Source organism: Sorangiineae bacterium MSr11367 (assembly GCA_037157805.1).
Classification (GTDB): Bacteria; Myxococcota_A; Polyangia; order Polyangiales; family Polyangiaceae; genus Pendulispora; species Pendulispora rubella.
In genome coordinates this window covers 9021272-9078942 of sequence record CP089983.1, presented here as the reverse complement: position 1 = coordinate 9078942, position 57671 = coordinate 9021272, and the positions used below count along the sequence as shown (strand labels likewise).

Genomic DNA, 57671 nt, shown 5'->3' with positions numbered 1-57671 from the left:
ACGTTCTTCATGCTCTTGAAAAGGCCGCCGGCCGTTTGTGGCGCGAAGTGGAAGCGCTGCGCGAGAGACCTGCGCCGCGTAAGCGTTCGTCTTGAAGGTACGAAAAAAAAGGAGGCTTCGATGCGCTATCAGCAGTTCCCGCCCCGGGTCTTGATTGGGCGGGATGAGAAGAGGAAAGACGACGTCGATATCGACGCAAGTGCTCGATATTGGTTCGGTGTCTCGCTGAATTGGGATGACGTTGTGGATTACGAGCATGGCGTGCTCGGCGTCGCTGTGGCCAAGGAGTTGCGACCGCTCGGCGTCCCCGCCCACCGGGAAGAACTCCGACAGCGATGGCACGTGGCGCGCGAGACGGAAGAGCAGCGGCGACTGCGCTCTGCGGCCGAATGCCCCATCGACGCGGAGGAATGACCGGCCCGCTTTGGTGGCTCCGCCCGCCAAGCGCTGCTGAGTCCGTGGCGCATTTTTTCTGAACGATGTTTGACAACCATCGGCGCTCGCGAGCCGATGGAAGCAGCATGAGCGAGAAAGAATCCTCGCGTGAGTTGATGTTCTGGATTGGCCAAGAGACGCGTTCGTTGCCGCCGCTGTTCTCCGCTGATTTCGCGCACGTGGCCGAATCGCTGCTTTTCCAAGGCGAGAAGATCGCCTGGTACGTTACGGAGCGGATGCTGCTCAGGGGCTGGTGGTTGGCCAACCGAGAAGTTGCCCATGCCGAGGGCGAAGAGGTCGGTCGGTGGGGCAAACCGGGGACGTGCGACCTCTCATCGGTTCCGACCGTCATCTGGGAACGGCGCCGCACCAGGGACGGCGAGGCTCCGTCGGCCGCGAGACGATTGCAAATCGCTACGGACGTCTTCGCGGTCATCGAGGAGTCCCTCGGCCGTGTACAGCGGCGCCTTGCCCACCCGCGAGCTTCGTCGGTCCACGGCTTCGTCCTTTGGCGGCTGGCCGAACGATATGGACGCGACACGGGCCAGTGGATGACGCACGGGTTTGCAGAAGGGATGCGCGAGGTCCCATGGGTGATCGAGCGGGTTCTGCACACGAGGTACATCAGCCTTTCCGAAGCCGCACGCGCGCGTCTACGTGCGGCGAGCCTCGACGACGACGTGGTTGCCCAATGCCTTGAGCGTGCGATCGTGGCACGAACGGAGGCGGACCTGTTCGACGAGGAAGGCGTATTCAGCGGCGACGGCCTGCAAAGAGACCCGAATGTCCTCCACTCCAGCCGCGGACCCGCGTGGGATTAGCGCTGCCGGAGGGAGTAATAAAGGTGGCGCGCACTCGCCCCCGCACGGCGCCAGGCAAGGAGACCCGTCGTGAAGATCGTCATTCAAGAGCTGAAGGAAGGCGGCCGCTCTTGGACCCGAGAGTCCAACGAGAGCGACCGAAACCTCGCAATCAATCATGTCGTCGCATCGATTTGGGGCAAAAGGGCCTTCTTCTGGCAAGACTCCGAACTTTCGTTTGGATACGGCCAGATCATGCGCCCGATTGGCGGAGACCATTCGACGAGCGTGACGGACAGGGTTCGGGTCGACGTGGAATAATTGGCCTGTCCCCACTCGCGTGGGGACAGGCGTCAACGTCGTTTTTTAGGTCCCGCATCTTCCGCCATGCGACAATCACGGGATGATTTTGGTGGAGATCCTGCTTCTCTGCGCATGCATCGCGACGCTCACCATGGTAGCTATTACGCTGCGTGCGCAGGCACGCCAGAGGGCGCGCGAGGCGCGTGCGGAGGAGGAGGCGCGGATGCGTCGTGCGGACGAGCTCCTGGAGCGCTTCGCGGAGAGCCGGCGCGGAATCGCTAAAGACGCGAAAGAGAGCGACTGCCCGGGAAGGGTCATGCCTTCTTAGCAGGCAGTTCCCAAACACACTGCTTCGGCTGCTTGTCCTTGCGCTGGGCCCAAAAAGTCGGGTGTCGCAGGTGGCCGCCGGTGGTTCGCTCTCGGTACCGCACCTCGACCACGAGCGTCGGCTGGGCCCAAATGGTTTTCAACGCCAGCTTCTTTGGCACACCTTCGACCATGGGCGTCTCGATGCGATTTTCTCTCAAAGCGCGCGCAAATTCCCTTCGCTGCTTGTCCTTCAGCCCCGTACTCACCTTGCCGGCGAAGACGAATCGATCGTTCTCCCACACGGCCAAAATCAGCGAGCCGACGACCGTGGTTCCGACCTGCGGGACGAATCCGACGACCGCAAACTCCTGGCGAGGGTCGCATTTGACCTTGAGCCATGCCCGCTTATTTACCCCGTACTTTGAACCCAACTGCTTGGCGACAATGCCTTCATATTTGCGTTTACGTGCGTGCTCGAGGAGCGCGGCAGGCGGTGCATCGGTCCATGGGGAGAGGACGATCGTGCCCGAAGGCGGTCGGACGCCCAGTAGCGCATGCAACGCCTCCTGCCGGACCTCCAACGGCTTCTCGCGCATGTCGAGCCGCCCGAGCCACAGCACATCAAAGACGAAGTAGGCGGTCCGGAGCCCCTTCGCGCTGGCGCGATTCTGGAGGAGGTTGAAGTCGGGAAGGTCACGGTCATTGATCGCGCATACCTCGCCATCCAGAACGCACGTTTGAAAGTTCATCTGGCGAAGGGCATCGACGATGGCGGGGAATTCACGCGTGTAGCCGACCCCTTCTCGCGTTCGCAATGCGATGTCGCCACCGTGGCAGTAGGCGACGACGCGGTAGCCGTCGAGCTTAAGCTCGCATCGCCAGAGTTCCGCCGGCGCGATCTCGTCGATCGTGGCTCCTCCCACCTCCTGTGGTTGGGGGGGAACCTTCTCGAGCAGGGCGGCGAGCCTCTCCGGCGTCGGTGGCTCCGCCGCGGGCCGAAGGGGGCGCATGCACCTTGGATGCCGCAGCCGCGCGCGCGGTGCAAGGCTGAAGCGTGCCGAGACTGATACCTATGCTTTGAACCGCGCCGCCCTGCTTCACACTTTGTGGCTTGCCAACGCGGGCGGACGTCCCGCATGCTGCACCTTGCGAGTCACGAAGCGTTCTGGCGTTCCGTGAAAAGGGCGCCGACGCAAGTCGGCGCCTTTTCTCTATCAGCGTTGCCGCGCGAGCCTCACGTTGCTCCCCACCGAAGTCAGTTGCCCTCCGGGCCGCCGTTCGTTGAGCCCACCGCAAGCCCGCGGCTAGAGAAACGATGCGTAGGCGAGCGCCCCCTCGCGGGGGCGCTCCTTTCCTAGGTCCTCGAGCTCGATCGTTCGTGTGCCGCTACTCGAGCACCCATGCGTTCTTCGTTTGCCCCTCGACGGGCTTGGAGTTCGACTTGTCCTCCAGCCATTCGATGGCGTCTCGGTAGCGGTCGATCATCCGAGCGCGATCGGGATCCCCGAACGTGAGCGCGCTGCGGAGCAGCTCGAGCATTTCATCCCTGGTCATCACTTCCTCCACGGTGGCGAAAGGCGCCGGCCCTTCGTCGGTAGCTCGCTACGGTGCCTGTTGCAAAATTTCGGGGTCCATCGCACCCGTGCCTACGGACGAAGCGTTCGGTCGAGCCGCTGATTCGGCGACGCGTGGCCGTGGGCGCGGGGCCAGCATGACGTCGGTGTCGTCGGCGTCAATCGCGACCATTGTCTCGTAGCCTTCGATCAATGCGTCGTTGCGACTTCGGAATGCACCGTCGAAGTTGGCACCCCTGAGATTCGCCCCCGAGAACACGACGGATTGGAGGTGCGCGCCGCTCAAGTTCGCATTCATCAGGTCAGCGCCCTCGAGGTTTGCACATCGCATATCGGCGCCGGAGAAATCGACGCCGGTTAAATCCGCATGGGCGAAATCCACAGCAAGAAGCCGCGCGCCAGCGAAGTCCGCGTGTCGCGCGGTTACGGCCCGCAGACTCGCGTTGTCGAGTCGGGCTCGAAGAAAGCACGCGTAGGGGAGATCCGCGCGCGCCATATCGGCGCCGCAAAGCACCGCATGCCCGAAGCCTACTTCGCGGAGTTTGGCTTCGCGAAGATCGGCGCCAACAAGATTGGCCTCTTGGAGGTCGCTGCGGTCGAGCTTGGCGCGATAAAGGTTTGCATGCGATAGGTTTGCGCCTGAAAGCGTCGCGCAGTCGAGACACGCATCACGAAGGTCGGCGTGCGCGACATTCACGCCCTCGAGGTCCGCACCCTTGAGGTCTGCTCCGCGCAGGTGGGCGCGGTCCAGCGGTATCTCGGGCACGAGTCCGCGTTCTCGAAGCCAGTTGGCAAAGCCCGTTACGTTGCCGCCGGCGCCGACCGAAAGCCACGCTTGCGCGAGCGGCGTCCATTCGATGGTGATGCGCCTTGGGTCACCTTGCATCGCGGCGATGGAATCGAACAAGCGCATGCCTGCCGTGCACGCGCCGTACGCCTGCAAGTCGGCGCGCGAAAGGATCGCGATGATCATCGTCTTCTCCTCGGAATAGAGCAGTCGGAAACGGCCAAGCGCTCGGCGCGAAGGCCGTTCGCAGGAAGCCCACTCGGCCACCTGCACCGCCCTTATTCCGCTCGCCGCATGGGACTACCTGGGCGGTCGCGGATCCTCGAAGCCCCACGACACGAAGAGAGCGCCCGCGGCTCTTGCCGGGGCGGGAGAGCGGAACGTACGCCGACGGTTACTGTTCCGATCGCTCGGAGGCTCGAGCGATCGTTGGGAGGACCCGGCAAGATGTCTCGCAACCATCCATGCTCTCGGGTCGATGGAAGCTGCATGAGCAAGAAGGACTCAATGCGCGGTTCGCTCTCCGTGAGGGTCCGCGTGACCGGTGAATTGCCAGAATTTGGCTCCAAGGAGTTCGTCCACAGGGCCGAGCGCCTCGTGAACATTGGACGCGCAACGGTTTGGCGCAGTGCGGAGTGGATGCTGCGCAAGGCGCGGCGTCTGGCCTGGATCGCAAGCGCCCGTGCCGAGCGTGAATGGCAAACCGCGCGCCTGTCGGGCAACGCCGAGGCATTCCCCGCGGTCGCCGCCGCACAGGCGGCCACCGATGTTCGGGAGGTCGTCCGGGCGTCTCTCCAAGAGGTTCAACGACGCCTTCGCCACGTTCGCGGCTCACGTATCGAGGGATATCTCTTTTGGCGGCTGGCCGAACGAAACGGGCGCGATCCGAACCCATGGATCGAATACGGGTACGCCGAAGCCACACGCGACCTGCAATCGCTCATTGAGCGGTTTTTATACGCGGGAGGCGTGATGCTCTCGGAAGACGGACGGGCGTGTCTGCGTGAGTCGTGCAACACGTTGGAGCTCGCCCGCCGATGGCTCGGCCGCCCCCTCGTGGCGAAAAGCAAGAAGGCTAGCGTCGAGAACGATGCGACGTCTCCGCCTCGACGGTCCAGTCTGCTTGATAACTGAACGTGTGCACAGTATTTTGAGGCATGCTCGCCCACGTTGCTGCCCTCGCCAGAGCCGCTGCCGACATCGAAAATGCCTGCAGAAAGCTGAATTTGCGCTTCATGCTCGAGCCCCGCCCGGAGAAATGCGTGCTGCGGATCGAGGTCCCGCTCAAACAGGTCGGGGAAGCCGTTCGATGCCTCGCCGGAATTTCCTAAGCCCGCCGCTGCCGGAGCTCTTTGCCGATCTCGAGAAGCTCAAGGCGCACGACTCGCTCCAGGACCGACCCGAGCCCGCGCAGGCGCGGTGGAAGTTGAACGAAAAGGACGATGCGGTCTTCGCGCTCGTGGTCCCAGCGAAGCATCCATTTGAGTGGGGGCGCGCCGAGCTTCCCGAAAAGAGCTTCCTCCAGCCCGGGCGCTATCCACGACCGCTTGATGCCATCTCCGATGAGGTTGTTCGTGTGGTGGAGCGACACAACATGGACGTCAAGCTCCGCGCGTGGTCCGTCGTTTCGCTCTCGAATTGGCACTGGGAGGTGAGGCTGATCATTCGCCGGCCGAATCCCCGTGAGCTACGCCGATTGAAAAAGAACTGGTGGGAATGAGACGTCGCCCGCGTTCGGGAATCGCCAGTTCGAGGCGTCTATCCAAGGACATGCTTGCGCACCGCGATTGGCGCATCCTCGGGCCCGCGCCAATAAGCGTCGATTTGAATCAGCTCGACTCGAGTCGCATTGCGGGGGCCGTAGTGCTGTCGCCGGTAGTGTCCGGGGATCAACATCTGGACCGTCGGAGAGGACCCGCCGCCATCGACGTACGCTTGCACGGCGGCCCGCACGTCCACGCGAACGTCCCGCCGCAGCTCGTACGTCCAGATCTTCGGCGGCGAGCCAGGCGGCCTTCTCCCTTCGCCGGCTCGATGCGTTGCCGAATCACGCTGGGCGGCCAATTCGCTTAGACGTTCCGGCGAAGACAAGTGCGCGCAGACGCCCAGAAAAAGACGGTCGATCATCGCAATGGCCCGTCGCTCCTGCGACTCGAACGACTCAAACCCTTCCGCGCTTTTGTCGAGCCCGATACTGTCGGCCAGCTCCTCCGGCTTGCGCAGTCCGAGGTGGAGTGCCCGCCATCCGCCGCTCGGCAGAACGAGCATGAACACGCGGTTGCCCCACCACTGGACTAAGGCTGACGCCCAGCACCTTTCCGGCGCATCATCGCAGGGGAGCAGCCCAGTCGGCAGATCCAATCGGAATGCTGGCCAAGGCGTCTGCAGGTCCGCGACCGTGGAGCGCGGCATCTTGCTGGCCATCATCGACGCGGCCAGGAGATCGTCCACGTGCACATGCGGAAACCCTGACCGGGCCCATTCGGCCGCCCAGCCGAGCATCGCGGGGCTGCCCAATGTCCCATCCCGCAGCATTGCTCGGATGGCCGCGCGGGAATCGGCGGATGCCCGGATCTCCCATCGAGGATCAATTATCAGGCGCGGCGTGCTGGGAGTCGTCTTGTCGGGCACGAGGCGCGCGTGCTCGCGAAGCACGGGGCCGAGCAGGGCGAGCCGCTCGCAAACGACCCGCGGTTCCATGGATTCCATTGCCGTATTCCTCCCCTCACGCGGTGCTGCTACGCCGCTACGGAGCGTATGCCTAGGAGCGTCTGGCGCAAGGCACGACGCCTTGGAAGTGAGGTCGACATCGGGGGTACCGGAGGACGTAACGGTCGAGCCCCAACGCGCGTGCGTACCCGTTTTCCCCAGCCGCGTCTCTGGCCGCGGATTGCACCGCGCAACGTCCAGCGTTGCACGATGCAACATCACGCGAGCACCTGCACGTCGGCGAGATGGAATGGTATCGTTGCAGCGGGAGCCATATTGATGTTCACCATTGCCGCAAAGAAGAAGACGAGCGTCGCGGAGCTGCGCACGGCAGGCGTTCTCCTGCGCCGTCGCGCCGAACGGTTCGAGGTCCTGTATCTCGCGCTGAGGATCCACGCGCACGCGGGGGAACCAGGTCCGGATGGCATCCCCTTTGCGCCGCTGGAGAATACCCACGACCAAGTGGTCCTTGGTGGTCCGGGCGATCTCGAGGCCGGGATCATGGGGATGATTGCGCAAGCGCATTCCACGTACCGCGCCATTACCCCGGTTTGGGATGTCTTTGGGATAGGTGAGTACGGCGCCCCGATTAGCGTTGCCGCGGATGTCACGGAGAACGAGGATCGTTGGCTCACGGTCGAAGAGGACCGCACCAATCGCGAGCGCATTCGCGAACTCCTCGAACCGTCATCAGCGCGGGCCAAGGAGCTCGCCGCGCAGGGGTGCCGGGAGTTCGCTGAATCCATTCGGAGCAGCCACGCCAAAATGGAACTCGAAGCCCTTGGTCAGAAGGGCGTATTCATCAGCGACCCTCACGGTAAGGCCTAGGGCTCGCGTAGTTACGAAAGAGCCGTCGTTCGCCCTAAGACAGGCCGCCCAATGCAATGGCCAACGCCATGTCGTCAGCACCCGTCGGAGCTCGCCCGAGGATTCGGGGCATTCCATTGCGCAAGAAGCCGCGAACCTCGGCGAAGGTTGCTGGTGACTCCCAGAGCGGGAGCCAGACCTCTCCTCGAGTCTTCTCGCCCTCCACGGCGGTCGAATACCCGGCCGGGATGTTCTCCGCGGTGAGGGCTCCAGCAGGGCCCCAATGGTGCTCCAAGCGGCGATGAGCGCCCGCGCCAAGAGCGCAAGCGCCCTCCATGGCAAGGACGAAGTCCCATGGATTGCGTGGCGTCTCCTCACCCTCGTTTGCCGCTTGGAGAAAGGAGAACGAGCCTCGGGGAAGGCTGTGCGCGATGGCCTCAAGACCGAAAGCATGCCGCAACCAGGCCGCGGCCTGCGGCCGAACTCCCGCGCCGGGGACGAATTCGACGGGCTCATTCCCTGAAGCATGGAGTATTTGTTCATGCTCGGTGGCCGCGGAAGGGTCAAAGAGCTCCAGAAGCCACTTCAAGAAATTCGTGGAGATGTCGAACCGGCCCTCATTTCCGCCTGACCCTAACAATGCCGGAAATTGAATGGATCCATCGTCAGCCACCTCGGTTGCGGCGGTCACCCAATCGAGGGCCGGACCGGTCCATTCGTTGTGGCACCGGCGAATGAGCCGTGCCTTTCCCTCGCCGTCTTGCGCTTTGGAAAGATCCTTCGTGGCGCCTTCGCACCAGGCAATCATTCGCCGAAACTCTTCGAAGCGGCGCGAGCCGCCTTGCTTGACGACCGCGAGTCGCGCGCGCGCCGCCGTGTCACCTGGGTAAAACCCACTGCCCCCGTTCCACGGTGAGAGGATCGGGGTCGGCTTGTATTCCTGACAGAAGAACACTTCGATGTCGCGCCAATTGGCAATTTGCCGCACGCGTTCGCCATGGATATTGATTCCTGGGGCCGTCGCCAGAAAACGGGGCGTGTCACCTTCAAACCATAGGCGCGCCTCGGGGTCCTTCTGCATCGCGACGACTCGGAGTACGCCGAGCGCACGAAGGTAGTGAAGCAATGAGATCATGGGTCGTCTCCCCTGTATTGAGTTGGCCGATAAATAAGCTTCGAGCGCTGCTTCCATCACCTTCGAGCGGCTCTGACCCCCGCGACGTGCGAGGGCCTCAGCCTCCTCCACGAGGTGGGTCGGCAACGTGAAGGAATAGACCTTGCGGCGACGAAGGTCTTGCGCGGTCGAGTACCACAGCCCGCCCGGCTCCTGGGTCGTACGCGGAGGCTTGCGCGGACTACGCACGGCGACGCCTCAGGAGTCTTCGTAGCAAGCGTCATCCTCGGGGGTGTCGATGGCGTCGAGCGTGATCCCATCGTGCGCGTAGATTTCGACATGACCGCCGACGGCGCGAGCTCGCGCACGGATGGCCTTTCGCAGGGCCTCCCCCTCCGGCCCCCCACTCTCCCACGTTCTCGTGTCCGCTTCGTCCAAGGTGATGTCGACAGCCGTTTTCTCAGCCATCCGTGGACTGTAATACAGTCTGAGCCCGGCGCAAGGGGGCCACCGCTTGAGGGGCGCTTGAGCCGCGTCAGGGGGGATGGATCCCTTTCGATGACGGCTTCTCGTGCGCAAGAACGCGTTAGGGCTGTGGCTGAGGGGTCGCCGCGATTCGCAAACGGGTACTCGAGGGCTTGACACGTCGCGCGCACAATCGCGGGATACGTCTCGTCATCAGCGACGCTCCAGATCGCGCTCCGCTATCCACGCAAGTATCGCAGTGTCAGCTCCTCCCACCTCGACGACGCGGCGGCCGTGCGTCATCACGCCGACGCTGTGCTCGGAATCCCAGGCACAGGCCAGCGAGTAACCCACATAGGCGACGCCGTCGGCGTGCACATTGTGGATGCTGATGCTGGTAAGCTCGATGAGATCACGGATGCTTGTAGCGTCGATCTGCGCCGGCATTTGCATTTGAAAGCCATTGTACTTGGCTCGAATTTTTGGGTACTCGAGCACAATCGCGTCAACGATCGCGTGTTGCATCGCGTCGGCATCATCGAGGATCGTGCGGTATGCGGTATGCTGTTCAGCGGTGATTTCGTCGTCGTCCTCGACCATTGCATCACCGCCGACCGAGACGCACACGTCGCCCTTGGACGGCTTCGCGCGTTTTCCGGCACGAAAGCCTGCCCAGACAGCCAACCTCACATCAAGCTCGCCCTCGGCTACCGTGAGCCGAGCAGGATTGTTTCGCATGTTCGTAATTTAGACTGTATCCCAAGTGCTACATCTCGTCTGCGCACCAGTTTGAGCAAGGGTCGCCACACGTTCAACGGTACCGCAGCCGTGCAGCGCGACGAAACCATGGGCTGGAACAAGCTTGCGCCGCACGGGGAAAGGGCCCCAGCCCGCATGGAATCTCGATTGGTGCGGCGCAGCGAGAGAACGGCGTCCGACGATCTCGGGGGAACCTGTCCGTACGCCGGGCTCGCTGGTACGCTCGTCAAATGCCTGCTCGTCGGATTCGCACTTCGTCGGATGCCGGAAGAACAAGGCGAGTCCTCGCCCAGGAGATCGTGCGCGAGTGGAGCGCGATCGTGATGAAGTCCCGCCGAGTCGGGGTGACGACGGCGAGAGGAACCCGCGAACAAAGCGAGCGTTCATCCGAGCACACTTGCACGAGAGCGTGGATAGCGTAATCGTAAATGCTAGGGCGGCCGGAATCACGATCAGCCGGGCGCATGTCCATACGGAGCGGAGGGTGGCGCGCCAGGCGGGCCTGTTGGTTGAGCGCGTAGTGCGCGACGACACGAAGCGGGCATTTATCCGTGCACGCTTGCAGGAGAGCGTGGACACCGTAATCGCGAATGCCCGAGCCGTCGGAGTGACAGTCAGCCGGCGTCTCGTGCATCGGGAGCGGTCGAGAGCGCGTCGGGCGGGCCTGGTCGTGGGGGCGCTGACGAAACCGTCGCCGGCGGCTGCCCCCACGCACAAGGTTTACGTTCATGACATCGATGTGCCCGGAGGGATTCAAATCGTCGTTGTTGAACGCGTTCGGGGCGCGACGCCTATTGTCGAAGAGGTGCGGGTCATCGTGGATGAAGGAACAGACCCGACCTACGTAGTCCAGCTTCTTGCCGCTCTGAGGACAGGTGATGACGACGACTGGAGCGTGATCGAGGGAAAGGGGTGCGACCCGACGTACTGGATGCGGCTCTCTCGGTTGCTGCAGAACAAGCTCGGATGCTCCGCTACTGTCCAAACGGAGGGGGTTCTCGAATCGCTGACGGAATGCACTTCAGGATGGGTTCCGGCGAAGCACTTTGTTGCCCCAAGCCATCGGCGCAATGCCGACGGCGTAGCCGAACAAGTCGGGCGCGTTGAACGTGCTACCGAGGACCAGGCGGGCGAGCATACTCCGCTTGCTGAGCGACGCAGGAATGGACGAGAGCTGGCCGAACTCGATCGCCCAACAAAACCCCAAGGCGACCGCGGCCGCTCGCCATGGAGCAAGGCGCGGGGCGATGGCGACGACTAGGGTGTAGATCAGCGAGCCATAGAGCGCGACTCCGGCGTATTTGGCGAACGCTCCTCCCGTCCATTTGCGAACTGCGAGCCCGACGAGCAGCACGATGACGGCTGCCAGGATGGCGACCGCGCGCCTCGAGGCCCACGCCCATCGTAACGGCTCCACCGATTTCATCCTTCGCGGGGAGCTTTCAGTTTGCGAATCGCTTCCCCTGCGGCGACCATGAATTCAAGCCGGAGGGCCTCCTCCTCGGCGGCGGCGAGGATGGGATATTGGAGCGCGTCCACCGCCTCGTCGCCAGCGGCCAATCGAGCGGCAAGCGGCGTGAGCTCGCTGTCATCGCATTCGTCCCGTGCCCATTTCGAAACGGCTTCGAGCGCCACGCCACGTTCGCGCTCCCACGCGTCGAGTTCCCGCTCCAATTGGGCGCGCTCGTCGCGGTTACGGACCACGTAGGTGGGAAACGGTTCCGTCGAGCGCTTGTAGAGCCCTAGGCGCCCACCTTCGAGTTCAAGCCAACGGCGATCCATGTGCAGCACGCATCATGGCGAAACCGGGAAGGTCCGACAAGCCTGCGTTCAGGGAAACCGGCCCGCGGAAGATTGCGGGCCCCAGGCCTCACTTTGCAAAGTACGTTGTCGCGCGCTTTTGCCCTTTGGTCTTCAGCTTCTTCGCGGCGAGAAGATCCTTCAGGGGTCGCGGCAACTCCTTGGCCTCCAGACCGAGCTCGGCCCGAATCTGCTCGGCGCGCAGTCCTTCGGGATGGGCTTTGAGCACTTCGATGATCTTGTCGCCGACGGCGCCAATCTCCTCTTCGGAGCGGCGGTGCAGGCGCCCGCCACGGCCGCGGGGGGACTTCGGAGCTGCTGCAACCGCTCCGCCACGCGCGGGCCTACCCGCGGCTGCGCGCGTCTTGGCCGCTACCGGAGTCGAGCGGGAGCCGGTGCCACCCACAATCTCCTCGAGGGAGGCGCTGCGCATGGCGGCGAGCACGCCCTGCGCGAAGTCTTCTGCAAGTTTATTGATTTGATTTTTGAGGTCCATAAACGGCGAACCTATCGATATCCCGTCAAACGTCAAGGGATACATAGGAATCTTGCGCCTGGAGATGCACTTTTATGACTCGCTCTCTCGTAGTCGAGCACCGTTGGACTGCATCGGCCAGAGCAGCGTGGATGTTGTGAGGTCGCGACCACCGCGCACGCGGCGCCTGAGGGACCGGCTTTCTGCGACAAAACCACCACCCGAGGTGGAGGGGCGCGGCTAGCTTTTATATTGGATCTTTTGCCAGAATATCTGATTGTGTACGACACGACCGATGAATAGATCATACGTCGTCGGCCCGACGGACGGGTCATCCCACGAGATCAGCGCGTTGCCGTCCATATGGCTTGTGAGATTTGCGACAACGGGGACAAAGCCCAGAACCTGCTTTGGATCATACGTATCGCTGCTGGTTCGCTCGATGCAGATAAAGAGCTCCGTGGAGAGGCCGTCGTAGAAGACATTGGAGAACTCGATGTGCACCGTTCTGGTTGGCCCGTAGGTGCCCGGGTTGATGATACGGATGGTGCCGCCCATCGAAACGTCCACTTGCCTGGCGTTGCCCTCGATGATCTGGATGCGTCGATACGGTGGCTGCATGAATCGCACGATTCCTACCGTATTGATCTCCGTGGCATACAGCGCCCGAAGCTGGCAGCTGCCATCGCCCATCAGCACCGCGCCTTCGCGATAGGTTTGGGCGGCTTGATCGTAGCCGCCCCAGATAAGGGCGAGGTCGTTGGCCGTTGCACCAGGGGCAAAGAAGCGTGCGGCGCGAGACACTCGGGGGTCAGGAATGTCCAATCCCAGTTGGCTGCCATTGGTCAAAGGAGGAGGGGACATGAAGACTGTCCCGCGCAACTTTGCACGGTTGGGCGCGCCGGCGCGCCGTTCCTGCAGCTCGGGAGCGCCATCAAAGATCCCGAATCGCGTGCGCACCCATTTCGCAAGCGTCGCCGTGGTCCCTGCCGCAAAGGCGGGGGGAGAACCGTCGAGGCAGAGAAGTCCCACCTGCGTTTGGTTGATCGTCGAGCCATTGGCGCCGTCGACAATGAACGAATGGACACTCCCGTCCGGAAACGCGAGCTCGAGCAGGTCATAACCCACGGCGATTGCCGTCTGCAGAACCGATGCCGAGGAGTTCGGATCCAGAATATTGGCGGCGAAGAATGCCGGCGGGGCGATGGTCGCAAGTGCACCCGAGAGTGCGACCGGCGTCCCGCTCGGGAGGTATGTTCTGAAGGCTTGCTTCAGCGACGCTTGGTTGGCGGCACTCACAGTCGGATTGGCAATTTGCTTTTCACCCGAATAGAACGTCGCAAATGTTGGCCCCAAGTTCTCGAGGCTCTCCCAGTCAGCGATGGTGTAGCGTCGTGTACCGAGCGCAACAAATCCGGACGACAGACCGCCCACGCGGCCGCCGGCGGGTCCTTGGGTGGGCGCATTGCTGTCTTGCGGATCGGCGATCCACAGGCCCTCGATGCCGTATCCGACGCCCGAGGCGTATCCCGCGCGCGCGGAAACATCGGTTCGGCCGAATCCGGTCATTCCCGGTCCATTGCGCAGGTACCACCCACCCGAGCCCGCGACATTGGGATTTCCCGCGCCGGGAAACCCCGGATACTGGCGGCTCGCCGCCGTGGACGATCGCCGATACCGTTCGTCGAGGCCTGATGCGGCGAGGTCGAAGACAGTCGACGCCCACGGTGCGTTGTACGGCTGATTGTTGCCATGTAGGGCACGAAGGAGCTGCTCGACTTGGTCATCCACCTCGCTGGCGAGGCGAATGCGGATGCTCGTGAGTGCGTCGGCCGGCATGTTGGCCAGGCTCGTGCGCACGCCGTAGTAGATATGGTACGTCGTGCCGGTTGGAATGGGCGGCGTCACCGTCAATGTGACGTTCCCAGTCGAGAACCCGCTTCCCGCGGCGCCTCCCTCGATGGCGGTGACCGTGCACGCGTTTCCGGAGGCATTGTCCAGAATGTCGTTCTCGTTGGCATCGAGGAGGTGAAAAAGATCTTTGAACGCTGCACCGGCGAGACCAAGAAAGATCCCGGGCCCGACGAGAACGAGGGAGGCAAGTGGCGCTGTCGTGGGCCCCGCATCGGCCGTGCGGACAGGCATCGCGAGGTCCCGACGAAACAGGTCGTCCAAGTAATCCGTATTTTCCGCGAGCGCTCGACTGGGTCGGTTGGCATTTGCCGACGTTGCGTCGTCGGAAAATGCGACGAAATACGTACCGGCGTTCGGTCCTCCGATCTTGGCCCCGTCCGCAAATGCAGGCGTGCCGGAGGCGCCGTTGTTGATGTAGTCGTGACTCGAGGGCAAGCCGCCCGCGTAGCTGGGTCGTGTCAACCGGTGGAATGAGGAGGGCATTTCAGAACCGCACCGTCCAGGCGACCTCGAGCTCGAATGCCACCGTCTTGCTGATCGTGTCGAAGGTGTCGTACGCGACCATCGTATTGTTGTGCGTGTTCGGGCTGACCGCGCCGGTGAACAGCCCGATCTCCGAAATGGGGACGCTCAGGAAAGGCGGGTACGAGATGTCCACCTGTTGAAAGAGCCTGCGAAACGTAACCTGCGTGGCCGTGACGTGGTCCGCCGGCGCCTGCACCTGACCGAGCCAGACGTCGAGGGCCTGGCCGGGGTAGGGGTCGGCCGAGCCCGAGATCCGGACCGGGCGCTCCAATCGGACCACCGTGGGGTCCGTGTCCACTTGCCCGTTCGAGCCCGGATAGGCCGTCAGAATGGGCGGTGCGTTGGCGACGGCCGGTGACGTTTGTCGCGTCCCGCCGACGCCGAGCCCCATGTAGCGAATGCGATCGTCGCGCTCCGGCTTGAGCGGCGTGAACGACGCATAGGCGATCAATAGCGCGAGGTACTCGCGACCCAGATTGAGCCAAATGTTGTGGCCAGCCCGCCGAGCGATGACCTTGCCCCTTTCCCTGGCCGTTAGGACGAGGTTGCTCCGCACATCCAGCACGTCATGCGACATGCTTCGGACTCAACGTGCGGCGTGGCAGCTATGGAAGCCCACCGCTCTGACATGATTCGCTACATGGTCTTGTGAACCGAGTACGTGCCGGCCGGTATAGGCGTGTCAAAGGCCCAGGGCACGTTCGCTCCTTGGCTGGATTGAAGCGGCATGTCGAATTCGAAGATGCTGTCGTAGGCTGGGGGCGTAGGCTGTGGGAAGGTCACGCGCGCAATGCCAAGTATGTCGTAATCGGGGCACAGCATGCCCTTATCGAATGCCCATGTGATGGGAGCACTTGGCGTGGGGTAGGGACTCGGCGAGCCCAGAGCCAAAGGTCTTTGGTCGTACTCGGACTTCCACCCGCCACCCGCGGGGCGTGGCTGGTCAAACATGGTATCGGCCCACGCTGTCAGCTCGCACACGCCCATGTCGAGGAGGAGCCGGCCACGCGCCAAGACCGTGTCCAGTACCTCCACTTCGGCGTCGCTAACGGGGCGGAAGACGACGAAGAGCGGCTTGGTGTACGTCGGCTTTACGCGCAACACGAACGCGCGAACGAAGAGCAGAGAGGAAAGATTGAATGCCGCCGCATCGACCCGTACCAGGAACGTAAAGAACTTCTCGACCTCATGAAACGCGCCCTGCTGCACGTAACCGCGAAACCAAGAGGGGGCTTTCACATAGTCGAGGACCTCTACGCCTTCGACGAGCGGTGCCAGGCTTTCGACGACGTCGCCGCGGGCGTAGCGCGTATTCGTCCTTGGATTGAGGGCTACCGGCAGGGAGCGGGGAAACGAATAACTACGAACGATCTCGGTCGATGCGAGGTCGCGTACCAGAATCCGTCCCTGCGTGGCCGAGAAGTCCGTTCGAATTTCCTCGATCGTTCCGGCCTCCTCCGCAAATGGCAACCCGAGAAGGATTTGGACCCCGATCCGAAGGTTGTGGACGGTGGGCCCGTTTGCGTAGGCGTACCAAAGCCCGCGCACGCTCGATAGGTAATCGACCGTGGCGGGGAGCGTCGACAGATCATCGAGCGTGAAGCCGGCAGGGATACCGAAGTTGGCCTCGATGGTGGGGCGATTGTCGAAGTAGGTCGTCTCGGCCCAGAGGCGCCCTGGGGCGGCCCCGTGCTGCCACACATCCGGCGCAGGCGCCGTGCCGGTAACGAAGCGAAGGCAGGGCAACCCGCGCCGCTGCTCGAGGAAATAGTCGACGTTTCGCCGGAGAACTTCGCTGTCGTCGGACGGGCGGATGCGCTCCTGCAGGCACGGGACATCGACCACGAGCGGATCGCGAGGAAGGAGAGTTCGCCGAGATAGGCTGCGAAAGAACACGCCGAACGCGGGGGCTTGGGCGATGTACGTCCCGACCGCGCTTAGATCGACGGCCAGTCGGTTCGGGGATTGCGCGGACGCACCCAAAACCGGAAGCGAAAACGCGACCGATGTTCGATCTGTTGCGACAACATCCACGGTGGCCACATCGCCTGCCGTTACGAGCGCGGTCCAGAAATCAATCGTTGTGGAGGCGATCTGCCCTGCGATGGCCCAAGATGTCGGTGCCGGGATAGGTACCGTGTCCAAGAGCGTGACGCGCTGAAAGGGCCATGGATCGGAAGGATCGTCGACCACGCGCGCAATCCGATAGGCCACGTCTCCCAGCGTCAGAAAGTCCCCCTCCGCGATGCCGAGGCCTTCGAGGCTTTGGTCGACGCGATACGAGCGTGCGTTGATCGCGCCGCCTTGCCCTGCGGGCAGGTTGTTGCCCGCCCCTATGCTAAAAAAAGGAGCCGTGCTCGATGCCGCCACTCGGATTGAATAAGGCGCGTCGATGCGCAGTCGTACGACATTGCTCGAGCGGCGAACGAGGTTTCGGACGCTGAGGCGACCATCGACGTGTGCGAGCGCAGCCTGGATTTGAGCGGCCAGCGCGTGCGGGCTGATGGCGCTTGTGGCTTGAATAGGAACGATGAATGGGACGGTGCTCTGCCCAAGCAGGAGATCGAGGTGCGTCCCCTCGGCGCCGAGGATGCCCGTTGAAGGGCAGTCGAGCGACTGAAGACCGCTCCATACAGGACGAAACGCAGTAAGCTCCGGCAGGGCTTCGTGCAGTTCAAGCTCGTAGTGAAGCCATCGCCGCTGGGTCGTTCTCTGAATATCCCGTAGGGACTTGCTGTATTCGAGTTGCCAAAGATTCAGGAGTTCGGCAGCGGCGGCCTGCGCGAGGCCCGTCCAATACGTTTCGATCCTCTCCGTCCCTTCCACAAGCGACCAAAAGTCCGAGAGCGCGTTCCACAGGAATCGCACGTCGGGGATGAGGCCGCGGGGGAAAGGGGATTCCGTGACGTTAAGGACCGTGACGGCCGGTGCGGAGTACGCCCCGCCGTCGAATACGGATAGGTCGAATTTGTAGAGCCCTGGAGCATCCGGATAGAAGGTCGGCGCGGCCGTCGTGGGGGCTGCGACCCCGCGTTGGCGGAGTATCTTGAACGTGCTGGGGCGTGCAAGGTTGTCGGGAATGACGTTTCCGTTCACACGTAGAAAGAAGCCGCCGCCATCCGTGCCGGCGTCGCGTATTGCATAGGGGACGCCACCCAGGAGAAGAACGTCACCGGTGGCGATCGGATCCACCGTATGGCTCTCGCCGACGGTGCTCGAGTAAAGGCGATCCGTGAAGCCCGAGGGAGAAATGGCCGGTACGCCATCGGTCCCCTGAATGACGTACTGGCTCGTGGGCGGCGCGTCGATGAGTCGCCACGCGTAGAGTAAGGGAACGCCTTCGGGATCGAAGCTGCCGGTGCCGTCGAGTTGGGCGATGGTGCACGTGCGAACCGCTTGATCCGGCCCGGCGTCGGCCCGCGGCGGGAGGTTGGGGATGACCAACCCGTGGCCAAGTCCGAGCTCGTGGAGGATGAGCGTGACGGGCGTCGACGCGGAGCCGCGCACGCTCAACATGGTTTGGTTCGGTGGCAGGCTGGCCATCGCGGCAGCCGAAAGAGCCGGCAGCACGTAACGGAGACGGTGCCCGAAGGTCCCGACTTCCACGTTCCTTGTGACGTAAATGTACGCCGTGCTCGTGGCTTCATCGACCGCGAGTCGGAAGGTGACCACGTCGCCCTCGTCGAAGAGCGCATCGCTTCCGGCGAGAGGCTGCAAGGGACCGTCGAGGACGAGATCGCCGGAGGAGGCGACATGGCAGGAGCCCGAGTAGGCCATGCCCGCCTTCGACAGAAATAAGCCGAGAACCGGACCTGTTGCATCGAAGATGCCGACAAAGGCATGCGTTCTGGCGACGGTCGCGAAACCTGCGGGAAGGGAGGTCAGAGTCGCCGTGCACTCCAGCGTTACCGAGGATGGGACGGGGACATGGACGTAGATTTGGGCCGCGGAGTCGGCGAGCGGGCCGCCGCTGCCGACGACGATATCGAGCGTCGCAGGCTCGACTGTGATTTGTGCGCCTTGCTCGACCGCCTCCACCTCAGGATGAGCGAGCAGGTCGGCCATGGGGCGTTGCGTCCCGAAGCTGTAGATGTCGAACGGGGGGGCGGTCGGGAGGCCGCTCGAGTCCGAATCGGTGGGGGGCGGCAGGCGAGGCTCGTTCGGCATCTTCGTTTCCTCGAGGGAGTGGGCTTTACCCGTCGCGCATGGTCTTCGTCGAAATCGATCCCGAGCTCGCGCGCCAGGCTATCGAGGGATACGAAAACGAGCTCGCGCCGGAAAAGAAGGGACTCGATGCATTTTATCGCCAGTTTCGCTGCAAACGATGCGGTAGCTCGTGTCGCAAGGAGATGAGCACGCGGCACGTTTTCAGCGCACCTGATGTGCTCGTCCCCCGCTCCCTCCTTCGCTGCGAAGCGTGTGGGATTCTTTTCGACCCACACTCCGGACTCGTGGTCGGCGGCATCAGTGCCGCTGAGTGAGCGACCTTACGGTACCGCCATGCAGTGCACGTCCGCCTGGATCGTCTGATTCTGAGTGCCATTTGCCTGGCAGACGTAGCCCGCGCGCTGGCCCGCGTCGGTGTTGTTGATAGGGCCCGTGGCGTAGACGGCTGGCGGGCCAATGTTCGGAGCCCCCGTGCAACCGCCGATGACCACCACGTCTTTCACATTGTCGCAGTAGGCGATGGCTTGGCCGGTTCCCAACGGACCGCCGAGTGCCACAACCGCACTTGTCCGGACGTACAGATTCGACTTGGTGACGGTCCGTCCCGCGGGGCCTGCTGCCCCGGGCGGGCCCGCAGGTCCTGGCGGGCCCTCGGTTCCGGGTTCACCTCTCGGTCCCTGTGGACCGGGACTCCCCGGCGCCCCCGCGGGGCCGACGGAGCCCGAAGGGCCTTGGGGCCCTGCGGGGCCGGCGACATTGCTTGCGGGACCCGGCGGACCAGCAGCGCCGGTTGGGCCGCCGGGGCCCGGCAACCCCTCTCTACCTGGGCTGCCCGCGGGCCCCTCGCTGCCGCAGGCCAACGCCATCGCACTGACCAGAACGAAGAAATATCTCATATTGGATCCCCTTTCACGCCCCTTATTCCGCGCCGTGCACGGAGAACGTCGGCCACGGGACCCAGTTGTTGTGTGCCCTTTGTGCCAAGACGCGCGTCGTCGGCGAACGGTTGGGACGCCTACGAAAGGCGACGCGCGATATTCAGGACGTCGGGAACGAATGCCGCGAGGTGGCCGGTGTTGAGGCGATCTCGCGAACGTTCCACCGAAATCGTCCGGTCGAAGTTGTGGATGACCGCGATCAAATCCAACGGGTTGGTTACCGACGATGCTCCGCGCCCAAGGACGATCTTCTCCAGAGCGCTCACCGTGAGCGCATCGTTCGGGTAGAGCTTTTGGATGTAGTCTCGAATGTCCGCGGTGACGATGCTCGCTTGCGAGCCTCCCACGTAGGAAAGATCGAGCCTAACAAAATACGGCACGAGGTGGCGCACGAGCGTGCTTTCGTTCACCACGCGCTCGGTCTCGGCGATTGCGAATGTTTGAACGTTGCTCGTGAGGGCTGAGCGCTCGTAGTGGATCTGCGCGTTTTGCCCCGAGAGCTCCGTGGCATTTTCGGGATCGTCCGAGACTCCAATCTCAAGGATGGATCGAGAAAGATGCAGGCGGGGCTGCTCGAGCTCTGAGAAGGAAAGGTTCGGATCGGCCGTGCTTAGGGAATAGCCATCGGCGTTGTATCCAGAAGCCGTCATCGGTAGATCGGCTTCGATGTTGTATCGATCTCCGCTGCCTTCCGAGATGAGGTCGATATCGAAGTAGTAGAGACCAGCCGTTCCACGTTGTGTGCTCATCTCGGTGGCGCAGATGCGTTGCAGCCCACGCCGCAGAACTCGAAATTGTCCGCGTGTGACGTCGCTCGGCAAGCGAAAGGAAGCGTCCACCGTGAGCTGCGACGGGGCAACGGCCACGATGGTGTACGTCCCCTGATGAGGGGAGCTGTCATTTACGTCTACCGTGGTGGGCAGTCCGAGGAGCGCGTTGGCCGAGCCGGACGCGCGAATCACGATCTCCGCATCCGCTTCGAACTCCAATTGCCCGCTGGCATTGATGCGGCAGATGGCTTGTCCCACGATTCGGTTGATCTGATCGGCCACCCCCTGTCTGGTCACAGCGTTGGACGGAATGGTTACTTCGTCGTGAACAAAAATGACGCTCTTGTCGAGGCCACCGTTGATGCTCAAAACGATGGATCGCGTGTGGAGATCGGGGACAGGGTCCGGGAGTGCGCGGGCTGCGATGATGGGGATATAATCGAGCACGAGCCAGTCGCCGGGCTCGATGCCCTTGCGGACGAAGTCGAGCGTTCCCGTCGTGAGCGTGCTGCCGCCCGCCTTGGTGCTGCCATCTTTTGGCTTGGTTCCGGAGGGCAATGCCGGGATCCGTTGGTACGTGCGAGTCGGGTCAGGGTGAAAGTCGAGCGTCCCGCCGTCCGGCCCGTGAACACGAAAGATGGCGTTTGCAGGAAACTCGATGGATGTCGGTTCCAAGAAATAGAGTCGTGCGGAACCGATGGATCGCGAGCCGATCTGCACGCGCCGGCCAGCCTCGGGAGCAAAGTCGTAAATGCCGCGGAGGCCACCGCCCGCGGTCAGCCGAAGCTCTCCGTAGAACCCTATCTGGAGGCCATCGAGGACCTGCGCCACGTCGGCCGTGGTATCGAGCGGTGGATGCAGGGTGGTCAGCGAAGCGAGCTCGGAGCGGATATCCGACGCGGTGTAAGATGAGTCGGGCCCGAAGATGATACCGAGCGCAGTTCCGCCGTCGACCACGAGGCCGGGGACGACCGGAACAAGACCGAGCCGCTCGCCATTGATGACAGTGGCGAGTCCCGCGACGCCTGTGGCGAGAGTACTCGCCTGGTTGATCTGGTCCACCAACGTACGAAGAGCGATGGGGTTCTGCCCCGAGAAGGTGACGTTGACCGCAGAAGGCCCTGCCCAACGAATGCTCAAGGAAAGCCCAGCGACATCCAAGGCGCCGCTGGGAAATGCAGGGCTGACAATGCCGAGGCGCCCGTCGGCGACATCGGCTTTGATTCCGTGCGCCAGATTGGCAAAGCCTCGACTTCGAATGTCCACAGGAGCCGCAAAGGGCACGTTCGTCCCGATGGGTTGGGAGGACGAATCAAGGAGCTCGATGCTTGCGATGCGTACAAACGGCATTTTGAGACCGCCGTCTGCATTTGGGCGAAATACGGCGTATTGAAGGTTCGATACAGTGGCTGAAAGCGGTCGATCGACGCGAACTTGGCGAAAAAGAGGTGTGAGCACTCCCGTCACGTTGTAGTCGCCCCGCACGGCGCCGTCGTAGATCCTCACGACATCGCCAGGTGCCACGCCGTAGGCAGAGAAGTCGACGCCGCCGGCGGTATCGAGGGTGTCTTGCCCTTGAACGCTCACCAAGTCGGACCCGGTGACTTTGGTCTCCTTCGGTTCCCGAAGGTCGATGTCAATCTCGTCCAGAAGGCGCCATCGAAACGCGCCAGGTGCGGTGGTAATGGCCGGTGTGATGGCAAGGACGGGCGACTGGCCCGAAAGCTGGATGACCGCCGTGATCCGGAACGAGCCCGCCGACGGCGGATCCATGACCTGAAGGGAAAGGGTCGTGCCAGCTGCCAAAATTCGGTATGTCGCATCGTCCGGGGCATAGGTGCTGCCGAGAACGAGATCTCCAAGCACAACGTGTCCCGCGTCGGCGACACGTAGGCGGCGGCCCGACAAGGCTGGCGTGTCGTCGACTACGTCCGTGAGGACGAGCGTTGCCGTGTCGAACGTGGCACCGCGGACTAGGATGTCCGTCGCGCCGCCGATGTGCACTTGGTTCGGAACGGACACGGTGCCGTCCTCGCTGTCCGGAAACAAGATTCCACCCGGCATGCCCGAGAGCCGGAGCTCTTGTTTGCGGAGGCTCCAGCACCGCTCCGCCGCCCCTACGCGGAGCACCTGCTCGTTCAGATCGAGCGTGCTGGGATCGACGACACGTTGGACGGTCAGGTCGCGCACCGCAGGGAGTGAGAGCGGGGGGAACGCATCGAACACGGTCAGGGTGAAGCCGCTCAGGACCGTGCCCGTGGGCCCGAGCAGTGCGGTGAAGTCGGGCGGGTCCAGTACACGGATGCGTCGCGAAAGGGGGTGATTCTCGCCGTCGGCAATGACGGCAAGGCGAAGGCCTCCGGCCAGCATCGGCCCAAGGCCGCCTCCCGTCAGCACGTCGCGCTGCATCTCCGCATCCCCGAACCCCACGACGGCGAGGCGGCTTACCTCGGCGAACGCGTTCCGGACTTTTGCAAGGATCCCTCGCTCGGTGACCAGACTCCTTTCCGAGAGCTGGCGATCCATGCGCGCGATGAAGTCTGTTGGGGTTTCGGCGGGCACGCCGAAATGGAATCTCGCCTTGTTCGTGACGCGCACTGCGGAAGCGAGATTCGCGACAGATATGAGCGAATCGGGCTCGATGTTTGAATCGGCGCCGGGCGTCTGGGCGATGACGTTGACGTCGAAGTAGTAGAGGGATTCCTCCACATTGAAGAGCATCTCCTCGGCGGAGAGCGACTGGACCTCCGTCGGAAGGAACTGCAAGTCGCTCTTCGACGAAAAAAAGTTCGCTGGCGACAGGGAGGCATGCTGCGGCTGCAGGAAGTAGACGCGCGCTACGCCGCGCGCGAACTCGCCACGGTTGAGCGTGGCGAAGAGGTTGGCGCCGAGGGCGTCCGCTTCATCGGCTGTGAGAACCGCAGGATCTCGAAACGAGAGGTTGTTTCGAATTCGAATATTCTCGCGGATCACGGGGTCCCAGAGGACGAGCGCGGCCTTGATCAAAAGGTCGGTGAGCGCGTCGCCTTCGCGTGTGGCGGCGTCCGGGAACTCCTGATTGATCTTGTCCCGCAGGAACGTTCCCAGATCGACGGTGTAGGGATCGGGGCCCAGTCGCCGCAGAAGCGCCTGCACCACCTGCACGTCCGCAGGAGAGCCGGGCGTGAGGTCCATGTTCGGGTCGAGCTCGGCCAACCGTTCGAGGAGGAAGGTTTCGAGATCGGCGAGGGACATCGCGACTTACACCGTCAAATTGGCGAGGGCCGCCCGCCCGGCTTGGGAGAGGAGCTCGATGGAGACGACGAGGGCCCCCTCGGCCTTGTTGAAGGCTGCGGAAACAACCCGAGCCGACAGCAGCCTTTCATCCCGCGAAAGGGAACGGTTGCCAGCCTGAATGGCGAGGATCTGCCGCTGAACGTTGCTCACGGCGATGATGAAGTCGGAAATGATGGCGCCCCCCTCGTCGCGCCCGAAGGTAAGCCCAAGGCGCTTGAGCACCCCGCCACCCAGCGCGGGCGCGAAGATGTCTCGACCGGGCGTGGTGCAGAGCAACTTGACGAAGATCTGCACGAGTCGAAGAATGCCCGTCGTCTTGCTCGCGGTCGTTCCAAGGCGAAAACGAAGAAGGCTTCTGTCGGTCGTCGTGAGCGCAGCGCTCAGTACGGTCACGGACGTGAGCGTGTCGTAGCGAAGGAGCTCGGGGACCTGCGCGATCAGCCGATTCGGACTCAACACGACGACATCGGGCGAGGCGACGCCGTTGATTCGAACCTCGTCAACGGCGCGAAAGTCCTTCCCGACCACTTCGATGCTTCGAGGGATGATCCCCGCGACCGGACGCACCGAGGAGAGGTCCACCACTTCCTGAGGGAATACGACCTGGAGATCTATGGCCATGGCATGTGCGCGGCCCCACGCCGCGTGGCCAGCCGCTTCGGGATATCGCTTACCGCGCCTGCTACGAGAAAAGGATCGTCCGGCGGCGGCGTGGGCCGGCGACCGGCGACGAAAGCGCCGCGCCTTATGCTGCGGGTGCGCGAGCCTTGAGGTCGCCGAGTAGGACGGCACGAGAATAATCGGGTTCATAGGTCACGATGACCGGCAGTTCGGCGCACCATTCGTCGAGCGTCTGCTGCAGGCGGCTTATCGCGTCGGGCGAAAGCCCGCCCGTGGCTCCTTCGTGGTGGGCCTCGAGCGCACGGCCGACGACCTGTTGGGCGTCGAGGCGGAACGTGATCGTCTCGCACGCCCACGCGTAGGGTGGAGCGTCCACGTTTGCCGCCGCGAAGCGTGCGTGAAGATCCGCCAGGCAAGCGAAGTACCCCTGATTGTCCCCTCCGAGCTCCGGGCAATACAGGGGGCCTTCGTAGCCCTCGTGCGAAACCTTCTTGGCGCGCAAGAACCGTTCCTTCTCCGTCACGGCGAGGGCTTTTGCCCGGCAGCCGGGGCACGGCGAAGTCGCCGCCCGCGCGCCACACGCGCAGACCTGTGCGCAATGCTCCGAGGCGTGACGTGCCGCCAGCTCCAGTGCGTCCGTTCGGTCTCGGAAGCTTCTTGGCGAAAAGACCGCGCCGCACGTTGGGCAGGCATAGCCCGCCGGCGTATCTTCGTGACCGCGAATTAGAACTTCGAACGGTTTGGGCACAAGCTCGTCGTAATTCATGGAGCTCCAGAACGCCGATGCGGGACCGGTGAGATTGCCTCGGAAATGAAGGGTTAGGAGTCGCTGGGAGCGTCCGACGGCGCGCCGGTGGACGGCAAGCCATCGGAAGGAAGCGCCTTGATCGCCTTCACCGCGGCTTCGACATTGGCGACAATCTTATCGACGCCGTGCAACGCGTTGGGGCGCGAGGTCGTGTCCGGGCCGTCGATGCGTTGCGTTTGCGCGTACATGGCATCCTCGAGCGTGTACGCGGCGAACGATTGGGTAGCCTGCTGCCCCGCCAGGGCTGCGCTCGCTTTGGCAAGATATCCGAGGATCACGACATTCTGATCCTGTTGATCCGCTTGAAGTGACATCCGAACCTCTCAGGCGTATCGACGGGCAACCAAAGACGGGCGGTGATGTGCTCGACGTGGATGTTCTATCCATGTCCGGTCGCCTCTGCAACTGGAAGACTGTACACACGCTGCTGTGCGTGGCTTCGACAAGCTCATCGCGCGACAGGGACACTCGTTCCCAACTTAGACGGAACATCGAGAACGACATAGACGCCTGGATGAGTAGTCAGCGAACTCGGCATCAGTTTCACTCCCGTGTCCGGTTCCTTCGACGAGTCGTCGTATCCTTCCGGCACATCACGTAGTGCGGCCGGATTTGGGTGGGTCCGTATCTGGTTCGTCGGAAGGGGGCCACTCCGGTGGAGCGCCATGGGCGCGAAGTGCCTGCCACTCGCGGCGACGCCCTTCCAGGTTCCTCCAGACGAAACCGAAAAATGACCAGAGGAATTCGTCCTCCGTGGCGAACACGATGTTCCGCTCGCGGGTGAAGGCGTCAAAGTCGTCGGACATGACCACCATCAAGTCCGCGATGATGCTGCGTTTCCGGGCGAGGGAGATGCTCCCCAATCGCTTGGCGCGGCCAGCGCTTTCGGGCGCACTCCGGTTGGATACTCGCGGACGATTCTTCTTTGGAGATGATGGGCGACTCATAATCCGCCCCCCCTTGCCGCACTGGAGAGTGGTGATCGTGCATTGAGCCATCTGCCCCAGACCCATCTGGGACGCAGCTGCCATTTGGCACCACGGTAGAGCATCGAAACATCCAAAGACATGCCGCTAGGCGTGCCTCCCTCGAGAACCATCTCCGTGGCCGCCAGCACGAAGCGCAGCTCCCGATGATGACACTTGCTCACAGTTGAAGCGACGACGTCAAATTCTATTTTCGATTCCTTTCAAATTGGCGGCCTATTTTGAAATAGCCCGCCAAGAAATGAATGATGCCCAGGCAGCGTATCGGCCCAAGGCGAAGAGCAGTTGCTAAAAAAAAAGGCGCCGCCCGGGCGGCGCCTCATTGCTATTGCACGTTCTGCGCAGCGGTCCGACCAAGCCACTGGCCGCGGGGGAAGTAGGAGCTGTGGGAAAGGAGGACCGGCAGAAGGCTCGTCGCTCCTCGCGCGCGACGGGCCTCTTTGCGCTTCGAGCGCGCATTGAACCCACCGCGTCCCTCCTTCCATCGGGCATGGAGGCCCTCCGGGTCGGCGTAGAGAACGAGGTCACGGTAGAGCTCTCGCCAGACTTGGAGGACCCCCTTAAGCGCATCCCTCGAGATCACGATATCGATGCATCGTTGATCGTAGAATCGGACGAACTTGCTCGGGCTTCTCAGCAATGCCGAAATTCGAGTCGGCTCGAAGTATGCCCGCTCTCCGTGCCATCGAACCCCACGTCCAAAGGTTTCTACCGCTGATTGCGCGAGGACGGCGTCTCGAGCTCCTTTGTCTCGCTCTGCGCGCCACGCCGCGCGGCGCGCGCTTGGCCATAGACTCCTTGCCACGTAGTCGTCGCATTCACCTGTGTAGCGCCGGAGGATGTCGGGCGCCATCTTGAGCAGAGGTGCCAAGGCATCCGCCCGCTTGGCTACGAACTCGCCCACGTTCGAACCCCCAATCTCGCCGTGCCGGAGCACGTGCAGCAACGCGCGGATCGCTGTCGGCGTGCCTCGCGGAACGGCGAACTCGTTGATGCGGGCGAAGAGCAAGGCCCGTTGGAGTCGTGTTGCCAGACGTTGGGCGATCTGTTCGTCGGGCACTTGCTGGTAACCGAGGATGTCCGCGGTCGAGAGCCCAAGGGCGAAGGCGAAGAAGCTCGCGTGCTTGGCGAGCAGCGCCCCGATGGCGGTGGCTTCGGGCTGCGCATTCCCGAGAGCTTCGTCGAGTTCTCGTAGCAGGGCAGGCATCGGTCGACGCCGGCGACGCTGCCTCATCTCGACGTCGTCCGCTTCTGAAGCTGCCTGTTGTTGCATCAAGGAACCTCCTTGAGGCGCGACGAAGGGGGCGCCTCAAGGTCCTTGTTCCGCGCGCGCGTATCGCTTTTCCAATCGCTTGGCGGCGGGGTGCTCAGTTTTTGAGCACTGCTCAATTCTTGAGCGCGCGCTTTTCGAACACTGCCCAATTCTTGGGCGCACGCTTTTCGAACGTCGTTCGATTTTCGAGCGTTCGCTTTTCGGGCACTGCGTCAGGTTGCGAGCGAACGTCCTTCGACGTGCCGCAGGGGATCTCCTGTGGGAACGTCGGCATCGCCGTCGCGCTTGTTCGCTCCGCGCATCGTTGGACCACGTTGGCCTCGTCGACACGCGGGCCGCTGCCGGCTCAAGTCACCGCGGACGTGGTCATCGGCATCGTGCGCGGTCCGTTCGATAGGCTTGCACGCGCTATGTTGTCTGTAACACAACGAAGAGCCATATTGTTGAAGAGCTCGATATGACGCGACTCTTCCGTCAATCTGAAGAGCTCCCTTATTTCTTGCCCGGCTTCTGACTCGGCGGAACGGTCGGCTCCGTCGCAGAGGGTTCCCTGCTGAGTTCGGTGAGGCGCGCGACCACGTCGTGTCGACCTGCCGCCATCGCCATCTCGAGTGCCTTCGCCAACGCGTCCTCGACGGGGTCGAACGTTGGTCCAACTGGACCAACAACTGGTCCAGTACCCCCAAAATCTCGGCTTTTCTCCGGGCTTTTTTTTGTCGTCGTTGGGGCCACGGTCCTCAGATTTGCCGAGAAATTCCTCGATATTCTGCTTCGGGTTAGGTTCAAATCCTACCCGCGCAACCGAGAAACTGTGTATCGCCCTCCTAGGTTCGCTGCGGAGGGCGGTTTGCATTTCTGCGCATCCCCAAGCAAAGGGGGCGCGCTTGTGGGACGAGAAGCAATTGGCGCGCGGTGGAGCAGCCTGGTAGCTCGTCGGGCTCATAACCCGAAGGTCGTAGGTTCAAATCCTACCCGCGCAACTATACAAACCCCGGCAAAACCGGGGTTTTCTCACTTAACTGGTCTTTATTCGCCTCTCGGGTAGGTGTCTCTTCGTGCCCATCTGACCGCGGGCAAAGTCCCTCAGTGTGACCTCGAGTCAGAGGCCGTACTAGGCGCCCGATGGCCACGTTGTTGCCGATGGTCGTTACGCCTGCCGGGGACGTCGACGGAGCCCCTCTGTCGCGGAAGCGTCGACGGCGCTGCGCATGAGAAGCGTCGCCGCCCTCGTCTCTCCGATGTCGCCGAGGAACATGGAGGGTAACGCCTGTTCGCTACGGTCGTCACTCGAACGAGGGTTGAACGGACGCGCGCTCTGAGACAAAGCCCGATGGCGAATCCAGCCGTCGGGCCTCATGCACGCGAAGAGGTTGCTGGGCCCGGCCACCCTCGACGGTGTGACTCGCGTCCTCAGGGACGCTAATCGACGCCGATGGCGTCCATCAGCATTGGGAAGGCGGTATGCAGTTCGCGCTGCCAATACGGCCAACTGTGCGTGCCGGGCCCATAGAGATGGATCGTGGCGTCGGCGCCGAGCGCGCGCAGCCTCTGCGCAAACGCGGTGTTCATGTCGCCGAGTAGATGTTCGAGCGAATCGTGGCCTCCTTCCGGCGGATCCAGTGGGCCAGGGTCGCCGTTTCCGGAAGCGATGTAGATGGGAATGCCGACCAGTCTATCGGCGAGATCGTAGGGGTTGTGCGCTTGCCAGATCGGGCGCTGGGCGACGGGGTCTCCCCATAGCGCGAGAGGATCTTCCCCCGCGCCCGATACAATCGATTGCACGAGCTGCGGGCCGCCGTCCATCCGCGAGTGCACGATGCCGCTGAACGAAGCGGCCGCGCGAAACATCCCCGGGTGTCGAGCGGCATACGAGATGGCGCCGAAGCCGCCCATCGAAAGCCCCGCGATCGCGCGGCGGGCTCCCGCATGGTAGCCACGCTCGAGAATCTCTCGCACCTCGACCAGATGATACGTTTCCCAGCGCGGAGGACCTCCTTTGGATTGGTTCCACCAATCGGAATACCAACCTGCCTGGCCCGCCTCGGGCATGACGACGAGTACGTCGAGATCCGCGGTCAGGGCGGCGATGTCCGTCTCGCGCGTCCACGACGTGTAGTCGTCGCAGCAGCCGTGGAGCAGGTAAAGCACCGGCCACGAGCGGTGCGGCGCGCCCCAATGTTTGGGCAGCAGCAGCCGTGCATGGCTTTGGCCTCCCAGTGCGGGCGACACAATGGTGAGATCCACCATGCGTGCGTCGATGCTCCGTTCCTCGACCACGCGTGCCCCATGGCCGTACGCGGGATCGGGGCCGGCGCCCGCTTCGAGTTTGCTCGATTCGGTATCGACCGGGGAGCTCTCCGACGCGTCTCCACAGCCAGGTAGCGACCAGAGCGAGAGTGCGAAGACTGCCGTTGCCGTGATGTTCGACCGTCTCATCGTCGATATCCTTTCTCGTGCAACATAAGCGTTTACCATACGAAGTATTCACGACCGCATTCGAGTTTTACGCAATTTTCGCTACGTCACGATTTTGTGCTTTCCCTCGCGCGACTTCCGATTCGTACAAGCGCGCGAGCGCGTCGTAGAGCACGAGCTCCTGCTCGCGATGTTTTGCGCGTAGCACGCGGTTGACGTGCATGTGTGCGTGGCTTGCGGCCAAATCCACGATGGACTGGCACAGGTCGCCCGCGCTCGCGGCTTCGCGAAGCCGCGCCGCGACGGGCTCGATGGCCGCCGTACGAACCTCCAGCACCGCGCGGCCAGGCAATGCAACCTTGTCGGCGGCGGGGCCGACCAGCGCTTCGAAGTGTCGGCGGGCGCTCCGAAACTTGAGCCCGAGCCGCCGTTCGAACTCCACCGTCGCGCGGAATTCGCGCGCGAAACGATCTCGCTGGCGGCGCGCCCACTCGAGCCTCTCGGTCAGACTCAAACCGAGATCGAGCAAAAGCTGGTGGGTTCCGCAAAGTGCCATGTCGCACCGGGTCGGGCCGTCCTCGGAGGTCGGATCGCAGATGAAGCTGAGAACCGCGTCGCTGTCGATGGAGAAGAGTCGTTCGGATAGGTCGATCCCGAGGGATCCTCCGTAACGCTCGACCTCGCGATCGTAGGTGTCGATCTGCACCCGCCAAATCCGTCCGTCGGCGAGCAGCGGCGCCGCCAATTCGTGCAGCGCCGGCAAAAGCTCGCCCAGGAGCCGCCCTGGGTCTCCGCGGAAGCGTACCCGTAGGTGAAATTGTGGGTCGAAATACCGAAGGAAGAACCACCGATCGGCGAGCCCGCGCGCTCGTTCGCGCAGCGGAGCGACCACCTCGCGCAGCACCGCGTCGGCGGTTGTCGTGCCCGTGTAGAGCTTCGCGTACAGCCATTGCGTGCCGGGGGCGAACGTCCTCTGCGTATCGATGGGGGACGAGGGGAGGACTCGGAGCGGCGCGACCGCGCCTTCGTGAGTGGGGGCGAGCCGGGTGAACGGGACGATGATTTCGTGGGCGAACGAGCCTTCGGGCCCCTGAACCGCGTGGGAGTCGAGGGATAGCTCGACGAGGCGCACCGTGTCTCGGTTCTTCACGAGCTGCGCGAACGACTCCACGTGGAGCGCGCTCTCGAAATCCACGGGGAGGACGTTGTCGTGGTCCGACAATGCGGCCCACCGCGGGACGCGGAGACGGGTGCGCAGAGCACGTAGTGCGTGAAACCGGTCGGCCGGTGAGCTGCAGTCCACAATCGGCGCCAGGTCGGCTCTCTGCAACGTCCAGCGCGCGGGGCTCAGCACGATCCGACCGCGCCGAAGCCGCGGCAGAAACGGCGCCGCGCCCCACGGGGCCCATGAGAATCGCGGTGTCCGCCCATCTTGTGCGGAGAGCGCCGCGAGGAATCGATAGATGGCCAGCGTCGATCGCGAATGATTGTGGGCGCTGGTCATGCGCGGCACCACTTCGCGCCCCAAGCGGTTGGAGCGGAGAAGGACGCGTTCGCCCGCGACGGATATCCGCAGATCCTCGATGGGGATTCGACGATCGTCGTTCGAGCCTCCCGAGCCGAGGTACACGATTTCCCAATCCCGGAGGCGGGGTCGCGTCACCAGGTTGGCGGCACGGCCCGATGGCAAGTGCACGATCTCGGCGAAAACAGCATCCGCGCGCAGGGCTTCTTCTTCGCGAAGATGGGCTTCCACCTGCTCGCGTAGGGCGGCATCGCCGTGGCAGAAGCGCCCGAGGTACGTGGCGCCCGACGGGCCATCGAGGCCAGTCACGACGAGGCGAAAATCGCCCGTGTCGAGCGCCTCGGTGGAGGGCGCGTGGAGGACTCCGAGCAGCGCGAAGGCGTCCGGAAGCCGCTCCGAAGAGGGCTCCGAGAGCGCCTCGACGTCCTCGTCGGATAGCAGCCATTCGAGTGAGCCGCGTCTCACCGCATCGTCGATGCCGCGCGCGAGATACTGCTCACGTCTGCCGTCACGAGCCCATCGCGGCGGTGGGCGGGTGGGAAAGACGAGCCCTTCGAGTAGCGGCGAGGGTTCCCCGGTCCGGAACGGGTCGACCGGATATCCGATGCCAATCTCCTCGTCGAGCACCTCCACGAAGGGCACTTCGCGCGTGCCGTATCGCTCGCCGAATGCTTCGCGGAAGGCGCGCAGGCCCGTCTCTTCGGCCTGTCCGACTCGAGTCAGAAGCTCGACGGCACGGCGCGCCTCCGAGACGACCAGCGGGCCGAGCGAAGCGTTGGCGTGGAGTGGCTTGTACATGTCGACGTGAAAGAGCGCGTCGAGGTCCTTCGGTACCGCGAGTGGTTCCAATGCGGCGTTGACGGCCCGGTATCGCTCGGCCGAAAGCCCGAGGCCGTCCGCGTCCATCTCGTGGAGCTGCTCCTCCGCACGCACGAGCGCGCCAATCTCGGCTCGTGCCGCCGTCGCGCGACGGAGAGTCTCGATGATGTGCGTGAGCGGATCGGCTCCCGTCACCGGGGGCGCCAAGTCGGGCACGAGCACCTGCGAGGCGACCAGCTCGCGAAGAAAATCATGGGCTTCGTCAGGCTCGACCTCGGAATCGTCGGCGCGGAGAGCCCGCACCAGGTCCTCGACGCGCGCGCCGCTGCGGGCGCGGTCGATGGTGGCGTCGAGATGGGGACTGCGCTCGAGGGAGATCAATCCGTAGTGCCGTGTGCCCGTGGCCGCCGACGTGCGGAGCTCCGCGAGCCGCCATTGCTTCCCAATCGCGTAGAGCCCCGTGCTCGTGCGCAGGCGCAGGTCTTCCCATCCCCTGCGTTGCCGCACGGTCTCGCACGCGGCGTCGAGGTAGTGCACATCGAGCCGCGTGTGCCGCCGATACGAACCGCGGGCTTCCAGCGCAAGGTTCGAGCGGCTGCCCATCACACCGACCGAAGTCCCGGAAAATAGGCCGAACGGCGTAGCTCGTGCGGCCATTCGGGCCACGTAGCGGAGAATGATTTCGGCCACGCCCCGCGCCCGAGGGTCCAGCTCGTCGCGCAGCCACGCCCGAACCGCGGCGTCGAGCGAAGGGGACGCAACGAAGAGTGCCTCGCGAACGACCGCATCCGTACGCACGAGATGTCGCAACGCCGCGACCGCGGACGCGCGATCCGCGGACAATGTGGATGAGAGCTCGCTCGCGTCGTCCGGTACGTGTGGCGCCTCGATATGCCCGAGGTCGAAAAGCGTAGCCAGCGGCAAAAGGGGCGAGCGCATGACGAAGAAGCGCGCGGTCTGCCAGCGCGCGTCGAGCGACGCGGAAGGAACGGTCATCCTGCACACCGTTGCAGATCGTATTTCGAGTCACAAGCAATTGAACCTGTGCGGGAAGGACGCGTAGCGTGAGGGCAACCATGACGACATCCTTTGTGGCCGCACCGGCTGGACCGGCGGAATCCGCGGGCGAGCTCCTTTCGTTGACCGGGCTCCGCGCGATCCTCGCCTGGTGGGTCGTATCGTTTCACTTCGTACGGGATTCGCTCCCCGAGGGGCTCGGAAAAGCGATCATTTCAGGCGGCTACGTGGCCGTGGACGTATTTTTCGTCTTATCGGGTTACGTGTTGATGCGTCGTTATTCCCGTACGGTGTTCACGGGTGCGAATATAGGACGATTCTACGTACGGCGCTTCGCGCGAATCTATCCGCTTTACGCGCTGAGCCTGATCGTGGGGGTCGCGGCGGCTTGGAAAACGGCAAAGGGTGACCTGGCGACTTCGGAAGGGCAGCTGCGTATCCTCGCGGAGGTGCTGCTGCTCAACGCGTGGACGCACATCGCGATGTTCAAATACAATTTTGCCGCGTGGTCGCTCTCGGTGGAAGCGCTTTTCTACGTTCTGTGTCCATGGCTTCTCCCCGCACTGGCCCGCCTTTCCATCCGCCGCGCTTGCGTGCTGCTCGCGCTGGGTTGGTTGGCCACCTTGATTTGGCCCGCGATCTACACCGTGCTCGATCCCGATCGGTTGAATCACCCGTTGGCCCTCGGCGACGAAGTGAAGGGCGCTTGGTACATCAGCTTTTTCCCGGTGCAGAGGCTTCCGGAGTTCATGGCAGGGGCCCTGGCCGCCAGGTTGCCCTGGAAACCGCGTCGCGCCGCACCGCTCGCGGCGTTGGGGCTCGTGGCGCTCATGGTATCACCGATGCCGTTCGTCTTTCTTCGTACCGGCTTTCCATTGCCCCTCATCGTGCTGCTGGTGATGGGGACGGCGGGGTGGGAGCGCGGTCCGCTCGCATCCAAAGTTTGCGTCGCGCTCGGGCACGCGAGCTTCGCCACGTACATTCTGCACTGGCCATTGCTCTTTGCCTGGGCGCGCTTCGACTCGGCCATATGGAATAGCCTCGCGCACGTCTTCATCTACATGGGATTCTTGTTGGTGGCGTCGCTCTTGGCGTTTCGTTTCGTCGAGGAGCCTATCCGGCTGCGCATCACCCGCTGGTTGACGCCAGCCCCGGTCGGCGTGCGTCCGCGGGAGGTGGAGACGTGAGCGTGAGCGCCGGGGCTTTGCTCCGCCTTCGCCCGGAGGTGGCCTTTCGCTTCCCGAGTCGCGACGTGGTCGATGCCGTCGTGGGCGGCGTTTCGAGGCGAATCGACGAGACGGCGCATCGGGTGGCTATCGAATTCGCGTCCCCTCGCTCGTGGCGAGACGTCTACACGGAACTCGACGTGGACGGAGAGGATCGTGATTTCGAGGACCTCGTTCTCGCGCTGGTGGCCAAGGGCATTTTGGAGGAGTTCTCGGAGTCGGATGGCCCCTCGATAAGCTCAATTTTGAATCGCGCCACGTTTCCCAAGGGGCATCTCTCGGACGGGGTCGGGCGGGCGATCGCCGGGGGCCGAGCGGTGGTCATTCCGCGTGCATTCGACGACGCGTTCGCAGAGCGTGTGTACGATGCACTCGAGGCGTGCGCTCCGTGGCAGCCCTACGAAGCGGCCGAACCATTTTTTCACTATCGTCACCACAACGTTTACGACACATCGCGCTTTCCGCCGGCGCTCCTGGAGTGCAAACGCATTCTTGGCAGCTCGGCAACGAAGGCGCTCATGGCGTCGCTCACCGGTTGCGATTGCAGCGGCCCGCTCCAGATTGGCGCGGCCATGTACATGGCGGGTGATCATTCGCTTCCGCATACGGACGCCGTCGGCCATCGCACGGTGGCGTACGTGTGGCATTTGTCCAAGAATTGGCACCCCGCGTGGGGAGGGCACTTCGTGTGGTGCCCGAGCGGCGCCATGGTGAACCCCGGGTTTAACAGCCTGGTCATCTTCAAGGTGAGCCGCGACTCTGTGCACTTCGTGTCCAAGGTGACCGCGCGCGCTCGTGGCAGCCGTCTCGCGGTCAATGGCTGGTGGCAGGGGGCCGACGCGCGATGGGAGGTTGCGAAGCACGAGTCCTTCACGCATCCGCCCATTGCGCCGGGCCGGTATGGTCTGGCGACGGAAACGATGAAACGCCAAGACGTCGTTCTCCTGTGATGCACACTCGTTCGTGGTCGTGAGGCATACCGTGGCGCATTACGCTTTGTTGTACACCGTCGATTCTTCGGTCCGAAGCCAGCTTCAAATGGTGAATAGCATGCGCTCTGCCCGCCATTACGATGCAGCGGCGGAGATTCACGTGGCGTGTTTCGGAAGTCTCTCTCCGCTCCTCGCGGCCACGGCCGACGACGTCGGCGCCCGCGTCCATCGATACGATGCGGAAGATCCAAAATGGATGTTCTGGCTCAAATGGATCGCCGTTCGGCGGCTCCATGAATGCCTACCCGAACACACCATCCTCATGGACAACGACACCTTCGTGCTCGGCGCTCTCTCGGATTTCGTCGATTGCCATGCGCGTCACGACATATGCGGCCGGCTCGATCCAGGTTGCGAGCGAGGCGCCGAGGAGCGATGGGTGGGGAACACGCGAATTCGGCCGGTCATGTGGTGGCCCACGATGGACGCCATATGCTCGGCCGTGGGAGCGCGCCCGCTCGATATCATCAATGTGGGCTTCGTATTGTTCGCCAATGGTTCGATGCGCAAGTTCGCCGGCGAGATTGACTCCATGTACGAGCTCGAGGAGCTCTGGCGCCTGGGCGAGTTGCCGTATCCGTGCGCGAACCGGCGGATCGTCGATCAAATCGCGGCGACCATTGCCGTGGGAATGCTCGACGCGTCGTTTCACCCCATTTCGGAGCTCGACGTCCCTTACTTCTTCGAGGTTGCGGCCGAAACCGGCGGTGGACGCAGGCCGGTGGTCGTGCATACGTGGGACGCGTGGTATCGCGACGCGCTCACGCGTTACCTCGGTCCGCAGGCTCTCGCGTCCTTCGATCAGCATTGCGCCCAGGGCGTCGGCACGAGCGTCGAAGAAACCGAAAAAGACGAGAGGAAACCGTAGGCCGTGCCATCATCCGTAAATGGGAAATTGCGCGGTCTTGCCCGAGGTGCACTCGATCCGGGCCAGCAGCAGGCCGACGTTGCCGCGAAATAGGCTTTGCGGAGAATCTTCGCTCGTCCATTCGAGCTTCGCGGCTTCGAGCCACGTGCGCGTTCGCGACAGCCATTCGGGGGCATCGACGGCACGAGCAAACTGCGCGAGAACGAGCGCGTGGCCGGCGGCACCGCAGCAGATGCTGCCGTACGCGCTCCTCGACTCCCAGAGGCTTTGCGCGACGCGATCCATCATGTCGCGGTCTTCGTCGCGGCGGGACAGCTGCCACACTTGGACCCAGGCCAGCAGATGCCCGCCGAGCCCATTGCACCAGCTGAGTACGACTTTGTCTCCACCCGCGCATACGGGCCAGCGCAGCCCGCGGTGTGACATCATCGCGTGGGCTCGAAACGCCTCGGTGAGCTTCTCCACCTCGGGCACCATGCGGGCCGAGCACGCGGCGGAGACCAGCCCTGCGAAGCCGTGCGCGAACCCCAACGACCGCCCGGGCGCAATGCGCGCCCCGCGCCTGAGTGCCCGCCCCATGATCTCGTCGCGCAACGCGGCGAGGCTCGCCTCGTGGCCCGCGCGCAGCTCGATCAGCCGGCAGGCCGCGATGCCGACACCGAGGCTTCCGAGGTGCACGTCCAGGGGCCTTTCCAACCGACGACTCACGTCGATGAACCGAGCGACGGCATTCGACGTGACCGTCGCGTCGCCATAGGCGTTCGCGATGAGTGCTTTTGTGAAGAACAGACCGGGTTCGGCCGCGGAGACCGACGTGTAGCCGACGGCGCTCCGTTCGATGCCCATTTCGCTCGACGTGAACGAGTCGGCGCCCGACACGTGCTCCTCGGCGAGCGTGATCCAGGCTCGGGCGGCTTCGAGGAGGCTTGGATCGTCGCTGACGATGGACGCTCGCCACAGTGCGTAGGCAATCCCGCTCGCTCCATGCGCGAGAGAACAGCGCGGCGGCGCGAGGCCGAAGCGGCGGAGGCGTTCGGAATCGAGCCCGAAATCGTTGCGCAGGCGTACGACCGGGTCGACGGACCGTGCGATCGAGGGGGCGTTCATTCCGTGAAGAGGGGGCGAAATAGCAGCATGCTTCGAATGGATTTCTCGAGCTCGACGATGTCGCTCTGCTGATCGCGGATGTCGTCCTCGTCGTACGTGTGTTGGAGGCGGCGCACGATCTCCTCGTGCGACAGGGCGCGCACCGTGTATTCGAGCACGTCGATGCCTGCGCTGTCGAGCGGGAGGCCAAGCACGTTCGGCTCGCTGTCTCCTTCCAATTGCGTGGTCGCCATTTGGCGCACCCATCGTGCGACGACGTCCAGCGGATCGTGCTCGGGATACCGGCGCCTCACCAGGTTGAGGAGATTCTTCCGATCCGGTGCGTTCAAGAGCAGCGCGAGAAAGAATCGATGCTCCGCATCCCGTACCTTTTTTCGCCGGCCCACGATCAAATGGAGCCGGCGGTCCTGCTCGAACACGGCCTCCAATCGTTCGACGAGATGGGCATCGCGAGCCCGTGCGTCTTCCAGGAGGGCCTCGAACGAGGCCTTGGGGGCCGCTTGGTGGGCGGCGCGAAGGAGCCGGTACGTGGTGAGTGCATCGGCCCGAGCCAACGCCTTTCGAACGATGGCGGTCGCCTCGGGGTGCTCGCTTTCGTAAAGCAGGACGAGGCTCTGGACTTGGCGTTTCAGCTGCTCGCCGTTGAAGGCCGAATCGTGTGCGAGGGACGGTTTGGAATAACTGTATTGAGGCGTGGCCGAAGGCTCGGAAAACGTACGTGCCACGATGGTCACAGAGGGCCGGTCGAGATGGAAGAGCGAGTGAATGAACCGGTCTCCCGACTCGATGGGGCGCGTATCGCCTTTCTCGAGCAATTCGATGTCCGTGAGACGTAAACTTCCCGATAAGAGTCGCTCCGAAAAGCGTTTGTCGAGATGGAACGCGTAGCGTGCGTGAATGCTAGAGCCGGAGAGAACGTGGAACGCGCCCGAAAAGTTGTGTTGATGAATGGCGGTCGTCCCGTCCACCCAGAAGAGCGCCTCGATGTAAAAACGTTGCGCGCAAAACACCGTGATGGGAGGGTCGCCGAAGGCAATGTCCAGATTGGGCTGCCTTGGGAACTCCCCGGTGGTGAGCGTCCACTCGACGATCTCGTCCGGCGTCACGTTCTTGGAGGGGGGACGCTCCGACAATGCGATGCGTGCGATCCGAGGAAAGGCCGAAACGTCGTAATTCTCGGCCCGCCATGCGCGATCGATGTCGCCGCCCAATTCACGAAAAAATAGCATCGCCACCTGCCGCATACTCGATGGAAACGGGCCGGCGCCGAGTTTTGGTGCGACGCCGGCCCAATCTATCTACTGCCGCGCCAAACGACTACAGCGAACCGCCGAATTTGCCACTCATCGTACCGCCGGGGCACGGAAGGTCCTCGCCAATGTTCAGTGCGCCGAGCTGTGCTTCCTCGAGTTGACGAACATTCAGCTTGTTGATGGCCAGGCGTGCGCGAATCTTCTGCTTGGGTGCTTCTTTGTTCGACGTTTGCATTGGCGTCTCTTTCGATAAGGGGGCGGCCAGCACAGGGCCGGCAACCCAATGGGGTGAGTAGATATTGGTTACCTTGATTTGTGAGTCAATTCACACGCGAGGCCAGTTGAACGAATGGTCTCATTTTGTCGATTGGTGGCGCACGGAACAAACTCGCGACGTTGCGAATTTCTCGAACGTCTTGCCATTTGCCCCGTTTGATTCGAATTTCGCATCGTCATGATGCCAGACGCCGATGCAGAGATGCTGTCGTTGAATCCGAGTCTCGTTCTTCGCGTGGAATGGGAGGTGCGGCGGAAGGACCGCGGCCGCACTCGGTTCACCATGCGGTTCCCGGACGACGTTCCCCTCGTACAGTGGCTTCTCGGCACGCTCCAGGCCGCCCACGCAGGAGAGGGTGGGGAGCGCGAGGTCGAGCTTTCGAGCGACATTCTGGACGCCGCGATCGAAAAGGGCTTGCTCGTCGCCGAGGACGCCCTACCTGGGGAGGAGTCCTCCTTCGCGTGTCGATTGGATCCCGCGCTGCTCGCGCTCGTGCCCGAAGAGGACATGATCGCCCTTCGAACCGCGTGTGAGGAAACGGGTATCGTGCTCAATCCCGCGTGCTGCATTCAGGAGACGGACGACCCGCCCCAGGACGAACGGGTGCGGCTCGGTGCGGCTCTGTGGGATCACCTCGGCGGCGATTTCGCCCAAGAAGGTCGGCTCGAAACGACGGCGCGGCGGGGACTGCCCCCGTTGGAGACGTCGTACCGGCTCTGGGTGCCGCATCCCTTCACAGAGGCCATGCAGCCCGTCGATATGGACAGAAGCAGCTCGGACGAGCTCCGTGCAGGGTCGATCGATTGCGAGAAGCTGGCTGCCGCCACGCGCGACATGCTTCTCGCGACCCACGTGCTGATTCCGAGGCCGACCGATGAGAGTCGCGCTCGAGACGCGGATCGCATCGAACGGCTGCGCGACGGCCTGAAGACCGACGGATACGTCGTCGTCCGAAACGTGCTGAGCCCTCTCCAGGTCGCCGCGATGCGCCGGCACTTTCGCACACTGCACGCGTCGGGTAACTTCACATCGTACGAGGTACCCTCGCTTGGTGCGCGGGACGGAATATATTGTGATTTCGTATCCGTGCTCTTTCAGGATCAGCTCACGCGGTTCATCGGTAAAGTCGTCGACGAACCGATCAAGCCGTCGTTCACGTGGCATTTTCATTACCGCGATCGCGCGGTGCTCACGCGGCACATCGACCGTCCGCAATGTCGATGGAACGTCTCCCTTGCCGTCGACAGCAACGCCGACGCGAGCAGGGCGGGCGCGTGGTCGCTTCATTTCGAGACCGACCAGGGCGCGCACTCGGTGCGTTTGGGACCGGGCGACGCCGTCGTGTACAGCGGTACGGACACACCGCACTGGCGCGAACCTTTGCCCGAAGGGCACACCGCAGGTGTCATATGTTTGCACTACGTATCTGCCAATTTCGACGGTTCGTTGCGCTAAGGCGCGACGAAACGCAACGATTTCGAGTCCATCGTCAGGGGCGCCGGCCCCGCGGGAAGGTCTCCGCTGCCGCTCCTCGAGCTCGACGTGCTGACTACGACGTGCTCGTCAGAGCGTTACGAGCCATTGAGTGCTAAGTCCATCTAGAACATGAATTCCGATACGGTGCTTTTCCTTCGTTCGGACGTCGTATTTCGCGTCGTGGGGCCGGAGCGGGTGGAGGCGACGGTCGACGGCGTTTCGAAGCCGATGCACATCACGATGCACAAGATCGCCATCGAGTTCGCCGCGCCACGATCGTGCCGAAATGCGTACGAGTCGCTCGAGGTCGATGGCGATTTGCACGCGTTCGAGAGGTTGGTCCACGCGCTCGTCGCGGATGGCATTTTGCAGGAACCGGTGGACGATACCGCAGCAGGTTCGATCGAGACGCTCCTCCGTCCCGGCCTCTTCGACGATCCTGGGGTATGGCCGCGAATCGGTCGCGAGATCGCTCAAGGGCGCGCTGTGGTCATTGCGTCGGCTTTCGAAAAGGGCTTCGCCGAGCGCGTCCACACGGCGCTGGATCGGTGTGCGCGATGGCCGTCGCAGGAAGCCGCGGAGCCGTTCTTTCACTATCGTCACCACGCGCTTCACGATCGCGGTCAATATCCGCCGGAGCTTCTCGAGTGCCATCGCATCTTCACGAGCCGGGCAACGCGAAGGCTCATGTCGGAAGTGACTGGCTCCGATTGTGCGGGCCCTGCGCGGTTCACCGCCGCGACGTACCTGGCGGAGGACCACACGCTGCCACACACCGATGCGCTCAATAACCACGCCATTGCCTATGTCTGGCATTTGGCGAAAGATTGGAAGCCGGAATGGGGCGGACACTTCGTCTGGTGCCCGAGCGGAGCCATCATGAGCCCCGCGTTCAACTGCCTCGTCCTGTTCAAAGTCAGCTCGGAGTCGCTGCACTTCGTCTCCAGCGTTTCGCCCCTTGCCCGCGGCGTCCGGGTCGCGGTCGGCGGGTGGTGGCAGAGCAGGGGAGAACCCTGGCAGGTGACGCACGAACACCTGGTCGCGGGAAACACCCAAGTCCGACGCGGCATCTACGGTCTTCCCACGCAGACACTCGAAGCGGAGGACGCGAACGGCGTGGTCTTGCTCTGACGGCGTCGTTCCGAGTCGGCCTCGCGTTCGAGGACCTTGAGCTTATCGGCGACCGACTTGGAGCCGTTGCCCTCGGCGATGAACTCTAGGAACTTTTCGATCTTTTCGTTCCGGTGCTGACGATTCAGGATCGACACAACTGGGTTGCGCGTTAAGGCGGGACGATCAGCTCGAGATAGGGGGGCGCGGCTTGGATCCGGGAATAGTCGTTTTCCAAGATGACGACGTCGTCTCTCTTATCGACTTCACGGAACCCAGCAAATTTGTACGAGATGTACATCATCCGATTTCGGGCCGTCGGGACGAAATCTGCACGGAGCTTGACCCCCGCCGCGCGCGCGCGACGGATGATGTCGTTCAGGAGCACGGTGCCGACGCCGCGCGAGACGACCCGACACGACATCAGCAAGAGCTTGAGCGCCCACACGTCACCGGAGCGTTCGACGAGCGAGAGCCCGATCTTCCCGTAGGTACCGTATTTGTCGTCGAGACCCGCGATCAAGAGCTCGTGGTCGGACGATAGACGGAATCGATCGAGCTCCTCGTAGGAGTAGGTGTAGCCGGTCGCGTTGAGCTGGTTCGTGCGAACCGTCAGCTCCTCGGCGCGTTGCAGATCCTCTTGTTTCGCCGCCGCCACGGTGAAGCGCATCTCGAGCGAGGCCAGGAACTCGTCTGGGCTCCCCGAGTGGGCCGCTTCGACCTCCTTTCGCGTGACGTCCGCGAGGTACATCCGGCGTCGCATCCTCGAGTCTTCGGTCAGAAAAGGCGGGGTCATCTCGCGCATGAGCGGAATCTTCGAAACGTCGGCGGCGTCGATGCAGCGCACGTTCGGCAACGCGAAGCGGACCTCGTCTCGCTCGAACGGCTGGTCGTCGACGAACGCGATGGTGTCGAGTCCGATGTTCAGCGCCTCGCCGATCGCGCGGACGGAGGTCGACTTCGCGTTCCAATGAACCTGCGGGTAGAGGAAGTATTCGTCGAGACCGAGCTCGCGAAGCTTCGCCATTGCGACGTCGGGCTCGTTCCGACTGGCGATCGAGTGGAGAATCCCCCGCTCGTCCAGCGTGCGGATCACTTCGACTACCGCGCCTCTCAAGTTGACGCTGCGATCCTCGAGGAGGACACCGTCCCAGAGCGTATTGTCGAGGTCCCACACGACGCACTTGACGTGCTTGTCCTTGCCGCTCGGCGCGTCGCTACCGGCCTTGCTCAAGAGCGCCTCCCTGCTGCGACGTCGACGCCGCCCGCCCGCAATCGAGCGCCGTCGCCGCGACCTGGGAGATCCCGAGGCCCGGGCGACCAACGAGCTGGTCTCGCGAGACGCGACAACCATCGATCCTGAGCCTCGCTCGCCTGCTCCAGAGCTGAACCCGCCATCACCTCGCCTCGCTCTCCAAAAATCACCCAGCGTCGGACCGTTTGCGCTCTACGAATCGACGCATCGCGCCGATCGATCTGAAGTTGTCGAGCTCGAGGTCCTCGTTCTCGATCTCGATCTCGAAGCCATGCTCCAGGAACGTCACGAGCTGGAGGGCAAACATCGAATTGACGAAACCAAGACTGAAAATGTCGTCGTCGAGACCGAGGGTTACTCCCGGAAAGAAACGGGTCAGGTACGCGTTGATCTTCGTCTCGATGGCATCCATTGGCGCCCTCACTCGTAGCGGTAGAATCCGTGTCCGGATTTGCGTCCGAGAAGGCCCGCGTCGACCATCTTCTTCAGGAGCGGGCACGGTCGATACTTGTCGTCGTTGAAGCTCTCGTGGAGCACCTCGATCGAGTACAGGATCGTGTCGAGACCGATGAGATCGGCGGTCTCGAGCGGGCCCATCTTGTGCTCGAAACAGGTCTTGAAGATCCGGTCGACCTCGACGGCTTCGGCGACGCGATCCTGGAGGAGGAATACCGCCTCGTTGATGGTCAGCATCAAGACGCGGTTCGAGACGAAACCGGGTGAGTCTTCGACGACGATGCAGTCTTTCCCCATCTCCGCCAGAAAGCGCTTGGCGGCTTCGAGCGTGGCCGGCGTCGTGTGGTAGCCGCGAATCACCTCGACCATTGGCTTCATGGGCACCGGATTCATGAAGTGCATGCCCACGACCTGCGCCGGACGCTTGGTCGCCGAGCCGATCTTCGTGATCGAGATCGCCGACGTGTTCGCGGCGAAGACTACCTCCGGTTTGCAAATCTCATCGAGCCGCCTGTAGACGTCCTTCTTGATGTCCCATTTCTCCGTGACGTTCTCGACCACGAAGCTCGCCGCCGAAAGCGCCTGATAGTCCGTCGTATACGTGACGCGGCTCGTCACCTCGCGCGGATCGATGGCGGGCTTCTTGAACAGGGCGACGGCGCGCAGCCCGTTCTTCATCTCCTTGCGCGCGCGCTCGAGAACCGCGTCGGAGACGTCGACGACGATCGCGCGATGCCCCGTCTGCGCGAGACTCTGAGCGACCCCGACCCCCATCACGCCTGCCCCGACGACGCCCACGGTCTCGTAGTGCACGTTTCCCTCCACGATCAGGGCTCCTTCCGAACGGCGTAGAGATTGTAGATGTTCGTACCGACGTAGAGCTCGTCCTGTTGCACGATGACCGAGAACCCGCGCTCTACCATCCGCCCGCGAAGTACCTCGACGCGACCGTCGGCGTCGTGTGCCTCGAGGACGATCTGACGGATCTTCGGCCAGTCGTGCTCGTCGATCCCGTCGATCACCTCAGCCTCGCATTTCTGAACGTCGATCTTCATCAGATCGATCCGCTCGACGCGATGCTCCTGGATGACGTCGCTGACCCGGCGAAGCTTTGCAGTGACGACCGTCGGCTGAAAGCGGACGTCGAGCAGCTCGCCCTCGACGTGGGCGATGGCGTCGGCCTGCACGGCGCCGCCGAGGCGCCGCTCGTTCGCGATGATCGACTTGAGGTTGTGCTTCTCCTCGACCGCGTCCGCGTGGAACGACGACATCCCAGAGCTGCGGGGATAGAACGTGAACGACGCTTCCCTGGCGACGTTCGACAGCCCGTAGTTCAGCGTCGTCGCTCGAACGCTGTGCTCCGCGACGTTCTTCTCCAGGAGCGCAAAGGTCTCCGGCGCCGGCTCGAAAGAGAAGAGGCGCACGCCCTTCGCTTCGTGATGAGCAAAGAGCGTGAAGAGCCCGATGTTCGCGCCGACGTCGAACACGCAGGCACCGTCACGAATCGTGATGCCGTGCCTGACGTACGAACGGTGGGCGAAGATGTCGTCGTAGAAATGACGTGTCTCAGCCTCGTTCTGGTGGTTGACGACGAAGCCGTTCGACAGCCGCAGTCGAGCATTCGTCGCGGGCGTCGGGCGCGAGACGAGGGGCGCCTCCGGGAGAGCGTTTGGATTGAAACGAAGATCGTCGATCGCCTTCGCCATCGATCGCAGCGTCGGGGCGCGGTACACGAGCTTCAACGAAGCGTTCACGTCGAAACTCTTCTGGAGGCGCGGAACCAGCTTCGTCGCGGTCAGCGAGTTGCCACCGAGATCGAAGAACGAGCTCGCCGACGTGATGTCGGCTCGGCGAAAGAGCTGTCGCCAAATCTCGAGGAGTCGGCGTTCGGTCGCGGTCTCGATCGCGGCCTCGGTGGCGGGAGGCTGGGCAGCGACGCTGGATGCCGCGACGCTCGGTGCCCCGCTTGGAAGGGCACGAGAGGGGAGTCGACTCCACTCGACGGCTGCGCCGTTGACCCAGAGCCGGCCGATGCCCTTCAGGAGGACGGCCATGTCCGATTGGCGATCGTAGGCGTTGCGCATCATCGGAGCGACCACGCGCGCGCCTCCGGCCACATCGGGCGACGCGATCACGATGCTGCTCAGGGTCTGACCTGGACCTGCTTCGACGAAGACGAGATCGGGCTGCGCGGCGAGCGTTCGTAGTCCTTCGCTGAAGCGAACGGGCTGCGTGAGATGGGTGGCCCAGTAGCGCGGATCGACGGCCTCCGCAGGTGTGATGAGCTTCCCAGTGACATTGGAGGTGTAAGGAATCGTGGGCTCTGCGAGCTTGAACGTGCGCGCGAGGGCCGTCACGCGATCCGCGAGCGGTTGCATCATCGGGGAGTGAAACGCATAGGACGTCTGAACCCGACGGCCCGTGATCCCGCGACCGGCGAGCAGCTTCTCGAACGCCTCGATCTCCTCGTGGGGACCGGCTACGACGCAGAGCTCCGGCCCATTGACCGCGGACACGGCGAGCTGGGCTCCGAGCAGCGTGCGGACCTGGTCTTCGGGCAGGGCGACAGCCAACATCGCGCCCGGGGGAAGCGTCTCGAACAGCTGCGCCCTTCGCGCGACAAACGCGAGCGAGTCCGCGAGGCCGATGACGCCGGACAGGCAAGCAGCGACATACTCGCCGAGGCTGTAACCAAGCATCGACGCCGGCTGGACGCCCCACGCGATCAGCAAGCGAGCAAGCGCGTACTCGACGACGAAGAGAGCCGGCTGCGCGATCCGCGTCTCGTTCAATCGCCGCTCGTTGGCGGTCGGTGCACGACCGTCGCGCCCCAGCATCCTTCGAAGGTCAACCCCCTTCGGAACCGCGGGCGGAGCCTCGCTGGTGTCGCGCGCCGGATAGAGGACGTCGCGTAGGTCGAGCCCGAGCTCGGGTTTCAAGATCTCTGCGCACCGATCGATCTCTCGCTTGAACGCAGGCGCGTGCCGATAAAGCTGCTCCCCCATGTAGAGGTGTTGATCGCCCAGTCCGGGGAACATCAGCGCGACCGGACGACACCGCGCAGCGCCCACCGCGACCGGGCGCTCGACCACGCTTGCCGTCCGCGAAGCGTCGAGCAGGTAGGCGGCGCGGAAGTCATCCGGGTCCGCCCCATAGACCCCAACAAGCCCGGTCTCGGGCAAAGCCGATGGTTGTCCTCGCACGATCTCGAAGCCGGCCTCGATGCCCGACGCCGTCGGCCCGCCCAGCAAGGCGAGTATGATCCTTTCCTTCGGCACGGACGCCGGCGCGCTCACCGACGGGTTGGTGGAGCTCTCTTGCAAGGCTTGAACGTAGCTTTTGTCTTCCCAGGTTCGCACCAACAACGAAGGCGCGTGCTCTGGCGCGTCGTGTGAGGCCGGCGCCTCCGCGGCAATTGGTGTGTCGATCGTGTCGAGAGCAACATCGCTGAGCACAATGCGGTGCTCGATCGGCGTGCGCATCACGGCGACCTGTAGACGGTCTGCGCTGTCCGCGCCGTCCACATCCGCGTCTGTGGCGACGATGGCATGAGTGGCTCGATAATGCGGGATCGCTCGAGCCCACGTCGTCGAACCACACGCAAAGGCATCGGGGGCCATCGAGATGGCGGTGGTCCCGCTACAGATTGGCACGATCAGATTGAACACCAGACCGAGATAGCGATGGTGCGGCACCAAGGACACGGAGACGGACTGATTCGTGTAATTCCAGGTCTTTATTTCTGCATTGGCCTTTTCGACCAGACTCTTGTGGCTCAGCGGAATGAGCTGAGCGTCCCCCGACGAATCCGGCGTAATCCAGTGCGTGGCGATATCATCCGGGTCCACGAGAACGAACTGGAATGACTTCTGATGCTTGTCCCACAGATCCTCGAGGGTCAATAGCTCGGTCTTCTCCAGCGAATGCTGAAGGACGCTCTCTTTCGTATGACTGTCACACAGAACGGTCAGCCCGTCCTTCGACGTACGGGCAGCGAGCCGGATGCCACGCAACGTAGAATCGATCTCAATCTGATCTCCCGCAGGGATGGGAATGACGACGATGCCGGACAAGACGCACGCATAGTAGGCGACGGCAAACTCGATGCCCGTCGCGTAGGCCAATGCCAGCTTCTCACCCTTCCCGAAGCGCCTCTGCAAACAGGAGGCAACGTTGAACACTCTGTGCCTCAATAGGAGAAAGCTGATTTGATCTCGAACCTCGCCATTCTCGTCGAGATAAATGTACGCAGGCTTCCTGGCATTGCGTACCGTTTGCCACGTGAAGTAGTCCCTCAAGGTCAGTGGGACGTTCGGCCCAGCTTCGCCGCAGGCGATACCTTCGATCTCGACGTCGAGGTCCGACCGACAAATGTCTGCATGCAAATAGGCGATGCGGCGCTTCGGAAAGTGCTGTTCGCACATTTTCCTGACCGCAGCAAAATCGTGAGCGTGCCGAATATAGACCTTTACGGAGCCCAGGTTGTACGCGCCGTGCTCGCCGTTGATTCCGTATGCGTTCAGGTTGGTCGCGGAGACGACTCGGTTGATGTTTTCGATCGAGGTCTCCACCTGTCTCGCGATGTCGCCCCGGTTGACGCTCTGGTAGCCGAGAACGGCGGCAGTGCCGGAGACGAAGATGTGGTAGCCATCTCCAACCCTATTTCTCGCATAGGTGGCGCGCGCAAAGCTGGGCGATCTGGGCCCGTAGTGTTCTGGATAGAGATAGGCGGGGGTTTGCGCCGGATTCTCGAGGTGGATCACTTCCTCGGCCTTCTTCGCCAGGAACACGACCGCGACGTCCCCGCCCATGCTTCCTATCCCGGTAGCGGCAGGGAACAGGGGATCGGCCTGCGAAAAGTGCCGCGAGAACGCCTTGCTCCTGCCGGAGCAGAACACCTTGTAGCGCTCGTTGCCGTCTCGATCGGGCTGATTGACCGCCGGGACGTAGTTCCATATTCGGCATATGGCTGTGTAGGCCAAGCGCCCCAGCAAACGAAGGCTCTCCAAGTAGAGCCGCTCGGTCTGCGCCTCCAAGCCGCCGTCGTTCTCAGTAAAGGCGGCCGCGACGAAGATGTACTCACCGTCGTGAGCGCACGTCACCGTACCCGGGGATTCAACGCGCACGGGGTTCGAACTGTACCATATTTCGGCGACGCTCTCGTCCTGTGGCCTCACCATCTGCGCGTAGATCCGCGGCACTTCCACGGGGAGCGGCCAGGGCTCAGCCTCGGCCTTCTGATAGATGATCGCCCCGAGGATGCCCTCCGCGCTGCGCAGGGCCCTCATTTCGTTGAGTGTGATGATGCGGGATCGGAGGGGGCTGGGATTTTGCATTCAAGGCTCCAGATCGGCGTTCAACACGGTGGTCGCCCCTGCGCTGAAGGGATATCCGATGCTGTTACCTAGTCCGTAGGCGTCAAACAGCTTGGAGCTGGACAGACAGATATCGTCCTCATTAGAAGCAGATCGCAACCGCCGCGCTGTCGGGCAATAGCAGCAGAACGCGGTCGTCGACGCGGACATCGAGCTGCCTCGATGCATTTCCCATTCGGTTCGTCGCGCCAATCGAGGCGCCATAAGTCCATGCTGCTTTCCCATGAAGCAATGCGACTCTATCGGCGCGTCCGGCCGTGACGTTGTTTTCTAGAATGGAGCTTACGTTCATGTTTCCGATCTCGGCATATCCACTCCCGCGAACGGAACTCCTGCGAATCCATAAGCCTCGGGGCCCGCGGGAGCAAGGTACCGATCCGCGCCACGCCGCTCCGATGGCGCCAGTGGCACGATGCGGCTCGTCTCACCGACCCACGCGAGGGACGCCGAGCTTTGACCTCCAACTCGCACAACTGGGTTGCGCCGTGCCGTACTGCCCCTATGTTCCCAACGATGGGGTCCCCTTCGAGCGATCGTGCTAGACGCTCGCCCGGAGGTCCGGCGCGTCGAACCGGCCCACCCCCATCCGGTGAAATGCCGGTGAAATGCCGGTTCGTTCAGGAGACGAGCGCATGACCGTTGTCGGAATCGAGGCGATGAACATTTTCGCTGGGACCGCGTGCCTGGATGTGCAGAAGCTGGCCGAATACCGCCATCTGGACACGAGCTAGGTTTCGAAATCTGCTCATGCTGAAGAAGACCGTCACCTTGCCCTACGAAGACCCCGTCACGTTCGGGATGAACGCAGCCAAGCCGATCGTCGACGCGCTCAGCGACGAGGACTGCGGCAGGATCGAAATGATCATCGCTTGCACGGAATCGGCTTTTCGATTTCGGGAAGTCATATGGATCCGGCTGCTGCGGAGTTTTTCAGCGGTGTCGTGAACAAGGAAGGTCAGGAGTGCCTGCGACGGTTTGGGATCGATGACGGAATGCAGCGACCCTATGAGTTGTCGATGCAGGAGTACATCAAGGAGTACCACGGGGAGTATCAATGGCTTTCCTGAGCCGAGCGGCGACCTATGAAACACTACGCGTTCGATTCGAGGACGATATTTGCTATATGCAGATCTATCGCCCCGCGGCCGACAACACGATCGACGATCGGCTCGTCGAAGAATGTGCGCAGGCGCTCGATACCACATGACCCTGACGACGCAACCGATCTTCGCCGAAAAGGCGCACGCTTGGGGGCTGGTCGATGCCTTCGAATCGAACAGTGAAGCTCTCCTCAGGAAGCACTTGCTGCGCCTCCGGCGCCTGTCCAAACCATCCATCGCTCGTTACAAGACGTACATAAACGGCTTGAACGACACGTTGACCGCGCTCAAGCCGCACGCGGTCGCGGCCAACAAGGCCGTGTTCTCCGACGCGAACAACCTGGAGAGTATCGCGCGATACGTGACGACGGGGAGGTTTCCCTGAGAGTGACGGCACCGGCAGGGTCGAGCGCCGCCGTCGCGCGCCGGCACCCGTCGAACGTCCGCTGCAGGAAGGGCAAAGCGACATGACGTGTTATCTCTTTCCAGGTCAAGGTTCCCAGGCCAAGGGCATGGGCGGTGCGTTGTTCGATGCGTACCCGGACTGGACCGAGCAGGCGAGTGACATTCTCGGCTACTCGATCAAGACGCTGTGCCTCGAGGATGCCGACAAGCAGTTGGGGCGGACGGAATACACGCAGCCAGCGCTTTATGTGGTCAACGCGCTGACGTATCAGCAAAAGCTAAAGGAGACCGGGAAGGCTCCGGATTTCGTGGCTGGCCACAGTTTGGGCGAATACAACGCTCTGCAAGCTGCGGGGGCATTCAGCTTCGAGCAGGGTCTGGAGCTGGTGAAGACGCGGGGTGAGATGATGAGTCGCGCGCCCAAGGGCGCGATGGCGGCTATCGTCGGGCCTTCGCCGGAGGCGGTCGCCCAGTGCCTCGAAGCCAACCATCTGAGTTGGGTCGACATCGCGAACGCCAACTCGCCCAGGCAGACCGTGATTGCCGGGTCGCTCGACGATCTCAAGATGGCGCAGGAGGCCATCGAGGCGATCCCGGGAACGTTCATCCCTCTGAACGTGAGCGGTGCCTTCCATTCGCCCTACATGGCTCAGGTCGCGTCGGAGTTCGAGAAGCACCTTGGCCTCGTAGAGTTTTCGCCCCTGCAAATTCCGGTGATCGCCAACGTGACGGGGGAGCCCTATCGGCAAGACCAGATCAGCCGCTATCTGGCGAAGCAGATCACCCACCCCGTGAGGTGGCTCGAGAGCATGCGGTATCTGCTCGCGCGGGGCGAGACGGTTTTCGAAGAGTTGGGCGTGGGCAATGTGCTGACGAAGTTGATGGTGGCGATTCGAAAGGACTTCGGGCCGGTGGCTTCCACGAACGCAGCGAGCAAGGCGAGACCGATGGCAGCGGCGGACGGGAGAGCGGCACCAGAGGACAGGTCTGCCATCTCGCGCAAGAACGCCAACATCAGCTGCTTTGTCGTCGGCGAAGGCACGCTCCTGATCTTGTGTGCTCAAGAGCTCGTCAAAGCCTCGTGGGACATTCGCGGAATCATCTCGCCAGACCCGGCAGTGCACCGCTGGGCGCAGGCCCATGGCGTGCCTTGGTTCTCGACAGCAGCCATCGATGTCTTGAACCGAAGCCGTTATGACTATCTGTTCAGCGTCGCAAACCGGGTGATCTTGAGTGAAGAGATTTTATCCACACCCGCGAAATGCGCGATCAACTTCCACGACGCGCCATTGCCGAAGTATGCGGGGGTACACGCAACGTCCTGGGCCCTCCTGCATCGGGAGCGGGAGCATGGGATCACATGGCACACGATGGTGCCTGAGATCGATGGAGGCGAGATCCTCAAGCAGGTTCTCTTTGCCATCAGTCCAAAGGAAACAGCGCTGAGCCTCAACGCGAAGTGTTTTGGCGCCGGTGTCAAAGCCTTCGCCGAGATGATCCCGGAGTTGGTCTCGGAGAAGGTCCATCCGAGGGAGCAGGACTTCGGTCAGCGTAGCTACTTCACCCTCGTGCAGAAGCCCACGGGAGCGGGGATCCTGTCCTGGCAAATGGATGGGGAAGAGATGGAGGCGCTCGTCCGGGCGCTCGATTTTGGCGGCTATCCCAACACCCTGGCGACGGCGAAATTGGCCATCGAAGACGGCTGGGTGATCGTGGACAAACTGGAGGCGCTCTCGTCCTCGACGTCCGAAGCCGCCCCCGGAACCGTCACGGCGATCCACGATCATGAGCTGACGGTCGCCACTGCTTCTTGTGACGTCGTGATTCGGCAGCTGCGAACGATCGACGGCGAGAAGCTCTCCATCTCCGGCTTCGTCACCCGGTTCGGTCTTCGCGAGGGATACCGCTTTACGGACGTGAGCTCTGATCGAAAAAGGCAGATCGCGACTTTGGCGGAGTCCGTGGCGAAGCGCGAGAAGTTTTGGAGAGAACGCCTCGACCGCGGAAGGCCTCTCGAGGTCTCGTCAGCGAGGTCGGCGCTGGCGACGGCCAAGAATGAAGTGCGGTGCCACGATGGCCTCCTTCCGCTTGCCGAAGTGGAAGCCTTCTTGAAAGCTCATGAGAGCTGGCGCCCGAGTGGCTTTCTGATCGCAGCGTACGTGATCTATCTGTCCCGCGTTTCGGTTGCGAGAACGTTCAGCATCGGTTTCATGCACGCGACGCTGCGCGATGAGATTCACGATCTAGAGTCCTTTTTCGCCCACCCTGTTCCCTTGGTGGTCGACGTCGACGTCGACGCCCCGCTGGCAGCGGCCATTGACGACATCCTGGGTCGGCTGCAATCGTCGAAAGTCGGTCGAAGCTACCTGCGCGATCTTGCAGCGCGACATGGCGGCGCTTCCCGCGCGCGACTTGCCGTTGTCGTCGAGGAGGCGAACCCCGAGGAAGCTCCCGGGCGCGACTTTGATCTGAAGTTCCGCGTCTCCGAGGCGGGAGACCACTGCCGCTGGTTTTACAACCCCGAAGTGATGGCTCGAGGGGACATGGAAGCCATTCACGACGGCTTCTCCGCGTTCCTTTCGGCGTTGATGCTCGAGGTCAGGGGTTCAGTGGGGGCGCTTCCCGTCCGAACGCACCGCCGTTGGCTCGGCGTTGGATTGTCGGGACGGCACCTGGAGCGGGACAAGATCGAAGCAAGGGCCATTCTGACCGATCTCAAGGAGAAGCGGATCTCGCACGACGAAGCGCGGCAAAGATTGGAACAGATGCGGCGTCGTAGCAGCGCCCCACCATCGCGCTCTTCGACGGCCGACGTGCGCTCCGATGGCGTCAGACGTCGGAACGATGGGGCGACGGATCGCATCCTCGAACCCGTCGCTGTGGTCGGGATCTCTGGAAGGTTTCCCGGCGCCAAGAACATTCATGAGTTCTGGGAGAACTTGCAGAACGGAATCGACAGTGTCGAGGAAATCACCAGGGAGACTTGGGATATCGATCGCATCTTCGATCCCATGCCCGGCAAGGCAGGGAAGATCTACGCCCGTCATGCGGGCTTCGTGGACGACGTCGACCGTTTCGATCCGTTGTTTTTCAATATCTCTCCGAAGGAAGCGGAACGGATGGAGCCCCAGTACAGACTCCTCCTGCAAGAGATCTGGAGGGCGGTCGAGGACGCCGGTTACAAGGCAAGCTCGTGGTCGGGCAAGAACGTGGGCCTCTTCGTCGGCGGAAGCGTTGGCGACTACTCGGGCGACCACGTTCAAGTTCCCTCTCTGGAGTGCAGCAGGATCGCCTATTTGTTCGATTGGCGAGGGCCATGCATCTGTCTCGAGACTGCGTGCTCCTCGGCCTTGGTTGCCGTCCACGAAGCTTGCCTTCACATCGCAACCAAGCAGGTCGAGATGGCGGTGGTGGGGGGCATGAACCTGATGGTGACCCCCAATGCCTACCGATATCTATCTAGAACCTACGCGCTATCGGCGAAAGGAAAGTGCTTTTCGTTCGACAAGCGAGCGGACGGGACGATCTTTTCGGAGAGCGTTTGCGCCATCGTCTTGAAGCCGTTGTCGGCGGCGCTCTCCGACAACGATTCGATTTATGGTGTGATCCGGGGCTCGGGGATCAACTACGACGGGAAGACCAACGGCATTTCCGCCCCTAGCGGCAAAGCCCAGATGGAGCTGCAGACCGGGATCTACCGGCAGTTCGACATCGATCCGGAACGCATCACGATGGTCGAGGCGCACGGTACCGGTACGACCTTGGGGGACCCCATCGAAGTGAATGCCTTGGTCAGCGCATTCAAACAGTTTACGTCGAAGAAGGCGTTCTGCGCCCTCGGTTCGGTGAAATCGAACGTTGGGCACACGGGGTTTGCGTCCGGCCTGGTGGGAATGATCAAGGCCCTGCTCTCCATCAAATACGGAAAAATCCCTGCGACCATCAATTATGAAGAGCTGAATCCTGCGATATCACTCCAACAAAGTCCGTTCTACATCAATACGACGCTGAAGAACTGGCCGGCCGGCTCACGCGTTGCCGCGATAAGCTCCTTTGGCTTCAGTGGAACCAATGCTCATGCGGTAATCGAGGAGGGCCCGGCAGGGAACGTCAGCGCCTCGGACTTGCCCGACTTTGGAGCCGTCGGCCCGATCAGGATTGTTCCTCTGTCGGCCAAGAATCGAGAGCGACTTCGGGAGGCGACGAAGAACCTTCTGAAGTTCCTTCGTGAAAGCAGGACCTCGCGGACGCGGATCGATCTTGCAGATCTTGCTTACACGCTTCAGATCGGTCGGGAGGAGATGCGCAGCAGGGCGGTCTTCCTCGTTCAGAGCCTGGATGAGCTGATGGATCGTCTGGCCGCCTTTGGCGACGCGGAGGCCGATGCTTCGCACGGGGTGAGGTGGTTTCGAGGGGAGGTGACCAAGACCGCTCGTGGCAATGGCGACCGTGATCAGGTTCGGAAGTGGCTTCAGGAGGAAGAGCTCGTCGAGCTGGCGAAGTCGTGGGTGACCGGAGTCCCTATCGACTGGGCGCTGCTCCACCGGAACGTCGACGGTCGGACCGCAGAAGCGGGGAGCATGCGCGGCAGGTCCAGGCGAATCAGTCTGCCCACGTATCCGTTCGCCGAGGACCGTTACTGGAGAAGGAGCACGACGAGCCTGAGAGAGAGCTCCGCCGCGGAGCTCGAAGCCTCGGAGGCGCAGAGCTCCGAGGTCGGCACCATGCTCCTGCGAACGGTGTGGGAAGAGAAGGCCGCCCGTCCCGCTTCACAGCTCGAGCCCGCGTACGCGGAGCCCCATGTCTTCGTGTGCGGGTTCGATGAAGACCTGCGAGGGTTGCCGGGCGATTTTGCGCCCGGCACCCGCGTTCGAATCGTCGACACCCGGTCGTTCGACCAAGCGAGATCGTGCGACGCGCTCTTCGAACACTGCGCGGTGGCGCTGTTCGAGGCCATCCAGGAGATCTTGAAGACACGGCCCAAGGGTAAGGTCCTGATCCAGGTGGCCGTTCCCGGTGATGGCCCCAACCGGGTCCTTGCCGCGCTGTCGGGGCTGTTGAAGTCGGCCCAGCTGGAGCACCCGCGGCTCGCCTGGCAGGTGATCGCCCTCGAGGGCGACGGAGCCGCGCGGGAGCTGTTCGACAGGCTGCGAGAAAATGCGCAGTCGGCAGAGGACCGACAGGTCCGCTACCACAGCGGGAAGCGTTGGGTTGCATCGTTGGCCGCCGCAACCGTCCCTGACGTGGAGAGTTTGCCGTGGAGGACCGACGGCGTCTACTGGCTGACGGGGGGCGCGGGTGGACTGGGCCTCCTCGTTGCTACCGAAATCGCGGAACGGATCCGCGGGGTGACCTTGATCCTGACGGGTCGCTCGGCATTGAGCCCGGAGCGCAAGGCGCGCATCGCGGCGCTGGAGAAGCTCGGTGCCCGGGTCGTCTACGAGGTCGTGGATGTCTCGGATCGACACGCCGTCGAGGCCCTCGTCGCGTCCATTCAGAGCAGATTCGGCGGGCTGCAAGGGGTCATTCACGCGGCCGGCGTGCATCGCCGCAACCACATTCCGAAGAAGAGCACCGCAGAATTTCGCGAAGTGCTTTCGCCCAAGGTCGGCGGGCTCGTGAACGTGGACGAGGCGACCAAGGGCTTGGACTTGGACTTCTTCGTCATGTTTTCCTCTGCCGCGGGGGAGATCGGGAACGCCGGGCAGTCGGACTATGCGACCGGCAACGCGTTCATGGACGCCTTTGCCGAGTACCGCAGTGCGCTCTGCGGAGCCCACCAGCGCAGTGGCCGCACGCTGTCGATCGACTGGCCGTTGTGGAGGGATGGCGGCATGAAGCCCGACGAGGCGACTGAGCAGATGCTGCGAGACAAAGTCGGCATGGTGCCGATGCGGACCACGTCCGGTATTGCGGCGTTCTATCGATGCCTGGCTTCGAGCGAGTCACGCATCATGGTCGTGGAGGGACTGCTCGAGCGCATGAAGCAGACGTTGCTTCCACCGCTGCGAAGCAAGGCCGGGCCTGGACCCGGCGCAAGGGCGGAGCCCGCGCGGATGGATCGCCAGCACGCGGAGTTGCTTGGCAGGATCCAGGAGAGCCTCATCCAGGCGATCTGCGAAACCATGAAGCTCGAGGCGCAGGACTTGGATGTCGAGAGCGAGTTGAGCGAGTACGGCTTCGACTCCATCACGCTCACGGACCTCGCCCATCGGCTCAATCGTCGGTATGGCCTCCAGCTGACCGCCGCGATCTTTTTCGACCATTCTACCATCGGCGATTTCGCGCAGTATCTCGTGGAGGAGCATGGGGGCGCGTTCGCGCGGCAGCTTGCCGTGCCGATGCTTGCCGTGCCGATCCAAGCGCGAGGCGACGATGAACCCGACGAACACCTCGAAACTTCGAGAAGCCGCGACCGGAGCACCCCGATAGCGCGTCATCCCATGCCCGCAATGGATGACCGGCAACCCATCGCCATCGTCGGGATGAGTGGGAAGTTCCCGATGGCCGCGGATCTGGATGAATACTGGGCCAACCTGCAAGCCGGTCGCGACTGCATCGAGGAGATCCCGAAAGAGCGCTGGGATTGGAAAGCAATCTACGGAGATCCGCAACAAGGAGAGCACAAGACGAAGATCAAGTGGGGAGGGTTCATCGACGGCATCGATGAGTTCGACCGACAATTTTTCGGCATATCGTCTCGAGAAGCGGAGATCATGGATCCCCACCAGCGACTTCTCATGACCTATATCTGGCTCGCGCTGGAGGACGCAGGATATTCGGCCGCCAGCATCTCGGGGAGCCGCACGGGAATCTTCGTCGCGACGGCGAGCAACGGATACGACAGCCTGATCGCTCGCTCCAAGCTTGCCGTCGACCGCTACAGCGCCACGGGCATCGCGCCATCGATGGGCCCCAATCGTATGAGCTATGTCTTGAACATCCACGGCCCGAGTGAGCCCATCGACACCGCCTGCTCGTCGTCCCTCGTGGCGATACACCGGGCGATCGCCGCGATCGAACGGGGTGATTGCGACCAGGCGATCGTCGGTGGAGTCAATACACTCGTCACGCCGGATCCGTTCATTCGGTTCGACCAAGAGGGGCTGCTTTGTGAGGATGGTAGGTGCAAGAGCTTCTCCAACCGCGCGAATGGCTATGTGCGGAGTGAAGGGGTGGGCATCCTATTCTTGAAAAGACTGAGCGATGCCGAGACCGCAGGTGACCATATCTATGGATTGGTTCGTTCGAGCGGCGAGAACCATGGCGGACGAGCCATTTGGCTTACAGCGCCCAATCCCAAGGCTCAAGCCGACTTGCTGGTTCAAGTGTACAGGAAGGCGGGTATCGATCCCCACACGGTGGGCTACATCGAAGCGC

At 62.9% G+C, this 57671-nt stretch carries 45 protein-coding genes, 1 tRNA gene and 2 pseudogenes (2 of these 48 running past the window's edge); 19 read left to right on the top strand and 29 right to left on the bottom strand.

The window, feature by feature from the left end; genetic code table 11:
* The 5 genes from LVJ94_34665 to LVJ94_34645 all read left to right on the top strand — a co-directional run.
* On the top strand, nt 1-95 hold the 3' end of the coding sequence (locus LVJ94_34665) for a hypothetical protein (protein ID WXB02043.1). Its footprint begins 274 nt before the window's first position; the window shows 95 of its 369 coding nt (coding positions 275-369); the start codon falls outside the window, past its left edge; it ends in the stop codon at nt 93-95.
* A 25-nt stretch (nt 96-120) separates the two neighbouring features.
* Nucleotides 121-414 carry a hypothetical protein gene (locus LVJ94_34660; GenBank protein ID WXB02042.1) on the top strand — a complete coding sequence of 98 codons (294 nt, stop codon included), beginning with the start codon at nt 121-123 and terminating at the stop codon, nt 412-414.
* A gap of 107 nt (nt 415-521) precedes the next feature.
* Nucleotides 522-1256, top strand: a complete 735-nt coding sequence (locus LVJ94_34655) for a hypothetical protein (GenBank protein ID WXB02041.1) — start codon at nt 522-524, stop codon at nt 1254-1256.
* A 69-nt stretch (nt 1257-1325) separates the two neighbouring features.
* Nucleotides 1326-1556 (top strand): hypothetical protein, encoded by a 231-nt coding sequence (locus LVJ94_34650; GenBank protein WXB02040.1) that lies wholly within the window; start codon nt 1326-1328, stop codon nt 1554-1556.
* Nucleotides 1557-1638: 82 nt separating this feature from the next.
* Nucleotides 1639-1866: a hypothetical protein gene (locus LVJ94_34645; GenBank protein ID WXB02039.1), complete on the top strand. Its 228-nt coding sequence runs from the start codon at nt 1639-1641 to the stop codon at nt 1864-1866.
* Here LVJ94_34645 and LVJ94_34640 read toward each other — a convergent pair.
* From LVJ94_34640 to LVJ94_34630, 3 genes are all read right to left on the bottom strand, one after another.
* Nucleotides 1853-2857: a hypothetical protein gene (locus LVJ94_34640; GenBank protein WXB02038.1), complete on the bottom strand. Its 1005-nt coding sequence runs from the start codon at nt 2855-2857 to the stop codon at nt 1853-1855. The genes LVJ94_34645 and LVJ94_34640 overlap by 14 nt on opposite strands.
* A gap of 376 nt (nt 2858-3233) precedes the next feature.
* Nucleotides 3234-3401 (bottom strand): hypothetical protein, encoded by a 168-nt coding sequence (locus tag LVJ94_34635; protein WXB02037.1) that lies wholly within the window; start codon nt 3399-3401, stop codon nt 3234-3236.
* 48 nt (nt 3402-3449) lie between these two features.
* Nucleotides 3450-4394 carry a pentapeptide repeat-containing protein gene (locus LVJ94_34630; GenBank protein WXB02036.1) on the bottom strand — a complete coding sequence of 315 codons (945 nt, stop codon included), beginning with the start codon at nt 4392-4394 and terminating at the stop codon, nt 3450-3452.
* A gap of 303 nt (nt 4395-4697) precedes the next feature.
* Here LVJ94_34630 and LVJ94_34625 point away from each other — a divergent pair, with 303 nt between their 5' ends.
* Nucleotides 4698-5342, top strand: a complete 645-nt coding sequence (locus tag LVJ94_34625; GenBank protein ID WXB02035.1) for a hypothetical protein — start codon at nt 4698-4700, stop codon at nt 5340-5342.
* A 175-nt stretch (nt 5343-5517) separates the two neighbouring features.
* Entirely contained in the window at nt 5518-5928 is a 411-nt protein-coding gene (locus LVJ94_34620) for a hypothetical protein (protein WXB02034.1), read from the top strand.
* Nucleotides 5929-5966: 38 nt separating this feature from the next.
* Here the strand turns inward: LVJ94_34620 and LVJ94_34615 are convergent, their stop codons facing one another.
* Nucleotides 5967-6917: a hypothetical protein gene (locus tag LVJ94_34615; protein ID WXB02033.1), complete on the bottom strand. Its 951-nt coding sequence runs from the start codon at nt 6915-6917 to the stop codon at nt 5967-5969.
* Between the two features lie 279 nt (nt 6918-7196).
* Here LVJ94_34615 and LVJ94_34610 point away from each other — a divergent pair, with 279 nt between their 5' ends.
* A complete protein-coding gene (locus tag LVJ94_34610; GenBank protein ID WXB02032.1) occupies nt 7197-7745 on the top strand; it encodes a hypothetical protein in 549 nt (182 codons plus the stop codon).
* A gap of 34 nt (nt 7746-7779) precedes the next feature.
* Here LVJ94_34610 and csx17 read toward each other — a convergent pair whose 3' ends face one another.
* The 9 genes from csx17 to LVJ94_34565 all read right to left on the bottom strand — a co-directional run bounded on the left by csx17 (nt 7780) and on the right by LVJ94_34565 (nt 18943).
* Nucleotides 7780-8859 carry a type I-U CRISPR-associated protein Csx17 gene (gene csx17, locus LVJ94_34605; protein WXB02031.1) on the bottom strand — a complete coding sequence of 360 codons (1080 nt, stop codon included), beginning with the start codon at nt 8857-8859 and terminating at the stop codon, nt 7780-7782.
* A gap of 237 nt (nt 8860-9096) precedes the next feature.
* Entirely contained in the window at nt 9097-9306 is a 210-nt protein-coding gene (locus LVJ94_34600) for a hypothetical protein (protein WXB02030.1), read from the bottom strand.
* Between the two features lie 210 nt (nt 9307-9516).
* Nucleotides 9517-10041, bottom strand: a complete 525-nt coding sequence (locus LVJ94_34595; GenBank protein WXB02029.1) for a hypothetical protein — start codon at nt 10039-10041, stop codon at nt 9517-9519.
* A 1042-nt stretch (nt 10042-11083) separates the two neighbouring features.
* The gene (locus LVJ94_34590) at nt 11084-11479 is read right to left on the bottom strand and encodes a DUF2809 domain-containing protein (protein ID WXB02028.1); all 396 of its coding nucleotides are present in this window, start codon (nt 11477-11479) and stop codon (nt 11084-11086) included.
* A gap of 5 nt (nt 11480-11484) precedes the next feature.
* Nucleotides 11485-11844: a hypothetical protein gene (locus LVJ94_34585; protein ID WXB02027.1), complete on the bottom strand. Its 360-nt coding sequence runs from the start codon at nt 11842-11844 to the stop codon at nt 11485-11487.
* An 88-nt stretch (nt 11845-11932) separates the two neighbouring features.
* Nucleotides 11933-12358, bottom strand: coding sequence for a hypothetical protein (locus LVJ94_34580; GenBank protein ID WXB02026.1), 426 nt, complete (start codon nt 12356-12358; stop codon nt 11933-11935).
* A 219-nt stretch (nt 12359-12577) separates the two neighbouring features.
* A complete protein-coding gene (locus LVJ94_34575; protein ID WXB02025.1) occupies nt 12578-14251 on the bottom strand; it encodes a hypothetical protein in 1674 nt (557 codons plus the stop codon).
* A gap of 484 nt (nt 14252-14735) precedes the next feature.
* Nucleotides 14736-15353 (bottom strand): hypothetical protein, encoded by a 618-nt coding sequence (locus tag LVJ94_34570; GenBank protein ID WXB02024.1) that lies wholly within the window; start codon nt 15351-15353, stop codon nt 14736-14738.
* 59 nt (nt 15354-15412) lie between these two features.
* Entirely contained in the window at nt 15413-18943 is a 3531-nt protein-coding gene (locus LVJ94_34565; GenBank protein WXB02023.1) for a hypothetical protein, read from the bottom strand.
* Between the two features lie 38 nt (nt 18944-18981).
* Between LVJ94_34565 and LVJ94_34560 the strand changes: the two genes are divergently transcribed.
* The gene (locus LVJ94_34560; GenBank protein WXB02022.1) at nt 18982-19257 is read left to right on the top strand and encodes a hypothetical protein; all 276 of its coding nucleotides are present in this window, start codon (nt 18982-18984) and stop codon (nt 19255-19257) included.
* Between the two features lie 6 nt (nt 19258-19263).
* Here LVJ94_34560 and LVJ94_34555 read toward each other — a convergent pair whose 3' ends face one another.
* The 7 genes from LVJ94_34555 to LVJ94_34525 form a co-directional block, all read right to left on the bottom strand.
* Nucleotides 19264-19839 (bottom strand): hypothetical protein, encoded by a 576-nt coding sequence (locus LVJ94_34555; GenBank protein ID WXB02021.1) that lies wholly within the window; start codon nt 19837-19839, stop codon nt 19264-19266.
* Nucleotides 19840-19958: 119 nt separating this feature from the next.
* A complete protein-coding gene (locus LVJ94_34550; GenBank protein WXB02020.1) occupies nt 19959-23885 on the bottom strand; it encodes a hypothetical protein in 3927 nt (1308 codons plus the stop codon).
* Between the two features lie 6 nt (nt 23886-23891).
* Nucleotides 23892-24548: a hypothetical protein gene (locus tag LVJ94_34545; protein ID WXB02019.1), complete on the bottom strand. Its 657-nt coding sequence runs from the start codon at nt 24546-24548 to the stop codon at nt 23892-23894.
* 124 nt (nt 24549-24672) lie between these two features.
* Complete coding sequence (locus LVJ94_34540; GenBank protein ID WXB02018.1) at nt 24673-25071, bottom strand: hypothetical protein; 399 nt, start codon at nt 25069-25071, stop codon at nt 24673-24675.
* 296 nt (nt 25072-25367) lie between these two features.
* On the bottom strand, nt 25368-25670 hold the full coding sequence (locus LVJ94_34535) for a hypothetical protein (GenBank protein ID WXB02017.1): 303 nt from the start codon (nt 25668-25670) through the stop codon (nt 25368-25370).
* Between the two features lie 279 nt (nt 25671-25949).
* Nucleotides 25950-26162 carry a hypothetical protein gene (locus LVJ94_34530; protein ID WXB02016.1) on the bottom strand — a complete coding sequence of 71 codons (213 nt, stop codon included), beginning with the start codon at nt 26160-26162 and terminating at the stop codon, nt 25950-25952.
* Between the two features lie 505 nt (nt 26163-26667).
* Entirely contained in the window at nt 26668-27549 is an 882-nt protein-coding gene (locus tag LVJ94_34525; GenBank protein WXB02015.1) for a hypothetical protein, read from the bottom strand.
* 972 nt (nt 27550-28521) lie between these two features.
* On the opposite strand from LVJ94_34525, the gene LVJ94_34520 reads away from it, so the two are divergent.
* Nucleotides 28522-28595: transfer RNA gene (locus LVJ94_34520), tRNA-Met, on the top strand.
* Between the two features lie 439 nt (nt 28596-29034).
* Here LVJ94_34520 and LVJ94_34515 read toward each other — a convergent pair.
* On the bottom strand, nt 29035-30051 hold the full coding sequence (locus LVJ94_34515) for an esterase family protein (protein WXB02014.1): 1017 nt from the start codon (nt 30049-30051) through the stop codon (nt 29035-29037).
* A gap of 67 nt (nt 30052-30118) precedes the next feature.
* Complete coding sequence (locus LVJ94_34510) at nt 30119-33370, bottom strand: lantibiotic dehydratase (GenBank protein WXB02013.1); 3252 nt, start codon at nt 33368-33370, stop codon at nt 30119-30121.
* An 80-nt stretch (nt 33371-33450) separates the two neighbouring features.
* Between LVJ94_34510 and LVJ94_34505 the strand changes: the two genes are divergently transcribed.
* The 3 genes from LVJ94_34505 to LVJ94_34495 all read left to right on the top strand — a co-directional run bounded on the left by LVJ94_34505 (nt 33451) and on the right by LVJ94_34495 (nt 36477).
* On the top strand, nt 33451-34578 hold the full coding sequence (locus tag LVJ94_34505) for an acyltransferase (protein ID WXB02012.1): 1128 nt from the start codon (nt 33451-33453) through the stop codon (nt 34576-34578).
* A 2-nt stretch (nt 34579-34580) separates the two neighbouring features.
* Entirely contained in the window at nt 34581-35567 is a 987-nt protein-coding gene (locus LVJ94_34500; protein ID WXB02011.1) for a 2OG-Fe(II) oxygenase, read from the top strand.
* 100 nt (nt 35568-35667) lie between these two features.
* Nucleotides 35668-36477, top strand: coding sequence for a hypothetical protein (locus LVJ94_34495; GenBank protein WXB02010.1), 810 nt, complete (start codon nt 35668-35670; stop codon nt 36475-36477).
* Between the two features lie 9 nt (nt 36478-36486).
* On the opposite strand, the gene LVJ94_34490 is transcribed toward LVJ94_34495, so the two are convergent.
* From LVJ94_34490 to LVJ94_34480, 3 genes are all read right to left on the bottom strand, one after another.
* A complete protein-coding gene (locus LVJ94_34490) occupies nt 36487-37584 on the bottom strand; it encodes a hypothetical protein (GenBank protein WXB02009.1) in 1098 nt (365 codons plus the stop codon).
* Nucleotides 37581-38813: a hypothetical protein gene (locus LVJ94_34485; protein WXB02008.1), complete on the bottom strand. Its 1233-nt coding sequence runs from the start codon at nt 38811-38813 to the stop codon at nt 37581-37583. The genes LVJ94_34490 and LVJ94_34485 overlap by 4 nt, the downstream gene beginning before the upstream one ends.
* Before the next feature lie 88 nt (nt 38814-38901).
* Entirely contained in the window at nt 38902-39072 is a 171-nt protein-coding gene (locus LVJ94_34480; GenBank protein WXB02007.1) for a hypothetical protein, read from the bottom strand.
* Between the two features lie 219 nt (nt 39073-39291).
* On the opposite strand from LVJ94_34480, the gene LVJ94_34475 reads away from it, so the two are divergent.
* Nucleotides 39292-40569 carry a hypothetical protein gene (locus LVJ94_34475; protein ID WXB02006.1) on the top strand — a complete coding sequence of 426 codons (1278 nt, stop codon included), beginning with the start codon at nt 39292-39294 and terminating at the stop codon, nt 40567-40569.
* Between the two features lie 150 nt (nt 40570-40719).
* A complete protein-coding gene (locus LVJ94_34470; protein WXB02005.1) occupies nt 40720-41721 on the top strand; it encodes a 2OG-Fe(II) oxygenase in 1002 nt (333 codons plus the stop codon).
* Nucleotides 41722-41872: 151 nt separating this feature from the next.
* On the opposite strand, the gene LVJ94_34465 is transcribed toward LVJ94_34470, so the two are convergent.
* The 4 genes from LVJ94_34465 to LVJ94_34450 form a co-directional block, all read right to left on the bottom strand.
* The gene (locus LVJ94_34465; protein ID WXB02004.1) at nt 41873-42934 is read right to left on the bottom strand and encodes an HAD-IIIC family phosphatase; all 1062 of its coding nucleotides are present in this window, start codon (nt 42932-42934) and stop codon (nt 41873-41875) included.
* A gap of 187 nt (nt 42935-43121) precedes the next feature.
* Nucleotides 43122-43367 carry a phosphopantetheine-binding protein gene (locus LVJ94_34460; GenBank protein WXB02003.1) on the bottom strand — a complete coding sequence of 82 codons (246 nt, stop codon included), beginning with the start codon at nt 43365-43367 and terminating at the stop codon, nt 43122-43124.
* 8 nt (nt 43368-43375) lie between these two features.
* Nucleotides 43376-44185, bottom strand: a complete 810-nt coding sequence (locus tag LVJ94_34455) for a 3-hydroxyacyl-CoA dehydrogenase NAD-binding domain-containing protein (protein WXB10775.1) — start codon at nt 44183-44185, stop codon at nt 43376-43378.
* Nucleotides 44186-44238: 53 nt separating this feature from the next.
* Nucleotides 44239-48699 carry an FkbM family methyltransferase gene (locus tag LVJ94_34450; protein WXB02002.1) on the bottom strand — a complete coding sequence of 1487 codons (4461 nt, stop codon included), beginning with the start codon at nt 48697-48699 and terminating at the stop codon, nt 44239-44241.
* A 719-nt stretch (nt 48700-49418) separates the two neighbouring features.
* On the opposite strand from LVJ94_34450, the pseudogene LVJ94_34445 reads away from it, so the two are divergent.
* The 4 genes and pseudogenes from LVJ94_34445 to LVJ94_34430 all read left to right on the top strand — a co-directional run.
* Nucleotides 49419-49668 (top strand): annotated as a pseudogene (locus LVJ94_34445) (3-hydroxy-3-methylglutaryl-ACP synthase).
* 321 nt (nt 49669-49989) lie between these two features.
* Nucleotides 49990-50271, top strand: coding sequence for an enoyl-CoA hydratase-related protein (locus LVJ94_34440; protein WXB02001.1), 282 nt, complete (start codon nt 49990-49992; stop codon nt 50269-50271).
* A 127-nt stretch (nt 50272-50398) separates the two neighbouring features.
* A pseudogene (fabD, locus tag LVJ94_34435) lies at nt 50399-54541 on the top strand (ACP S-malonyltransferase).
* Nucleotides 54542-55390: 849 nt separating this feature from the next.
* Nucleotides 55391-57671, top strand: partial view of an SDR family NAD(P)-dependent oxidoreductase gene (locus LVJ94_34430; protein WXB10774.1) — the 5' portion only. The gene runs 1604 nt beyond the window's last position; 2281 of the gene's 3885 nt are visible here — the first part of the coding sequence; the start codon lies at nt 55391-55393; its stop codon lies beyond the right edge, outside the window.

Bases quoted from the DNA above. Each gene is read 5' to 3' on its own strand.
- LVJ94_34655 (WXB02041.1), top strand. From the start codon at position 522: ATGAGCGAGAAAGAATCCTCGCGTGAGTTGATGTTCTGGATTGGCCAA.
- LVJ94_34545 (WXB02019.1), bottom strand. From the start codon at position 24,548: ATGGCCATAGATCTCCAGGTCGTATTCCCTCAGGAAGTGGTGGACCTC.
- LVJ94_34525 (WXB02015.1), bottom strand. From the start codon at position 27,549: ATGCCTGCCCTGCTACGAGAACTCGACGAAGCTCTCGGGAATGCGCAG.
- LVJ94_34625 (WXB02035.1), top strand. From the start codon at position 4,698: ATGAGCAAGAAGGACTCAATGCGCGGTTCGCTCTCCGTGAGGGTCCGC.
- LVJ94_34440 (WXB02001.1), top strand. From the start codon at position 49,990: ATGACCCTGACGACGCAACCGATCTTCGCCGAAAAGGCGCACGCTTGG.
- LVJ94_34550 (WXB02020.1), bottom strand. From the start codon at position 23,885: ATGTCCCTCGCCGATCTCGAAACCTTCCTCCTCGAACGGTTGGCCGAG.
- LVJ94_34510 (WXB02013.1), bottom strand. From the start codon at position 33,370: ATGACCGTTCCTTCCGCGTCGCTCGACGCGCGCTGGCAGACCGCGCGC.
- LVJ94_34480 (WXB02007.1), bottom strand. From the start codon at position 39,072: ATGCAAACGTCGAACAAAGAAGCACCCAAGCAGAAGATTCGCGCACGC.
- LVJ94_34530 (WXB02016.1), bottom strand. From the start codon at position 26,162: ATGTCCGACGACTTTGACGCCTTCACCCGCGAGCGGAACATCGTGTTC.
- LVJ94_34640 (WXB02038.1), bottom strand. From the start codon at position 2,857: ATGCGCCCCCTTCGGCCCGCGGCGGAGCCACCGACGCCGGAGAGGCTC.
- LVJ94_34570 (WXB02024.1), bottom strand. From the start codon at position 15,353: ATGTCGCATGACGTGCTGGATGTGCGGAGCAACCTCGTCCTAACGGCC.
- LVJ94_34470 (WXB02005.1), top strand. From the start codon at position 40,720: ATGAATTCCGATACGGTGCTTTTCCTTCGTTCGGACGTCGTATTTCGC.
- LVJ94_34495 (WXB02010.1), top strand. From the start codon at position 35,668: ATGCGCTCTGCCCGCCATTACGATGCAGCGGCGGAGATTCACGTGGCG.
- LVJ94_34580 (WXB02026.1), bottom strand. From the start codon at position 12,358: ATGGACCTCAAAAATCAAATCAATAAACTTGCAGAAGACTTCGCGCAG.
- LVJ94_34615 (WXB02033.1), bottom strand. From the start codon at position 6,917: ATGGAATCCATGGAACCGCGGGTCGTTTGCGAGCGGCTCGCCCTGCTC.
- LVJ94_34560 (WXB02022.1), top strand. From the start codon at position 18,982: ATGGTCTTCGTCGAAATCGATCCCGAGCTCGCGCGCCAGGCTATCGAG.
- LVJ94_34515 (WXB02014.1), bottom strand. From the start codon at position 30,051: ATGAGACGGTCGAACATCACGGCAACGGCAGTCTTCGCACTCTCGCTC.
- LVJ94_34535 (WXB02017.1), bottom strand. From the start codon at position 25,670: ATGTCACTTCAAGCGGATCAACAGGATCAGAATGTCGTGATCCTCGGA.
- LVJ94_34490 (WXB02009.1), bottom strand. From the start codon at position 37,584: ATGAACGCCCCCTCGATCGCACGGTCCGTCGACCCGGTCGTACGCCTG.
- LVJ94_34630 (WXB02036.1), bottom strand. From the start codon at position 4,394: ATGATCATCGCGATCCTTTCGCGCGCCGACTTGCAGGCGTACGGCGCG.
- csx17 (WXB02031.1), bottom strand. From the start codon at position 8,859: ATGATCTCATTGCTTCACTACCTTCGTGCGCTCGGCGTACTCCGAGTC.
- LVJ94_34475 (WXB02006.1), top strand. From the start codon at position 39,292: ATGATGCCAGACGCCGATGCAGAGATGCTGTCGTTGAATCCGAGTCTC.
- LVJ94_34460 (WXB02003.1), bottom strand. From the start codon at position 43,367: ATGGATGCCATCGAGACGAAGATCAACGCGTACCTGACCCGTTTCTTT.
- LVJ94_34485 (WXB02008.1), bottom strand. From the start codon at position 38,813: ATGCTATTTTTTCGTGAATTGGGCGGCGACATCGATCGCGCATGGCGG.
- LVJ94_34635 (WXB02037.1), bottom strand. From the start codon at position 3,401: ATGACCAGGGATGAAATGCTCGAGCTGCTCCGCAGCGCGCTCACGTTC.
- LVJ94_34610 (WXB02032.1), top strand. From the start codon at position 7,197: ATGTTCACCATTGCCGCAAAGAAGAAGACGAGCGTCGCGGAGCTGCGC.
- LVJ94_34555 (WXB02021.1), bottom strand. From the start codon at position 19,839: ATGAGATATTTCTTCGTTCTGGTCAGTGCGATGGCGTTGGCCTGCGGC.
- LVJ94_34450 (WXB02002.1), bottom strand. From the start codon at position 48,699: ATGAGGGCCCTGCGCAGCGCGGAGGGCATCCTCGGGGCGATCATCTAT.
- LVJ94_34585 (WXB02027.1), bottom strand. From the start codon at position 11,844: ATGGATCGCCGTTGGCTTGAACTCGAAGGTGGGCGCCTAGGGCTCTAC.
- LVJ94_34565 (WXB02023.1), bottom strand. From the start codon at position 18,943: ATGCCGAACGAGCCTCGCCTGCCGCCCCCCACCGATTCGGACTCGAGC.
- LVJ94_34595 (WXB02029.1), bottom strand. From the start codon at position 10,041: ATGCGAAACAATCCTGCTCGGCTCACGGTAGCCGAGGGCGAGCTTGAT.
- LVJ94_34600 (WXB02030.1), bottom strand. From the start codon at position 9,306: ATGGCTGAGAAAACGGCTGTCGACATCACCTTGGACGAAGCGGACACG.
- LVJ94_34645 (WXB02039.1), top strand. From the start codon at position 1,639: ATGATTTTGGTGGAGATCCTGCTTCTCTGCGCATGCATCGCGACGCTC.
- LVJ94_34660 (WXB02042.1), top strand. From the start codon at position 121: ATGCGCTATCAGCAGTTCCCGCCCCGGGTCTTGATTGGGCGGGATGAG.
- LVJ94_34505 (WXB02012.1), top strand. From the start codon at position 33,451: ATGACGACATCCTTTGTGGCCGCACCGGCTGGACCGGCGGAATCCGCG.
- LVJ94_34620 (WXB02034.1), top strand. From the start codon at position 5,518: ATGCCTCGCCGGAATTTCCTAAGCCCGCCGCTGCCGGAGCTCTTTGCC.
- LVJ94_34455 (WXB10775.1), bottom strand. From the start codon at position 44,185: ATGGGGGTCGGGGTCGCTCAGAGTCTCGCGCAGACGGGGCATCGCGCG.